We start from the raw sequence: 57,671 nt of genomic DNA, 5'->3' as shown, positions 1-57,671 counted from the left end.
GTCCCATCTCCCTTTTCACGAAAACTAATACCATTAGTTTTATTATACTAATGGTATTAGTTTTATGTCACTAAAAATTTCTTTTTTTCAAAAAAAAAGAACAGTAGCCATATAAACGACTACTGTTCTTTAAAGATATTAAACTGTGTAACGCTCATCTTCTAAAATTTTCGCAGCGATTTCACGTTTCTTCGGAATTACGTTAAGTGGTGTGTGGCGAGTTAATTTACGTAATGATGATAACATCATGCGCAGCATGTCGCCGTTTTCAACTGCGATAAGTGTTTCTTTCGCATCTGCTTCGATTTCGTTAAATGCTTCTTGGCAGAATACTTCAGTGTATAACACTTTTTGTTTATTCTTTTCAAGACCAGTTGTTTTGATTGCTTTTTCTGTACGAAGAACAGCTGATTCCATTGCGTATAGATTGCTTACGATGTCAGCGATATTTACCAGAATTTCTTGCTCTTTATCTAATGCTTTACCGTATTTTTGAGCCGCTAATCCAGCTACCATTAAGCCGATTTTCTTCGCATTAGTTACTAAATACTTTTGAAGTGCTAATGGCTCATCGCCTACTTCTTCTGGCATCATCATCATTAACTCTTCTTGTAATTTTTGTGCTTTTTGAAGAAGTGGTAATTCACCTTTCATCGCTTTACGTAAGAACGTACCTGGTACGATTAGGCGGTTAATTTCGTTCGTTCCTTCGAAAATACGGTTAATACGAGAATCACGGTACATTCTTTCAATCTCGTACTCTGCCATAAATCCGTAACCACCGTGAATTTGCACACCTTCATCTACTGTATAGTCTAATACTTCAGAACCGAATACTTTGTTTAAAGAGCACTCGATTGCATATTCAGCGATAGAAGCTGCTACTGCTTTACCATCTTTTACTTCTTCTTCAGATAATGTGCTCATGCGGCTTTCGAATAAACCTACTGTACGATATACAGAGCTTTCAGCTGCATATGTTTTTGCTGCCATATTCGCAAGTTTCTCTTGAATTAATGGGAAGCGAGCGATTGGTTGTTTGAACTGTTGACGTTGGTTTGCATATTGTGCTGAAATTTCTACTGCACGTTTCGCAGATCCAACTGTACCAACACCTAATTTATAACGACCGATATTTAAAATGTTGAATGCGATAATATGACCTTTACCGATTTCACCAAGTAAGTTTTCTTTCGGTACTAACGCATCTTCTAAAATTAACGTACGAGTTGAAGAACATTTAATACCCATTTTCTTTTCTTCTGGGCTTGTAGATACGCCAGCGTAGTCTTTCTCTACGATAAATGCTGAGAAGTGCTCTCCATCGATTTTTGCATATACAATAAATACGTCAGCGAATGCAGAGTTTGTAATCCACTGTTTTTCACCGTTTAATACGTAATGTGTACCTTCTGCATTTAAACGTGCAGTTGTTTTTGCACCTAATGCGTCAGATCCTGAACCTGGCTCTGTTAATGCGTATGCAGCTAATTTTTCACCAGTTGCAAGTAATGGTAAATACTTTTTCTTTTGCTCTTCGTTACCGAATAATACGATTGGTAAAGATCCGATACCTACGTGAGCACCGTGAGTAATTGCAAAGCCACCAGCGCGAGAGAATTTCTCTGCGATTAACGCTGAGCTTACTTTATCAAGACCAATTCCGCCGTACTCTTCTGGTACGTCAGCGCCTAATAAACCAAGTTCCCCAGCTTCTTTTAAAAGACGAACTGAACGATCAAACTCATGTTGCTCTAAATATTCAAGCTCTGGAAGAACTTCATTTACAATAAAGTCCTCTGTCGTTTTTGCAATCATTTTATGCTCAGATGAAAAATCTTCTGGCGTAAACACTTGATCAATCGTAATCTCATCTACTAAAAAGCTACCGCCTTTAACCGCATTTCCTACTGTTTTTTCCATGAAAATTTCCTCCTTCATATTTTCATGAGCCGCTTCTCTCTTTTTGAAAGAAGCTGGCTCTCCCTTTTTTTATAAACCTTTGTTGCTTCCATTCTTTGCTTTAGCGTCGTCTCGTTCTGAGCGAACCGCTTCCACTTTTTTACAATCCAGTTCCAGTGGCTAAAACAGTCGGTCGTTTCACCCCTTCCTGTGAGGCAAAAAGCGCCTCTTCGTCAGGGCTTCCAACGCCCTCCTGTTCTAAACGAGCCACCTGCACTTTTTATCTAATCCAGTTCCAGCGGCTAGAATGTTCGGTGGCTTCGCTTCTTCCTGCGAGGCAAAGAACGCCTCTACGTCTGAAGCTCCATCCCCCTCTCATTCTGAGCGAGCCGCTTCCACTTTTTTTAAAGTAATTCAAATACTCCCGCTGCTCCCATTCCGCCGCCGATACACATTGTTACGATACCGAATTGTTCGTTGCGGCGTTTCATTTCGTGAATAAGAGATAGTGTTAGTTTTGCTCCTGTACAGCCAAGTGGATGTCCAAGTGCGATTGCACCACCGTTTACGTTTACTTTTTCTTCATCTAAACCAAGTTCACGAATAACTTGAATTGATTGAGAAGCGAATGCTTCATTTAGTTCAAATAAGCCAATATCAGATAGCTCTAAGCCAGCTAGTTTTAACGCTTTTGGAATTGCAGCGATTGGGCCGATTCCCATTACTTCTGGTGGTACGCCAGCTACTGCAAATGAACGGAATTTCGCAAGTGGCTTCATGCCATCGCTCACTGCTTTTTCGCGATCCATTAATAGTACAGATGCTGCACCGTCACTCATTTGTGAAGAGTTACCAGCTGTTACAGAACCGCGAACGTTAAATGCTGGACGTAATTTACCTAAAATGTCTAGCGTCGTCTCTGCTCTTACACCTTCATCTTGTGCGAAAATGATTGTTTCTTCTTGCAGTTTATTGTTTGAGCCAACCGAGCGTAACGTCACATCTACAGATACTGTTTCATCAGCAAAGTTTCCTGCCGCTAATGCTTTGGCAGCACGTTGATGACTTCTTACTGCAAATGCATCTTGCTCTTCACGAGAAATTCCATATTTCACAGCAACTTGCTCTGCTGTATGTCCCATACCCATATAATATTCCGGAGCCGCTTCTACAAGGCGACTATTCGGACGAACAACGTGTCCCATCATTGGAACTAAACTCATTGATTCCGCTCCGCCTGATAATACAGCTTCAGAGTGACCAAGCATAATGCGCTCTGCTCCGTAAGCGATACTTTGTAAACCAGAAGAACAGTAACGGTTAATTGTAATAGCTGGAACATCGTAAGAAAGTCCTGCTAATCCGCCGATATTACGAGCCATATTTAAACCTTGCTCTGCTTCTGGCATCGCACAACCGAAAATTAAATCATCGATTGGTCCTTCATAATTCGCACGCTTTAACGTTTCCTTTACTACTAACGCCCCTAGATCGTCAGGACGAACTGTTTTTAATGAACCCCTCTTTGCTTTTCCAATTGGTGTTCTTGCTCCCGCAACAATGACAGCTTCTCTCATGAACGATATCTCCCCTCGTTATTAGTTACGTAATGGCTTTCCTTTTACAAGCATGTGCTGCATTCTTGCTTGTGATTTCATCTCACTTACTAAGCTAATAAATGCTTCACGTTCTACATCTAATAAATATTGCTCATCAACTTCTGTTCCGTACGGTACTTTTCCGCCCGCAATGACATATGCAAGTTTCTTAGCAATGTGAAGATCGTACTCTGAAATGTAACCAGATAAATGCATTGCTTCCGCACCAAGTGCAAGAGTTGCATATCCTGTTTCCCCAACAACTGGTATCTTTTTGCGGATCGGCGCTTTATAACCAGCTTCATATAAAGCAAGTGCTTTCTGTTTCGCATCGTATAGTAAGTGATCACCATTCACACTAATACCATCTTTATCACCTAAGAAGTTATGAGAAACTGCTTCTTGTCCTGAAGTTGAAACTTTCGCCATTGCGACTGTTTCGAACACTTTATTTGCAACTTTTTGCAGATCAAACTCTACACCGTTTGCCATTTTGTTTAAGTGTTTAATGTATAGCTCTTTATTACCGCCTCCGCCAGGGATTAAGCCAACACCAACTTCTACTAAGCCCATATACGTTTCACTAGAAGCTTGAATGCTCGCTGCTGGTAAGCAAACTTCTGTACCTCCGCCAAGCGTCATACCATATGGTGCTGCTACAACTGGCTTAGAAGAGTACTTAATTTTCGTCATTGCATCTTGGAAGTTTTTCACAACTAACTCAATTTCAAAGTAGTTGTCGTCTTGTGCTTCCATTAAGATCATTGCTAGGTTCGCACCAACGCAGAAGTTCTTCGATTGGTTACCGATAACAAGACCTTTATAATTCTTTTCTACTTCATCAACAGCGTAGTTAATCATTTGCGTAATATCCATACCGATTGCATTGCTCTTCGAATGGAACTCTAAGCAAAGGATGCCGTCGCCTAAATCAATTAAGCTCGCTCCGCTATTTTTCTTTAATACACCATTTTTCGCTTTTAATTGCTTAAGAGAAATTGCTTTTTTATTACGCTCGATTAGCTTATATTCGCCATTATCGTAATAGTAGCTATCGCCGTTATCATGTTTATAGAAAGTAGTGAAACCTTTCTCTAACATTTCTTTCACCCAAGTAGGAACAACTACGCCGTTTTCTTCCATCTTTTGAACAGATTTTTCAACGCCGATTGCATCCCACACTTCAAATGGCCCTTGCTCCCATCCAAAGCCCCACTTCATCGCTTGGTCAATTGCAACGATATCGTCAGCAATTTCTTTATGAAGTTTTGCAGAGTATAAAAGAGTTGGTGTAATGATGTTCCATAATAACTCTCCTGCACGGTCTTTTGCGTATACAAGCGCTTTCAATTTATTCGCTAATCCTTTTTCTTGTTTACTTAACTCTACGGATGCAGCTTTTAATTTTTTACGCGCTTCGTATTCCATCGTTTCAGGATTTAATTCTAAAATTTCTTTTCCTTGTTTTAAGAAGAAGCCTTGACCCGTTTTACTTCCAAGCCATTTTTTCTCCAGCATGTCATGCATGAAAGCTGGTACTTTAAATACATCACGCTCTTCTTCTTGCACATTTTCATATACGTTATTTGCAACGTGTACGAATGTATCTAAACCGACAACATCTAATGTGCGGAACGTTGCGCTCTTCGGACGACCAATAAGTGGGCCTGTTACAGAATCAACTTCCCCAATGCTATAGCCGCGTTTTACCATCTCTTGAAGAGTAACAAGTAAACCGTACGTACCGATGCGGTTTCCAATAAAGTTTGGTGTATCTTTTGCGATAACAACGCCTTTTCCAAGAACGTCTTCGCCAAATAGTTTCATGAAGCTTAATACTTGTGGATCTGTTTCTTTCGTCGGTATTACCTCTAGAAGTTTTAAATATCGTGGTGGGTTAAAAAAGTGTGTGCCTAAGAAGTGTTTCTGGAAGTCGTCTGAACGACCTTCTGCCATTTTTTCAACTGAAATACCTGACGTATTCGAGCTTACGATAGAACCCGGTTTACGAACCGCATCTACTTTTTCAAATAGTTTCTTTTTAATATCTAAGTTTTCAACTACTACTTCAATAATCCAATCTACATCAGCTAGACGCTCAAGGTCATCTTCTAAGTTACCTGCTTCAATCAGTGCTAAATTTCCTTTCACTGTCAGAGGAGCTGGTTTTTGCTTTAATAGTTTTTGCACAGCCGTATTACTAAAACGATTTCTCACACTTTTATGTTCTAATGTAAGTCCCTTCGCTTCTTCTTCTTTCGTAAGCGCAGGTGGTACAATATCAAGCAATAATGTCGGAATACCAATATTAGCTAAGTGTGCCGCAATTCCCGAACCCATTACGCCTGAACCTAGAACAGCAGCCTTTTTAATTTGGAACATCCAATTCTCCCCCTATTCTTGAATGAATGCTCATTCAATTTTTCGACATAAGTCGCAATCAATGAGTGAGCCTCTACTAATAAATATATGATACTGTTTAAATTTTCGCAATATATTTATTGATAAAATTTTCTGAAATAAATATTTTTCTTTTATTTGCCCATGCTATATATGTATTTTCTTCGCTAAAATACACTTTCCCTTTTTATAATCTGACGAAACTGGAGGAATATATATGGCAAAACTTAAGAAGAACCCTTCAAAGGCTGGAATTAGTGCAGCTAGTGTAACTGGAAACGCAGGTCCGCATAACCACGGCGTGGAAAAAGGACGTCAAGGTAATAACCAACAATATAAAAAGCATAATATGGGCGAAAAATAACGCTATATTTTTGGGCAGAGAACGTGGCATAATGATTAATGGCTGCTTTTTCTGCCCAATTTATTTGTAACAAATGAGGGAATTATAATGAAACGAACAATAGTTATGATTGTAATGATTGCCACACTATTTACAGGGATGATTTTCTTCTCTTATGCACAAAGGCAACAAGCTGTAAGAGCTGATCAACCTAATATTACTGGGCAATATGGAGTTACAATCGATGCAGACACAGGTGAAGTTTTGTATGGAAAACGCGAAGACGAACGCTCTTATCCGGCTAGTATAGCCAAAATGATGACAACCCTTCTTTTACTAGAGAATGTAAAAGAGGATGAAGAAATTACAGTTACAGAAAACGCAATTAAAACAGAAAGTCAAAGTAAGAAAATTAAACTTCGTGCTGGAGAAAAATTAAAGCGTGATGAGGCATTAAAACTGATGCTTATCATTAGTGCAGATCCAATAGCTGAATCCATCGCAGAACATATTGCAGGATCAAAAAATGAATTTGTAAAAATGATGAATGCTAGAGCGAAGGAACTCGGTACAAAGCATGCGACTTTCAAGAACGCAAGTGGTGCTGATGCACTTGGAAATAAAGTATCGCCATATGACATTGCTATTATTACGAAAGAAGCATTAAAGTATCCAGTTGTTTTAGAATATATGAATTCAACACGTACAACTCTACATACTTCAGAACGCTCTCCAAACATCGCAAACTACGGACGAGAAGAACTATATGACGATCCATATGCGATTGGAAGTAAAAGCGGTCTATCAGCACTTGGCAAATATACAGTCGTAACAGTGGATGAAAAAGACGGTAAACGCGTCATTAACGTCGTATTATCTTCTACTCGCGCGCAACTATATCCTGATACGAAGAAAATGGCACATTATGCATTTCAGCAATTAAAATAACCAAGGAGTATTTTCTCCTTGGTTATTTTTTAACCATACCTTTTAATACGAACGCAACGTTTGCTGGACGCTCTGCTAGACGACGCATGAAATATCCATACCAGTCGTTTCCATAAGGTACGTAAACACGCATTTTGTAACCTTCTTTTACTAGCTCAAGTTGACGCTCATTACGAATACCATATAACATTTGGAATTCAAATTGATCCCTTGGAATATTATGTTCTTCAGCAAGTTTTTTTGTATATTCAATAATCGCTTCGTCATGTGAAGCAATTGCAGTATAATTTCCATTTAATAAGTGCATTTTAATAATCTTTTTATAATTGTCATCTACATCTTTCTTGTCCGGGAACGCCACTTCTTCAGGTTCTTTATAAGCTCCTTTTACAAGACGTAAATTAGGTTTATAAGCATTTAAATCCTCAATATCTTTTTCTGTACGATATAGGTAAGCTTGAATAACAGTACCAATATTATCGTACTCAGATTTTAACTGTTTAAAGATATCAATTGTCTTTCCGCAGCGTGTATAATCTTCCATATCAATTGTAACGAACACACCATTTTCTTTTGCAGCTTCTAAAATACGGCGCATATTGTTCATTACGATTTCATCAGAGATATCTAATCCCATAGAAGTCATCTTTAAAGAAAGCTGTGAATCAAGACCTTCTCTTCCAATTGCACGGATCGCTTCAATCGATTGGTTAGCCATTTCATTTGCTTCCGCTTCATTATCAACGAATTCACCTAAATAATCGATTGTTACACAAAGACCTTGCTTATTTAATTGTTGAATGGCAGCTGTCGCTAATTCAATCGTCTCCCCTGCGACGAAGCGACCTGCACCAAAGCGTAAACCGTACTTTTTAGCCAGTTTTGTTAGCGCTTTATTTTTAGATAAGAAAAGAAACGAATTTCGCATTAATTGTTCCATGTAATTCACCCCTATGACTGTAATTTATCTGTTTTTTACCCCTCTTCAAAATTATATCATTGTTTAAAATTATTGGATACAAATAATTATTTAGATAATTTATAAAATACTATAAAAACATTTAAAAACCTATATTTCTGCTTATAAATATACCTGAAATATTTTTCGACATTTAGAAAAATGGAGTTTAATAGGCATAAAATAGGCATGTCGAAAATATTCGACATGCCTATAAAATCCTTTATATTCCATGTAAATTATATAAGGATATTAATACAGAAAACTTGCGATTATATTTACCTCAAGTTTTTTTATTGCTCATTTCGCTTCTCTTCATTCAGCCTTTTAATATCTGTAATTAACTGTACCATCTCTTCTTTCGCATCTGGATAAGTTTCATTCCAATGCTTTACTAAAGCTGGCATCGTCTTAGCTATGTAAGAATACAGTGCCCACTTCTGTACCTGTTCTTTTCTCTCTTCATTGCTCTCTCCAAGTAATAATTCCGTGTATTTCTCTAACAACCCGTCAAATTGTTCATTAAACTTTTCACTCATCTTATTTACCTCCTATATGAAAAAAGCAGCGAAGATCGCTGCTTTTTCTTATAATTTTGATCGAACAGAGTTTAATTTTTTCTCCATTGTGCTTACTTTATCACGACGATCATCAATACGAATAGTTGTTGCAACACGCTGTGCACCTTTCGTATATGGAACTTCATGCATTTGTTGAATTACTTCTAGAATGACAGGAAGATCTCCTTCAATAATTGTATTCATCGGTGTTAATTGATACTTCACGCGATCTGCATTTTTCTCTAGCACCTTTTGTACTTCTGCTACATATTCACTAACACTTGGATTACCTGTTCCTACTGGAATAATCGATACATCAACAATTGCCATAGTAGTCTTCCTCCTATAATCGTTTCTTATATATCCATTGTCTATTTTACCGAAATCCTCATCATTTTACTAATATGTTACTCTTCCACTTTAAACTGCTCGACTAATCTTTCTAAATCTCTCATATGTTCTGTCAAACTTTCCATCGTGTGAGCTACCTTTTCTAAATGATTCACCTGTGATTCCGTTGCAGCATGTACCTCTTCAGAAACAGCTGCACTTTCTTGACTCGTACCAGCAATTGTATGCATTACCGCTGTAATTTTCCCTTGCTCATAACCTATGTTATGTACCTCTTCTACAATTTTTTCAACTGAAGTACTAATCGTATTTACAACTGACATAATTGTACGGAACTCCATTTCCGCCTCTGTCGTCACTTTATTTTGCACATCTGCAATGTCTTTCAATTTACTTACAACTTCTACAACCCTTTTTACTTCTAATTGTACATCACCAATCATCATTGTGATTTCTCCGGTTGCCTCTTTTGATTGTTCCGCTAATTTCCGAACCTCTTCAGCAACAACCGCAAATCCCTTACCTTGCTCACCTGCACGGGCAGCTTCAATCGATGCATTTAAAGCAAGTAAATTTGTTTGATCCGAAATACCTTTTATAAGCTCAACAACATTTTGAATCGATCCAACTCTTTGTTCTAACTTATCCGATGCTTCTTCTGTATGAACAACAATCGAAGATGATTGTCCCCTCGTACGGATTAAATTCCTCATTGTATTTAATCCTTGCTTAGATGCCTCTTCCGCTTTGCCAGCCACTCCTTTTATTTCACCAACGGAGCTATTCATTTGTTTTACTGACTCCGCCATATTCTCGAGCTGAGCTGAAACTTCATCCACACTATTCGCAAGAGTAGAAGCTCCTCCGCTCACATCATCCATCGCTCCTGAAACTTCTCTACTAGCCGCTACTGTTTCGTTCGTTAAATAATGTAAACTATTCGTTGATTGTTGCACCGTTGATACGCTGTTTTTAATTTTACTTACCATTTCATTCATTTGTTCAACCATATCATTAAAGTGCTTAGTCAACTCTCCAACTTCATCTTTACTTGTCACTTTCATTCGCAGCGTTAAATCGCCTTCTGCTACTTTTTGCACGTGATTCTTTAATAGTTGCAGTGGTCTTGCTAATCTTCTTGAGAACAAGTAGGAAGCTACGATTCCAACTAATAAACTAATACATGCCATTATAATAACTGTATTTCTCGTACTATTTAATAGCCCATCGATCGTTTCTTTCGGATAAAAGATTCCTATCGTCCATTTCATCGTGTCAAATGATTGACTATAAACAACTACATCTTCACCTTTTATTGTAGTGACCGCATATTTTGTTACCTCTTTATTTAAGCTCTGTATAAGTGGCTCTTTAGAAACATCTTTCCCTATCTTTTCTGGATAAACAAGAGCCATATTTTTATCATTTATAATAAACATTTCTCCGTCATTATTGTATTGAATATTGTGAAGCAACTTCTGAATCGTACCAAGCGATACATCCATCGCAACAACGCCTAATACAGACCCATCTTGAGCTGTAATTGCTTTAGAAACACCTACACTTAACTTTCCTGTTGCAATTTCATAAGAAGGTTGTCCCCAATGGACCTTTTTTACATCAGCCTCTGAATCTTTATACCATGGTCTTGTCGTTGGGTCATATCCTTCTGGCACTTGCCCACCTTCAGCAAGATTGGCACTTAATGTTTTTTTATCTTTCGTACCAATATATAAATCTAAAATACCAGGATGATTCTTTTTATACTCCGCAAACTCTTTCGTTAAAAACGCTTCCTCTTCTGGAGTAACCCCACCTTGAAGTATATTACGAATCATCTCACTGTTCGCGTAATACCCCATATCTTCATCCGTTCTTTGAACAAATGTCGTAAGTTGCTCTGTCACAAGATCCATCGCATTTTGAGAATACTCGTCTAAGGAACGCACTTCCTTTTCTTTCTGTAATTGATACACAGCTGTACCCAATATTACGAACATCATAGAAATAAGTACTGAAAACACTACCGCAATTTTTAAACGTAAACTTCTTAACATCTTCCCCCCAGCATCCCCTTCGTATTAAATTAAAAAACTTATTAATCATTATATTAAGTATAATAGATAAAATTAAAAAATTGAAATTAATTCTCACCTTAATACAATTAGAAAAAGGACTACCACTTGTGCAAAAACAAATAGTTCATTATCCTTAAAATATAATCTCATTCGTTCGGAGGGAACTATGTTACAAAAATTCGGTTTCTCACAATATGAAAGCCAGGCTTATGAAGTTGTCGTATCAAGCAATGAACCATTAGATGCTACAACGATTGTGAAGCATTCAGGTGTTCCAAAAGCAAAAATATATGAAGTGCTAGCACGCCTAATCGATAAAGGAATGGTAATGGATTCTGTTTCAGAAAAGAAAAAATTGTATACAGCATTACCACTAAAACTAGCAATTGAAAAATTAACGACAGAATTCCAATCAAATATTAAAGAACTGGAAACAAATATATCAAAAAAATCATTTACAGATGACCGTGTGTGGAGCTTAAAGATGCAATCTTCTATTCGAGTTCAAAGTAAAGAACTCATTGAAAGTGCACAAGAATCAATCCGTATTTCAGCTTGGAATGATACTCTTTTAGAATATCTTCCTTTACTAGAACAAAAAGCAAAACAAGGTGTTAAAATTGAATCCCTTATTGTTGGAGAAGTAGAAACAGACTTAGAAAACATGCATTTTCTAATCCCAGCTGAAGAACCTAATGCACTAGAGCGCTACTTGCTACTCATCGTTGACGATCGTGAAATTTTATTTGCTGGCGTAGAACAAGAGTCATGGCAAGCGATGAAAACAATGTCACAACCTTTCGTAAAGTTCTTTACAGAATTTTTCTATCACGACGTTGCACTTGCAAAGATCACCCAGAAGCACCACGATCTCTTTATGGAAGATGAGGAAATTAAGAGTTTGTTGATGAAATTGAGGTACTAATTAAATAATAAAAAGGAGTCTAGTTTTTCACTTAGACTCCTTTTTATTTTGTTCCTTTATCTCCATCAACAGCTCAATGATTTTCTCATTTTGCTCTACCTGTTTCTCTGAATTTTGATAGATGAAACGAATCCATCTAAGTGCAAGAATAATAAGAAACAACGGAAGCATTGAAATTAGAAGACCAATAATTGAAAAATTAGTATACATATACCTCACCTCGCTATATACACCTTCTCCATCTTTCTACTAAAACCTGCAATTTTTTACAAATTAAAAAAGAACCTATCAAACGATAGATTCTTCTTTCACGAACTGAGTAGAGCGTCCTCTCGTAATCGAGAAAATCGCGCAAAGCAGTGCTAATATAATAAAACCACCGCCTACCCAAGCATTATATATAACAGATGATTTTTCAATAACAACTCCGCCTACTGTTGAACCGAGTGCAATTCCTAAATGAAGCGCAGAGTTATTTAAACCTTGCTGAATACCAGCTGATTCCGGTGCAATTTCAATTAAATAATTTTGCTGTGCTGGTGAAATCGCCCAGCTCAGCATACTCCAAAGTCCCATCATAATGATGAAGAGCGGGAATGAGAATGTCATTAATGGCAGTATGAAGATTGCACACGCAAATACGATAATGATAGAAATAATACTTTTCTTCGATCCCCATTTATCAGCAAGCCAGCCACCGAATCCGCCACCAATTACTGCTGCGATTCCGAAAATAAAGTAAAACACACTAATCCAGTTTGCTTCAACATGCATGACATCTTTTAAAAACGGTGTTAAATATGCATACAATGTTAAATGCCCCGTTAAAAACAAAAATGATGTTAACTGTGCACTTACAATTTTTTTATCTTTTAAAGTAGCAAGTTGTTCTTTTATTGATAATACCGATGTCGGTGGTACTTTCGTTAAGAACAATGAAATACAAGCTATTGCCATAACTGTTAATACAGAAATTAATACAAATGGTGCACGCCATCCGTATGCATTTCCGAGCACAAGACCGAGCGGTACTCCAAGTACGAGTGATCCGCTAATTCCCATGAAAATGATTCCAATTGCACGCGCACGAAAATGCGGTTCTACAACACTAGAAGCAAGTGTTACCGATAGTGCAATAATTAATGAACCACTCGCCGCACAAATAACCCTTGAGAACATTAGCATTCCGTAATTCACACTAAATGCCGAAATAATATTTCCGATTAAGAAAATCGATAATGCTCCAACATATAATGTTTTTCTTTCAAACTTCCCTGTCACAGCTAATAAAACTGGACCTGACAAAGCAAATACTACCGAAAATATTGTTATAAGCTGACCAGCTGCGCTAATAGATACTCCTAAATCATTGGCAACTAAATCGAGCGTTCCTCCTATAATTAACTCAACCGTTCCGACTACGAAAGCCGCGATAGCTAAAATATAAACACGAAAATTCAAGTCTTTCCCCACGCTTTCCATTTTGGTTACTACGACTATAGTAACCAAAATAGAAAGTGGACGCAAGTATAATTTTTTACAGTAAAAAAGGTAGGCGTATTATACGCCTACCCTTCCATCATTCTGTTTCTTTCTTCTTATTTAAATACCAATACACCGGAAGTCCCGTAAAGACAATTCCAATGGATAAGAAACAACTTACCGGATCATTGATAATTGCACTACCAATTACAAAGATTGAACCTAAAATCGCTACGATTGGTACGATTGGGAATAACGGTACACTATATGCACGCTCTTTATTCTTATTACGTTTTCTTAAAATAAAGACACCAATAAACGTCATTACGTAGAAAATATAAATAATGAATACGGAAATCTCAGATAGCTTATTCGGATCACTAATAATCATTAAAATAATCCCTAAAATGATTTCAACAGTAATCGCATTTGCTGGTGTTTTAAATCTCGGACTTTCCTTTGCAATAAACTTAGAAAATGGAAGTTGTCCACGCTCTGCCATAGACATTGGAATACGTGGGAACGTTAAAATCTTTCCATTTAAACAGCCGAAAATGGAAACGATAATACCGATACTAATAATTTTTCCGCCATATTCTCCAAGTAACATACCTGCAGCTGTCGCTGTTGCATTTTCTCCAAGGTCTACAATTTTCGCTGCTGGTAATACATTTAATAACGCCAAGTTAATTAATACGTAAGCAGCCGTTACGATTAAAATCCCTACTGTCATTGCTTTCGGTAATAACTTTGTTGGATTCTTCATTTCTCCACCAATCGAAGCAAGTAAAATCCAGCCGTCATAAGCAAATAACGTTGCTAAAATTGCCATACCGATACTTTGATTTTCCGATATCGGCACAACTACGTTAAAGATATCGCTATTCCCTTTCCAGAAACCTAGCACAACAATTAACACAATCGGAATCATCTTCCCAATTGTCGTGATTGTTTGAACGATACCTCCGTATTTTGTTCCCATACTATTTACAACGCCAAGGAACACAACCGTTCCAATTGCGATTGGTAAATTCCACACTTTATCTAAATAGAAAAAATTAATCATTAAAGAACTAAAGTATAAACCTAATGTTCCGATAATAGCAGGTCCATAAACAATTGTTTGCATCCAACCTGATAAATATCCCCAAAAACTTCCGTAAATCTCCTCTAAATACGTATACAACCCACCATTTTTCGGGATTTGCGCTCCAATTTCAGCTACTGTTAAACCACTTGCTAGCGTCAACAGACCACCAATTACCCAAGCAAGAATGGCCATATTAGAACTCCCCGAGTAATCTAATACGCTCCCTGGTTTCATAAACACACCAGATCCAATAATCGTTCCTACTACGATAGAAAGTGCTACTGTTAAACCAATTTTGTTCTTCTCATCATGATGCATGCTGCGTATCCTCCTTCCAATCCTAGTGTGATGCAAAAATGAAATAAAAAAACACTCCTCCCTAAAAAAGGGACGAGTGTTGTATTCGTGGTTCCACCCTTGTTTCAATTCGTAAAGTAACACACTTCACCAATTTCTCAAGTCTAAATAACGGTTTTTGCCGGCAAGCAATTACTAGATGCTCGTTCACTGCTGCAGTTCAGAGGTGGTAATCCATTTTTTCGTATTAGGAAGCTCACAGCCAAAGGCTTCCCTCTCTGAGAATCGTAAAAAATTGATCGTGTCCTCATCATCACTTCTTGATGTCGAATTTTGTAGTTATTGTTCATTATATTGAATTGTTAGAAAAAATCAATATATTTTTTATATAACATAGGAAATATTTCTCTTCTTATATTATAACAGAAGGTACGACACTTCTCCATTTCCCTAAAAATGGTATAATCTATTTAGGAGGTGCACCAATAATGATTGCTGTCTTTTGTATCATTGCTACGTTTCTCTCTATTCTATTCGCTATCATGCATCGGCACAAGTATCCTGGTTATAGCATTTTAGCGGTAGCTATTATACCAGCTGTTTCCTTCTACGTATTGGGTAAATATCAATATACGGAAGTGTTTATCGGTTTTGCAATCTTCTACTGCATCTTCGGATACATACTAACAATGAAAAGAATTTTATTGAATCATTAAAAGGGACCGATTTCTGCTGACAGAAATCGGTCCCCGCACGTACCTTCCGGTTGCCCACACGAAAGATACATAAATCAATTATTTATCTTCTTTTTTCATAAAAAACTTATGGTGCGGTAAATCAACATTCAATGCCTCTAATTGTTTCTTTTCGTTGTCTAAAATCGCTTTTGCTTTTGTTTTTGTTGCTTCATCTAATCCAGCAAAGATGTCTTCATGCTTCTCTTTCTCTGGAAGTTTCACACCTAATTTTGTTAATTCTTCTTTTGCTTGCTCATGCGTTAATTTTCCGGATTTCTTTTGCTCTAAAATTGACTTCGCTTTCTCTTTTGTCTGTTCATCTAAGTTAGCAAACATATCTCCATGCTTACCTTTCTCCGGCATTTTCACGCCTAGCTTTGTTAATTCCTCTTTTGCTTGTTCTCGTGTTAATTTTCCGGACTTTTCTTGCTCTAAAATGGACTTCGCTTTTTCTTTCGCCTGTTCATCTAATCCCGCAAACATTTCTTTGTGCTTACCCTTTTCCGGGAACTTCACGCCTAATTTTGTTAATTCTTCTTTTGCTTGTTCTCGTGTTAATTTACCAGACTTCTCTTGCTCTAAAATTGACTTCGCTTTTTCTTTCGCCTGTTCATCTAATCCTGCAAACATGTCTTTACGCTTCTCTTTCTCTGGAAGCTTTACACCTAGTTCCTCTAACTGTTTCTTTGTATCATCCATAATTGTTTTTACTTTTTGTTTTGTAGCGTCATCCAAATCCTTTTTCGCCGTTTTTGCAGGCTGATCCACTGCTGGAGTATTCGTTGCCGCGAATGCCGGAATGCCGACTCCTCCAATAATTCCGAATGATAACGCACCTGCAATCGCTAAATACCCAACTGTTTTCTTCTTCATAGGAAATTTCCTCCTTCATATTTCTAATGCATGTACACTTTCGTATACAATGCCTATAGTAATGTCGATTTCTTAACATTTCCTTAACGACTTAACAAAAAAAACACCGCTCGTAATGAGCGGTGTTTCTCTAAGCCTTTTGTAATTGTAATTCTTCACGTTCCATTATTTTTCTTAATACAATTGTTTGTGTCATTGTAAATAAGTTACCTGTTATCCAGTACAACACAAGTCCTGATGGCGCCGCAAACCCCATAAATAGAATCATTGCCGGCATCATAATTTGCTGCATCTTTAGCATCTGTACTTGTTCTCCAGGTGTAATATTCGATTGGAAAACTTTCATCTGAATAAATGTCGTTAACGCTGCAATAATCGGTAATATATGATATGGATCTGCATGTCCTAGGTTCACCCATAAAAACGAAGATGTGCGAATCTCTTCAGTTCTGCTAATCGCATAATACAAAGCAGAGAAAATCGGCATTTGTATTAATAATGGCCAGCAACCAGCAAGTGGATTCCAACCGCCTGATTTCATTAGTTCTGACATTTCTTTTTGATACTGCTTTTGTTTTTCAAGGTCTTTGCTTACATCACCGTACTTTTTCTTTAGCTTCTGCAATTCAGGTTGCATTTTCTTCATTTTCGCTTGGCTGCGATATTGCGAAACAGCTAATGGAATCATTGCTGAACGAATAACGAGCGTGATAATAATGATAGCAATCCCAAAGCTAGCTCCAGGTATATGATGAGCAACAAATTGAATCATAAACGAGATTGGATATACAAAATAATGATCCCAAATCCCAGTACTATGTGCATCAATTGGGGCCGCATTACTGCAACCAGATAAAACAAAAACAAATAATAATGATAAACTAACGAGCACAGCTCGGTATGATTTTAACATGTTCATTCCTCCAATGTTTCGTAATTATTTAGCGAAACATTGGCGTATACGGACCGACCTCGTCATTCTCTTCACTTGATTCTTGTCTGCGTACAGAACGAATCATTCCATATTTATAAAAAATAGAAAATAGCGGTACATTTCCCGCACTATCTTCACATGTATCAACTAACGCAAAAGCTCTTTGTCTACCGCTTGATGCTTGTTGACGCACAAAGCGAGAAACATTAGCAAGGAAGAAAACTTCTAATAAACAAAGTGCCGTCGTTACAAACGATATATATAGAATTGCATCCTGCAATAAAAATTCCATCGCTTCACATCCTTAATAAGGTCATTTTAGCACATCGGGCAAATATTCTCTATTTCCTTTTATTTTCAAAAAAAGTATTTTGCATATTTTCTCAAGAAAACAATAATTAAGAAACGTTGTATTCGCTTTCTTTAGCATATTCACACACATCAATGAATAGGCTTGATTTATTAGAAATTTATAAAATTTTTGCATTATAATAAAACTATTGCCAGTTTTTGAAAAAACCTTTATTCTCTTCTTGTAATCAAAAATGAATATGGAGATGAAACATACTATGGGTCAACTAGGAGACGCCGATTACGTTCCCGACACCGCCTTTTTATCCTTCCCAGCAGCTAAAACATTTCACTTAGAATTTATGATACAGTTGGTTGTTATTTTTATAGCTTCTATTTTGTATGCAATTTCTATGAATATGTTTTTTATCCCGCATAATATGATTAGCGGTGGATTCGCTGGTGTAGGGATGATTATCGGTTATTTAATGCACTACAATATCGGTGCACTTATCTTTTTACTAAACATTCCTCTTCTTATTTTAAGTCACTTTTACTTAGGCAAGAAGACAACCTTTTTAACAGCTTACTTTGTAGCTGTGTCATCGTTAGCGATGAACATTATCCCGGTACACCAAGTTTCAGACGATATTTTACTTTCTTCTGTATTCGGTGGTGTTATCTGCGGAGCAGCTTCAGGAATTATATTCCGATTTGCTTCTTCAACAGGTGGTTTTGATGTTGTTGGATTGATTGTAGCGAAATATCGAGATGTTTCAATTGGAGCAATCATATTTGTATTCAACTTAATCTTACTTGTAGCAGCAGGTTTTATTTTCGGATGGGATATTACACTTTATACGTTAATTAGTCGATTTGTAGTCAGCAAAGTTATCGACGCTGTGCATACGAAACATATTAAATTAACGATAATGACTATTACAGAAAAAGGCGAGGAAATAAAAAGCGCACTACTACATCACGGCATACGCGGGGTGACAATGGTAGACGCTGTCGGCGGCTATACAAACCATAAGAAAAAAATGATTTACACTGTCGTGACTCGCTATGAGTTAGGCGAAATGAAACGTATTATCCGTCAAGTGGATAACAAAGCATTTATGAACATTACTGAAACAGTTGAAATTGTCGGCCGTTTCAAACGCATATAAAAAGGTTAATAAATTAAAGGGCATAACATATTAGTCATATATAATATGTTATGCCCTTTGTTATTCAACTAACGTACCTTTTAACATAATAAAATCACTAAGTTTATTACTACAAATCGGAGGATAGCATTCCATATACAATACTGTCTGTCCATTCATCTTTATTCCAAAAATCTTGTATGAAATGGGCTTCCTTTCTCATGCCTATTCGTTCACACAATTTTTGTGAAGCTGTATTACGTGCATCAAGATTAGCCTGTATACGATGTACATTGAATTCATTAAATAATTTCAATACCAAACTACTTACTGCTTCTGTCGCCAAACCCCTCCCAGCTACTTCATTTGAAAAACTATAACCAATCTCAACAGTGTCTTTCATATTTGTGTACCATACGGATAAATCACCAACTACTTTATTTTTGTATATAACTGCCAAACTTAATATTGTTTCTTTAGTAAGTACATGATTTGCTAGCTTCTTATTAAATCTTTTCTGCATGTCTTCATGAGTCCACTTGTTATGTAATAGGAACTTACATGTATCATCACTATTATAAATAGCAAATACATCCTGTAAATCAGTACTCTTAAAAGGTCTAATTATTAATCTTTCTGTTGTGAACTCCAAGTTAGCTCTCCTCCCTTACATTCATGCTATAAAACATTTTTTATAGTATTTAAGCCTCATTCTTAGATCTCACCTTGATTACATATTTCATCATAATAAATTAAAATCCTTCTTCCACTAAACTGCACCGTTAATGGTATTTCCTTGCGCTTTTTATTTTTTACACTTATTACAAAATCAGATAATTCTATTATTATGTCCCTAAATGTGTTATAATGAAAGCAGACTCACAAAAAAAGAGTATATAGACTTGGAAGTTTCTCTTATTTTACAAGCAAAAAGAAACGAGCAGTCGGGTATATTTCAGACACCATACACGTAACGGTTTAAACAACCGATCATCTTAGTTATTCTTCAATGATCTTTTTATAAAAAGATACGTACAATTAAAACTCACTTCAATATACTATACCTACCTTTTTGACTTCCAAATCATCTTATTACATAAGGAGATGAACATATGAATCAATATATACGATATACAATAGCTGTCCTGTTTGCTATTATCGGCGGAACAATCTGCTTCTGGACAAACACTCAGCTTGGAGAGAATATCATCTTTAATGGAATCGAAACACTTGTAAGCGCTTCAATTTTAGGCGGATACATTTACTTCCTCTTCAATCCAGAAGAAAACGCTCAAAAAACAATGTTATTAACAATGATCGGAATCGTTGGTGGATGTATTTCCTACTCAATGACAAACTATACATTACCACTTCAATTAAGCTCAGCTTTCTTCCACGGTCTATGGACTTGGTTCATTGCATTCTGCTTAGCAGACGTATTCAACCTATTACAAGACAATGAAGAAGATAGCGGTCGCCAAATTGAAAGTAACTCTTAAGCTGGAAGATACTCTTCCAGCTTTTTTTATGTTGGTTTGCATACCCCGCATCACGATAAAAAGAAGTTGCCCTCACGGCAACTTCTTTTCCATATACCCCACTTCGTATTCACTAAAATATATCAACGATTTTTCAAATATATCGATCGTTTCTCCACTTATATCAACGATTTTTTCATTATATCGACGGTTCGACACAAGATATCGATTTACCGACAACCTTCGACACTCAAAACGCACAACATACCCTATCCACCAAGCAACTTACTGCCGAACTCTACGATTAAAAAGATAATTAATAGGATCGCGAGTATCTTTAATGCTACATATGCCACTTTAAAAACAACATAAATGAGCAAGACGATTAAAATAATCGTTAAAATTTCCATCTAGAATTCCTCCAAGCTTTGCTCTTCTTATCTCATTTTACTCGCCCCGGGCTGTTTATGGAACGGCATAAGATGACATAGAAAAAAGAGGATACCTCACCCATCGTAAGATACCCTCTCTTTCAGCTGCTCAAACCATTCTCTTTCTAATTGTAAATATCCCATTTCACTCTTCTCGGCGCTCTTCAATTCTTTATCAGCTTTCTTCATATAAGTATGAAAAGCTTCTAGATCATTCTCTAAATATTTGATAATTCCTTGTGTACGATAATATCCGTTTAAGTCCATTTTTGTAATAGCCTTTGCATGTTCCTTTGCTTCTTGCAAAGAAAGACTATCCATCTGATAAAGGGCTTTATATAAAAGATACCAACTATGAAAACTACTAACGAAAAACTTATTTTCTTTCGTTACAGGTAATTGAACAATTCGTTCTATATACGGTATCGCTCTTTTCATTCCCTCTTGATCTGCACGAGCAAGGAAGACAAGCATAAGTCTACTCATTATCTCTCTTATCCCTTTATTCTCTTTTATTTTCTCCTCACTCAATTCTACTAATCTTTCATCCCAATCTTTCGGTCTTTTATAACTAAATAACTCACTCGATATTTGAATCTCATATAAATGATTTCTAGCTCTTTCATCATCTTTAATTAAAATAAGAAATTGCATCCCATCACTCATAAGCGTTCCTTTTATCGGCACAATTGTAACCGTAAAGATTGCAAAATGGAAAAAGGAAAAATATAAAAGATATTGATAATAGCTCACCATGTATATGTAACCGGAAGTAATACCAAACAGTAAACTCGTAATCGGTCCACCTAAAGTGAGCCATGCCCACTTTTTCGAAAGATTCGGTGTCTCTATAGAAGGTGGTACTAGTGTTGCAACGCCTCCAAAGTACGCCCATAATTTATTTTCTCGAATGCGTAATTTTCCCTTTTCTTTTTGAATAGTAATGGGTCCTACTGTCATAAATTTAAATGTTAAACCACCTATTACACCAAATACTACATGTCCTAGCTCATGAATGGCTAACACTAACAATGAAATTCCAACTATTGCCCATAGGTTCAAAATTACTTCTAATTTCCCAGTTCGGATTACTCCGTATAAAATGGACAGAATTAACGCCACTGTCATTGAGCCAGCTGGCCTTCTTAAAATATCCACCTTTTTCTCCCCTTAATAAATCATTTTCCTCTGCATTTCGTACATGAACTTCCCAAGATGCAATATCCAAATAAATGAGATTAAGCCAATTAATACAAAATCGATATTACTAGCAGCTGTATATATAACGGCAGCCCACCATACATATGCCAATATTGTATTCGTAAATTCATACGCTTTATATCCAGCCTCATGCACAATGTGCTTTAATCCTTCATCTGCGTTTTTCGTCCACATTTTCATAGATTCCATATACGTTACACCTTGTTCAGGATATAGCTTATTATAACGATTTTTTGTTATAAGTCCGATAATTACTACAATAGTTAAACAAACAATAGAAGCTACTAAATTCCACACCGCAAATGAAACATTTGTATCCTGCAACAGTGCACGTCTACATGTAATAACTGCATATACAAACCATGCCTGCGTAACTATATCGCCTACACGTAAATATATACTTATAATGCCTAATTTTCTGCCTTGTACGCTCTCTTCTTCATCGCGTGCCTCTGCTAACATACGTGTATTCTTCCAAGTATAGTACATCATTAAGATTCCAAAAATAGTACATATACCTATAAATGTATTGGATGATAATTTTCTCGGTTCATCCGAGAGTAAATTTAAAGCTATATAAGACGTTAAAAATCCTCCTATCATACTTAATGCTATTTTCCCCACAGAATCAAATTGTTTTTTTCGTTTACTCTTCATCGTCCTCTTCCCCCTCTACTAACGTAAATATTTCCTCCACCGGTACATTGAAAATTTGTGCGATTTTTAACGACAATACGATAGATGGTGCATAATCCCCGCGCTCAATTAAACTAATCGTTTGCCGTGATGATCCAATCGCTTTCCCTAAATCCCCTTGTGATAAACGATGCTTTGCTCGCAATTCCCTCACTCGATTTTGAAGCTTCATATCTTCCCTCTTTTTCATTTATTTAATTAAAATTGTAAATAATATCCTTATCTTTGTCAATTATAATTGTCATTACGACTATAATAATTGACAAGATACTTATTTCTTATCCTGTATCAAATTCCTATAAAGAATGTAAAATGTGCATTAAACATAGTCTTAAAAATAAAAAAGGCAGTGCGTCCGCACTGCCTTACTAAATTTTGACATAGAATGGATTTCATATTAACTTGCGTTTTGTAATAATACTCGTTTTAACTGTTTGCGGAAACGAACTCCTAACGTAATAGCTACAATTACAATTACTCCAAAAATGATTTTACCGATGTGACCTTCTAGCACTCCAAAGATATCATGTAAGTTTCCACCTAACCAGTAACCACCGATTAAGAAGAATGATACCCAAAATAGAGCGCCTGAATAAATTGTAATGGCAAAACGACGGAATGGTAAATTAATAATTCCTGCAAAGTATCCTGTGAAATGACGTACACCAGGAATAAAGAAACCAATAAAAATCAGGAAGTACCCATACTTATCAAACCACATTCTCGTTAAGTCGATTTTTCTTTGCGTTAAAAATACGTATTTCCCATACTTTTGAATGAAAGGCATACCTAATTTATTTCCTAAAAAGTATTGAATCGTCATTCCTACACTTGTCCCAATAAAAGATAGAATAATTAAAATCGGTAAACTTAAATCACCCTTATGTGCTAAAAATCCCGCATATGCTAATGTTGGCTCTCCCGGAAACGGAAGTGCAATATATTCTAACAGCAAGCCGACAAGTACAACATAGTACCCGTATTGCTGAAATAATTCATGAATCCATTCCATGTCATCTCTCCTTTCAATCACGTACAACTTCTTACTATTATTGTATAAAAAAATTGTCGAAATAACTATCACAATAGCTTACATTTTTATTACATTTTTGTAAGGGTCACACTAATGATTTTCGTTCTTTATTAAATAGTAAAAATCATTTTTCAAGTCGAAATAGCGAAAAGGCGCATTAATAACATGCAAATTTTATCCAATTTTTAGCACTAAAAAACCTCTCTTATTTTGTTCTCAATAAAAAACCATCACAAACTCATGCTAACTTCATATTAGCTTCATATACGTATTGTAAGATTATATCGGAATTTGTTGAAAAATTTAACCAATATATGACTAAGCATTAATTTGAATAAATATAAGTCGTTTTTCGAAATTGAAAAAAGGGTGAATACGAAATGGAAGCATATAAAATGCACGATTTTATTAATACAAATGTTGAATCTCATCAAAATGAAACCGTTTTTAATTTACAAATATGTGAAACAAGTGAATTTGACGTAAGTTTAACAAAATCTACAACACTATCTTTTATCGTTTCAAAAAAGAATATTAAAATTGTCACGAAAAAATGGATTAATTCAAATCAAGAAAGCATGATTGGCAAAAGCTACATCATTCCAACAAAAGCTTTTCATTATTTCTTACCAATCATCTCTGAAAATGAAGATGAGCTAAATATTCAAGTTCAAAGTTTTGGACTACGTGGTGAGCTTTTATTAAATGAAAGATTACTTATTGATAACAACAACAAACACAACAGCAAAATCACTACATTCTTTGAAACATTAGATGAAAATGTAAATAAAGCATTACGAGGATTACAACTTCATTGTATGTAAGACTCTTACGATAGTAAAAGGAGAATAACAATGAAAAAATTATTATTAAGCGCACTATTATCATTAGGATTTTTAACTCTTCCATTCGCTAGCGCAGAGGCAGCTACAACGAAAGATCAATTAATCGTAGACACTCAGTTAAATAAAATGGATTATTATCAGGATGGAAAATTTATAAAAAGTTTTACTGTCGCTACTGGAAAAGCTGCAACACCTACACCTAAAGGCACTTTTCAAATCGTAAATAAAATTAAAAATCGCCCTTATTATACAGGCAAAATTAAAGGCGGCGATCCACGTAATCCACTTGGTGACCGTTGGCTCGGATTAAATATGGCAGGAACTTACGGAACAACTTATGCGATTCACGGAACTAACAATAATCAAGCAATCGGCAAATGGACAACACTTGGTTGTATTCGTATGTATAACAATGATATACACTGGTTATTTGAGCGCGTTCAGCAGCAAGCTACTGTCACTGTAAAATAGCCTAAAAACAAGATTTATGTGTAGCCAAGAATTTTATGTCTTGGCTTATTTTATTTATTCATTTACAGTAGCAAAACAACTGTATTTACATATATAATAGGAATAGATTTGATTAGCTAACATTTAAACATTGATAAACGTAGATATTAAAATTATACAGTTATAATGTTTTATAAATTTTATAATACATACTATAATAGAACTACTGTAATTCTGAACCATTCAGTAACACTAAACTATTCCCCTTGCTACCTTCATGATTATTTTATAGCGGGGGCTTATTATATGTATAAACAATCTGAGTCACTCGAAAAATGATGAATTCGAATATTGCAGTAAAAAGCGTTATTTAGGAGGTGTTACTATGACGCATATACTGGTGATTGAAGACAACCCAGATATACAAGAACTTATTCGTGAATTTCTAATGGCACAAAACTTTACAGTTGATGTAGTTGGTGCTGGAACAGAAGGTATTCTTCTTTTCCAAAAAAATTCATACGATCTTGTCCTCCTCGATGTAATGTTACCAGATATAGATGGCTATAGTATTTGTAAAATTATGCGAGGACAATCTGATGTACCAATCATTATGTTAACAGGCTTACATAATGAAGAAAGTGAAATTAAAGGATTTGAATTAGGTATTGATGACTATATTACGAAACCATTCCATTACACTGTATTTATTAAGCGTGTAGAGGCTGTATTAAGAAGGGCAGCAACGAAGGAAGCAGAAGCTGCAACTATACTACAATTCCATGAGTTGATGTTAAACTCTACAGCATATGCAGCTTATGTTCATGGTAATCAAATTGAATTGACAACAAAAGAATTTGAAATTATTTATACTTTACTGCAAAATCGAGGAAAAGTATTATCAAGAAGTGATTTGTTGAATAAGGTATGGGGCTATGAACATTATGGTGATGTAAGAGTTATAGATACACATATTAAAAACTTAAGAAAAAAATTAGGAATTCCTTATATTAAAACGGTGAAAGGCATTGGCTACAAAATCGAATCGTAGCAAAGACAACATCACCAAAAATATTTTCATCAAAACCTTATTATTTTGTATTCTTTTATCACTTTGTCTTTATCAAATTATTTACTTTCTAGCTTCAAACTACGATAAAGAACGTTTTGCGAAAGAAAATGGAACGCCGACTACAGAACAGGCCGATTCAGATAAGCAAAACGACGGAAGTAAAACGAAGCAAAATAAAGCTGTGTCAGAGGGGAGTATTTCTAATTTCCAATCTTCTATTATAGATTATAAATCTCTTTCTACAGCTATCAATCACCTTTTGCAGCCTAGCCAAACTGTAAAGGCAAAAGAACATACACAAAATCTTTCGGGGAAAAATAGCACTTCTAATCCGCCTACAGAAGCAGAAAAGAAAGCCGCTAATAATGATGCCTTACATACACAAAATGCAGCAAGTAAAACAAATGATACAAATGATAATCCAAAGTTAGCAGATGCGTTGCAGCAATTAGCTCCACATATTGGCGCGACAATGCTTGCATTATCACTACTCGGATCTTTAATTTATACAAAACTAATTGCCAAACCTTTTCAATATATGAGCGATGCTTTAAAAGATATTATGAATCTTGATTTCTCAGATAAAAAGCTACTTAACAAAAATACAGATCAAACAGATTTTAATTTGCAAGTAGCTGCTTCACAAGTACCAAATATTGTGAAGAATTTACATGCAAGCAATCAAGATTTAAGAAATGAGCTCAAGAAGGAACAACAATTAGAACAATCTCGTAAAGAATTTATGTCTATGGTATCCCATGAATTAAAAACACCAATCGCAGCCGTTATGGGACAACTAGATGGCATGATTCACGGAATTGGAGCTTATAAAGATAGAGATAAGTATTTGAAACGTTCCTACGAGATGATGCAAGACATTAACATATTAACGGAAAAAATGTCGGAATTATCCAAAATACAAAACCCTCAATTTAAACCTAATTTAGAAGTCATTTCTTTATCTAATATTATTGAGGATGTTATGAAGAAAGTAGATTACTTTGTATCTGTAAAACAATTAAATGTACAATCTAATATTAAACACGACGTACAAATTTTAGCTGATCCTAAATTTATTCAAACTGCTATTTTTAACATTATTTCAAATGCAATTCATTATACAATTGACCATCAGCACGTATATATAAAGCTTTATGAAAAACCAAATGGTTACGCATTAGAAGTATTAAATACAGGTTCACAAATTGATGAAGATAAACTTGCTCATTTATTTGAGCCTTTCTATCGCGCAAACCCTGATAAACACGGTTTAGTACAAGGTAGTGGTCTTGGATTATATATCGTGAAACAAATATTAGATAAACATCAGTTTCCTTATGGGATACAAAACACGCCTCAAGGTGTAAAATGTTCTATTGTATTCCCAAAAGCAATGTAAAAACCTACTACAATTTCATACCCCAAATTCATACTTCGTATGAGTGGCGGAATTTTGTAGAGTATATGACTCTGTTTCGTTCGCCCGTTATCCTTATTTGGATAGCGGGCGTTTTTTATTACTTAAAAGGAGGATTTTTTATGGAAAAGTTTAAATATTCATTGCTCGTTTTATTCGGTGCTTGCAGCTATGGCATACTTTCAACTATTTTCAAACTCGGATTCATAAATGGATTTTCAGCACATCAACTCTTAGGGGGACAATATGTCTTCGGATGGATTGGACTATTTCTACTCGTTCTTTTCTTTTCACGTCATAAAGTAACAAAAAAACAATTCTTTTCCTTACTAACCGTCGGAACAACAATGAGTATGACCGGGATTTTTTACGCTATTTCTGTAGAAGAACTACCCGCATCTATCGCTGTCGTCCTACTCTTTCAGTTCACTTGGATTGGTGTCATTATCGAAGCAATTGCAAATCGAACATTTCCAAGCCGCGATAAGATTATATCTATCCTTATTTTATTTGCTGGTACATTGTTTGCAGGTGGTGTATTTGAAGGCCTCGGACAAAGTTTTTCTACGAAAGGGATTATCTTTGGACTATTAGCTGCTGTCTCTTTTTCATTCTATGTTTTTGCAAGCGGGCGCGTCGCTACGGATGTTCCGCCTTATACGAAAAGCTTCCTTATGACAACAAGCGCTACTCTTATCGTATGCCTATTCTTTCCGCCAACCTTTTTAACAGACAGTGCTTTGCAAGCCGGTCTATGGAAATATGCTTTCTTCCTCGGATTATTCGGCGTTGTTGTACCTGTCATTTGTTTTTCAATCGGTGTACCAAAGGTTGGAACAGGGCTTGGTACGATATTAGGTGCAGCTGAATTACCAACTGCTATTATTGCTTCTATTACACTTGTACATGAAGTCGTAACGTTCATGCAGTGGATTGGAATTATTTTCATATTGGTTGGGATCTTCACTCCTCAGCTGCTTACGGCTAGGAAAGAAAGGAAACAAAATCGCGTGCATAGCGCTTGAAAAAATACAGAATTTATATAAAAGATATAACTGCAATTAAAATAAGTAAATTTATCTGGAGGTATAAATGACTATTTTAAGCATCGTATTTTTTGCTATTATGTGTATCTTCTTCCTAATAAGATATATGAAAGAAAAGAAATTTTACGATTTACTTCTCATTCCCGTTTGTATATATGCAGGAGCAGTGAAAACTCCTTTCGTAGAGTACTTAAACTTTAATACTACATTTAAAATAACGTATGATATTGCAGCTATTATTCTTGTAATCCTTGCTGTACTTTTCTTTTTGAAAGATAAGAAAGAGAATCATACTGCATAACAAAAGACCTTTCATTTACTTGAAAGGTCTTTTTCTCTATCTCATTTTACCGCTCCATACAGCTTCTCTATCTCATGCTCAATTTGTTTTACATCGATTCGCTCAAATAATGGCTGTACGTTATCAATTCTACTTGGCAACGTATTTTGCGGTTCCCAATTTCGTTTCACAATCGACAATGTGTTTCGAACTCTTTCACTTGAAAATGGTAAAAACGGTTCAAGGAGATTTGCAAAATTAGCGATAAGATACACACAGTTATAAATCGTTTCTTCACATGAAACTGGATCATCTTCTCTTTGTTTCCAAGGCTGCTTTTCATCAAAATATTTATTTGCAAAACGTACTGCATCAAATATTGTTTCTAACGCCACCTTAAATTTAGTTTGCTCAATCGCCTCTCCTACATGTTTATATAATCCTTCTACTTTATCTTTCAGCTCTACCTCAATACTTCCCTTCGGCACGATACCACCATAATATTTTTCAATAAACTTTAATGTCCGGTTCACAAAGTTCCCGTATGCACCTAATAATTCACTATTATGACTGTAAATAAATTCCCGCCATGAAAAATCAGTATCGCGATTTTCTGGTGCGTTGACGGTTAAAAAGTAACGAATAGAATCTGGATCATAGCGTTCTAATATGTCAGGCACCCATACTGCCCAATTTTTACTTGTAGATAATTTTCTTTTTTCAACTGTTAAATATTCATTCGAAACGATATGACGCGGGATTGCTTCCTCCCCTATTCCAAGTAATACCGCTGGCCAAATGACCGAATGAAACGGAATATTATCCTTTCCGTGCACATAATATGTTTTCGCTTCGCTATCCCAAAACTCTTGATCATCTTTCCCTGTTTCTTCAGCCCAATGTTTACTCGCTGAATAATAGCCTGTCACTGCTTCAATCCATACGTAAATTTTCTTATCTTCATACCCTTCTACTGGAATTGGTACCCCAATTGGTAAATCACGTGATACGGCCCTATCTAGTAATCCTTCCTTTACATATCTCTCTGTTAGTTGAATCGCATTGTCGCGCCATGTCCCTGTTTGCTTGGCAATTTCTACAGCCCTTTTAATTTGCTCCTGAAATGTATGCAATGCGAAATAGAAATGCTCTGTTTCCTGTACAGATGGTGTACTACCACATAACTTACATTTCTTTTCTAACAAATCGAGTGGATCTAAAATAGCAGAACACGCATCGCATTGATCTCCTCTTGCTGCTTCATGGCAATGTGGACATATTCCTTCTACATAACGATCCGGTAAAAACTGCGTACACGTTTCACAATACGCTTGTTCCACTATTTTTTTATAAATATGTCCTTCTTCTAATAAACGTAAAAAAACATTTTGAACCGTTTCATGATGGTGCTCACTATCTGTACGTGTATAGCAATCATAAGTAAAACCAAGGCTACGAAAACATCGCTGGAACTCTTCATGATACTGATCAGCAATTTCCTTCGCTGTCACACCTTCTTGTTTTGCTCTAATTGCAATCGGTGTTCCATTACAATCACTTCCCGAAACATACAACACATTCTCACCTTTGGACCGGTAATAACGTGCTAAAATATCTCCAGGTAATAAACTCGCAATATGGCCAAGATGTAATGAACCATTCGCATACGGCCAAGCGCCCCCAATAAAAATACTCATCTTACATTCCTCCTTTAAAATATAAAAAGCCCCACCCCTATCTTAAAAAAGATAAGGGCGGGGCTGTATAAACAGTCGCGGTACCACCTTATTTCGCCAATTACTCACATAATTAGCCTTAACAAGTACGGAGCTATATACTCTTATACTGTGGTTTTGATAACGAGTACCAACTCTCGTCGCCGCCTACTATTATCATTCGATAAATTCAGGACGAAGCTCAAAGGCCATTGTTCAAATGAATATTCTTGCTTCTTCTCAGCTACCGAAGCTCTCTGGAAAGAATGTGTTCATCCTACTTTTCCTTTTCAACGCTTTTACGTATAACAAGTATTGTACGACTTAATCACAGAAAAATCAAACTTTTATCCAGAAAGAAAAGGAAATTCCATCCCCCCGCCGAATACCTATACGTTCACAAAAGGAGTGATAACATTGAACCAAAAACAACTAAGCACTATAAATGAAAAAAGCTGGAATACAGCTGCTTATGAAGCTTGGACGAATCGCCATGGGGCGCCAGAGGATTATGCAAAAAAAATTATGGAAGATCCCACACGCGAAGTAGCACATTATTTACCTTACATACAATCTCCAAAAGGAAAACGTATTATTAACTTACTCGGCTCAAAAGGAAATAAAGCTGTCGCACTTGCCCTTTTAGGCTCTGACGTAACAGTTGTTGATATTTCAGCAAGTAATGCAAAATATGCAAATGAACTTGCGGACGCAGCAGGTGTCTCTATCCAGTATGTCGTTTCTGATGTATTAAATGTGCAGCTCTCCGAATCATTTGATATCGTATTGCTGGAACTTGGTGTACTCCATTACTTTCTAGATTTAAAACCACTCTTTCAAAAAATTGCTCCTTTACTTAAGCGAGATGGAATGCTTATCCTTCGTGACTATCATCCTGTTTACACGAAATTATTAGGAGTCGACCACCCATCATTTCAGGCCAATGGAAATTATTTTGATGAAGAATTGATTGAAGATGATGTTGCTTATAGCATCCTTCTTACAGAAGCACAGAAAGAATCGCTACCTAAAACAACCATCCGTCGCTGGACGCTAGGAGAAATCATTACAACAATTGCAGAAGAACGTTTTAAAATCGAAAAACTAGTTGAAGAACATGGATCTCATCAAAGATGGGTCTTTCCTTCTACTGCACCAGAAGGAATCGAAGAACGTATCCCTGGTCTATATACAATAATTGCGACAGCATGCAAAAAAGGATCCCTTCACGGATAGGATCCTTTTTGCATGCTCACGCATATAAGTTGAGGTTGGAGATTACCATAATTCTGTAGAATAGGACACAAGATATTTCAACATTTCGTCTCTGACTTACGTCGTCAAAAAGGGGTATGACCAACATAACGAAGAGTAATGTTTTTAGTTGATACTGATAATCGTTATCAACTAATTAGAAGTATACATGATGTCATTTCAAATTTCAATAGCATTTCTAATATTTATTTATGAATTTTATGATATGCAAATGTATACATTTTAAGAACTTTTTCTAATATCAATCTGACTACTTCCATTATCTGCTATAATTTTCATTGAACAGATTAATAACTTCATAATAATGTTTTTATTAATTTTGTTTTAAATATCTATAAATCATAATAAATAGTTTAAATGAGGGTAGGGGTAACGATGAAATATGTTAGTATTCGAAAAAAACTACTGTTCACACTCTTAAGCATTTCTTCTTTATTTAGCATTGCTCTTATTGTGATTCTTTCATTCGCCATGAATCAAGCAAGTGAAATCGAAACGTTAAAAAATGATGTATCAAAAAGAGCGACGATTTTAAAAGAACGTGGCGATTGGTTCCAAGCACAAGTTGCTGGTTTACAAGAATATTTGCTATCACATGATCAAAAAGGATTAGATAAGTTCAATCGAGAAGGGAAAAAATTAGCTGATACTAGAGAGAAAGTAACAAGTGACAAGAAGCTCCCAGAAGGAATGAAAGAAGCTATTTTAATGGGGGGAAAATGGCGTAGCGTCATAGATAATGAGGTACTACCTCTTGCGCGTGAAGGAAAATGGGAAGAAGCATCCAAAATTGCTTTATCACAAACAGATTATGTAAATGATCTTTTAGGTCGTTTTAATAAATATACAAATGAAGAGAATGAGAAACGTGACGCATTAATTGCTGATGTCGAGTCTTCTTCATCACTTATTCAATATATTATTTTCTTCTCACTCATTACATGTACATTAACGTCTATCTTATTAGCATGGTGGTTCTCTGGTAAACTTGTTAAACCAATTCGACAAATTGATGAGAAGTTAAAAGAATTAGCTTCTCAAGATGGAGATTTAACGGCTAGATTACACGTAACAAGTAAAGATGAAATTGGTGACATTGCAAATTCCTTTAATCAAATGCTCACTAACTTACAGCATATAATAAAACAAGTTCAACAAACATCAACAAGTGTAAAAGAAGCTTCCGAAAATGTATTTATCGAAACAACCGCTTCTATGGAAAATACCGCAAGAACCCAAGAAACTATGAATACTCTTGAACACAATATTCGTTCACAAGTTTCTAGCATTGAAGAAAGTTCAACCGCAATGGATGACATGGCAACGAGTGTTCAGCGTATCGCTGAGTCCGCCTCTTCTGTTACTAGTTTAGCTGTCACAACTTCAGAAAAAGCAGATGATGGGAATAAAGTCATTGAGAAATCTATTACACAAATGCATACAATTAACGAAGCTGTTAACGCTACATCACAAGTAGTTGAGCGACTCATTACACATACAAATCATATAGATACTGCACTTCAATCTATTTCGAATATCGCCGACCAAACAAATTTACTCGCTTTAAATGCTTCTATTGAAGCAGCTCGTGCTGGTGAACATGGAAAGGGATTCGCTGTTGTTGCCGATGAAGTTCGAAAACTTGCTGAACAATCTCAACTAGCCGCAACTGACATTAACCATTTACTTCATCAAATTCAAGCTGATACAAAAATAGCAAATGACATGATGACACAAGGTCAAGCAGAAGCTTCTGAAGGAATTACGGTTATTCGTACCGCCGGATCTTCATTCTCAGAAATTGTTAACCACATTAACAAAGTCTCTACACAAATGCAAGAAATGTCTGCAACTGCTGAAGAGATGGCTGCAAGCTCTGAAGAAATGAACGCAGCTTTAAATACTATCGCTTCTATTTCAAACGAAGTTGCTGCAGAAACATCACAAACAGCACATTCGGCTGGTGATCAAGTAAACAAAATGAGTATCGTGGCTAAAAAATCATCTGAAATGAAAACAATCGTACAAGAACTTGAAGTTCTCGTCTCTCATTTCAAAACAAACGCTTAAAGTGAAAATGACACGAGCTCAAAGGTATAGGAATGAAAGTTTTACAGTCTCTCTTTTTTCACTTTAAAATATCTCTTTCTATCTCTCATTCCGTCTGCTATAATTCCTAAAGGAAATAAGAAAGCTTTATTCCAACTGGAGTAAAGCTTTCTTTCAATTTTTTACATTTATTAATTCTAATACTAAGATTTCACAAAGGAGGCTTTTAATTATATGAATTTTGTAAGTATCAGAAAAAAACTTATGTTCATGATGGGAACGATTTGCGCTTTATTTGGTGTCGCCTTAGCATTTATTTTATTTTTTGCTATCGACCAATCTCGTAAAGCTGAAACATTACAAAAAGAAATTTCTCCACTGGCAACAGAATTGAAAGAGCGTGGAGACGCTTATCAAGTACAGCTCTCTGCTTTAAGAGGTTATTTACTACAACATGATCAAGTCGAATTAGACAAGTTTAATGAAATGAGTAAACGTCTTGAGGATTCAAAAGATAAACTTCTTTCTAATCCAAATGCTTCTTCGTCCGTAAAAAGCACAATGGAATTAGGGTCTACTTGGAGAAAGTTCGTTGAGGAAAAAGTATTCACTCTTGCAAAAGAACAAAAATGGGAAGAAGCTTTACAAGTAGCTTCTTCAGAGAACGGAACTGTCTATAAAGTAATTGGTGACTTCACAAATTACAGTAATGAACAAGCTAAATTACGTGAACAATCTATTGAAAAAATTGACCAATCTGCACTCTTAATCGAATATGTTATTTTCTTATCACTTGTTATTTGTATTGTCGCTGCAATTATTCTTGCATGGTGGTTCTCTGGTAAACTTGTGAAACCAATTCAACAAATTGACACGAAGCTAAAAGAATTAGCCTCTCAAGAAGGTGACTTAACGGCACGTCTACAAGTAAATAGCAATGATGAAATCGGTGCTATCGCAACATCATTTAATAAAATGTTAGAAAACCTACAACATATCATTAATCGTGTTCAAAAAACATCAGTGGAAGTACAAACTGCTTCTGAAAATATGCTAGAAAAAACAACTACATCACGCGAAGCAACAATAAAAGTTCAACGATCGATGTCTAATTTAAATGAAAGTATTCAATCTCAAACTGCTAGTATGGAAGAAAGTTCAACTGCAATGGACGATATGGCAGTAAGTGTTCAACGTATTGCTAATTCTGCGTCCTCTGTAGCAGAATTGGCTGTAGCCACTTATGAACATGCGAATGATGGAAATAACGTTATCCAAAAATCTATTACACAAATGACAACGATTCACGAAGCTGTAAATGCTACGTCAGAAGTAGTCGAACGTCTAATCACTCATACGAAATATATTGATACAGCTTTACAATCTATATCTAATATTGCTGAGCAAACAAACTTACTTGCTTTAAATGCTTCTATTGAGGCAGCTCGTGCTGGTGAACAAGGAAAAGGATTTGCTGTCGTAGCTGACGAAGTTCGAAAGCTTGCTGAACAATCTAAAACAGCTGCAACAGACATTAATCAATTACTTCATCAAATTCAAAATGATACAGAAATTGCCAATTCTATGATGTCTCAAGGGCGATCTGAAGCATCAGAAGGTATTAACGTTATTCGTGAAGCAGGTTCTTCTTTCACAACAATCTTGGAGCAAGTAAATCAAGCTTCTACTCAAATGCAAGACATATCAGCAACTGCTGAAGAGATGGCTGCAAGTGCTGAAGAAATGAATGCTTCACTTAATAACATCGCTTCTATCTCGACCGAAGTATCCAGCGAAACCGCCGCAACGGCACAATCTGCTGAACAGAAAGTTATCGTTATGAATGAAATGACAGTAACTGCTAGAAAAATGAAACAAACAGTTGAAGAGTTAGATCAACTCGTATCTCATTTTAAAACAGAATAGATTTTCAAAAATATCCCTCTTTCAAAGAGGGATATTTTTTTGAGCTCATTTCCTGCACATTATACTCATTTCCGTTATAATGAGAATCGATATCATTAAAATATAGGAGGGGCTGCTTATGTCACAAGAAGCATTTGAAAATAAATTATTTGCCAATTTAGAGGCTGTTATTGACCCTGAACTAGGTGTTGATATCGTTAATCTTGGATTAGTGTATGATGTTACAGCAGATGAAAATAATAATGCTGTCATTACGATGACTATGACTTCTATCGGTTGTCCAATGGCTGGGCAAATCGTATCAGACGTTAAAAAAGTATTATCAACGAACGTACCTGAAGTTAATGAAATAGAAGTAAATGTCGTTTGGAATCCACCGTGGTCGAAAGAACGTATGTCACGTATGGCGAAAATCGCATTAGGTATTCGCGACTAAATAAAGTGGAAATTTCATCATTTGCGGATAGCGGGATAAAGAAAAGACCTGACTAGGATGTCAGGTCTTTTCTCTTATTATTTTACACCTACTGCATCATAAGCTTTCGTTACAGCTTGTACAGCTTTAGAGTTTTTACCATATAAATCTTCAGCTGACTGAAGAGCAGCTTGACGCATCATTTTGAAGTCAGAGTTTGCAGTTAAATATTTCGTAAGAGCACGGTAGTAAATTTTTTCTGTCGCTTCACGGCCCACTCCAGTTACTTTCACGCCGTAATGATCTCCGCCTTCAGATACTAAATATGCAGCTTTATTGTTAATACTGCTGTTAATATGAACACCACCATTATCAGCTGTTCCAGTATAACGTTTACTATAGTGATCTGGGTAACCTTCACTTGGTTTTAATGGATTTGGAATAGACGCTGGATCTTTAAGAGAGCGAAGTGCATCACCAGGTTTATCAGGTGTATAAATATCAGCACCTAAATCCCAGCTCTTCTTCTCAACCATAACACCCATAATATCAGATAACGATTCATTTAACGCCCCTGACTCATTTTTGTAAACAAGGTTTGCTGTATGTTCAGTTATAGCATGCGTTAATTCGTGACCGATAACATCAAGTCCAGCAGATAATGGAATGAACGTTTTTCCATCGCCATCACCGTACATCATTTGCACACCATTCCAAGCTGCGTTATTCCAAGCTGTACCTACGTGAACAGTTGAAATAAGCTTCGCACCTTTATCATCGAAAGAGTTACGATTAAATGTCTTTTTGTAGTAATCATATACTTTTCCTGCATTTACATGCGCATCAACTGCAGCTTTATCTTCGAAGAACTTAGATTTACTTTCAACTTCTTCTCCTGTATATCCAAGCCATTGTGAGAATAAATTAAACCAGTTCTCGTCCATATTTTCTGCATCAAATGTATGAACACCTTGTCCTCGTTTACCATCAAACAAGTTGAATTGTCCTGTTTTCGTATCTTGAGCAATTTCAAATGATTGTCTAGCACCTAATACTCCGTAACCAAATCCAGTAATGTTATCTACAGCGTTATATTTCTCAATAACATTTCCATTCGTTGCATCAACAAAATAATGCCAATATCCTGGAGCTGGTTTTGAAATCGATGCCTTAACTAAGTATGCAAGGTAGTAATTACCGTCCTTTTCATATACAAATAAATCTTTTTTCACACCGTCATAACTCTTTACTTTACCAATTTCTTTCTCAATATCTGCCTTTGCAATTGTTTCTGCTTGTTCCGCAGTAATGCTTGCAGCTGCAGGAATATTTTTATCATCTAAATTCGGAATAACTTGTCCGAAGAATGCTTTTACATTATTCTCTTTATCAAGTGTAACAGTTTGATCAGAACCGTACACAGGAATGTTATTATGTTTCTCAACTAGCTTCACATGTGTCGTATCAGATTCAGCGTCTTTTTCTTCCCCAACGATATTAAAATGCTTTTCAATATTTCCTGCTAATTTAAACATATCTTTCTTACTCTCTAAGTATTGAAAGACTGTCTCTTTTTTATCTAGTCCTTCCGGTGCTTTCCATTCTTCACCTATGTATGCAGGTGTTTTAAATTCTTGATGATATTGAATTTTTTGTTCTTCCGCTTTCGTTGTCGTTGCCCCAAACGCTCCAAATCCCCCGGCGATAACAGTTAACGCTAATGCTGATGAAATGACTTGCTTTTTCACTATAACATTCCCCATTCCCATAAAGATTTTTGACACTTTTATACAATTCTTATTTTCCCAGCCGATACCTCTACCAAAAATTTGAGAAACATTTTTCAGACAATTCCAATCAAAAAAAGAAGACATCTATCGGATGTCCTCTTTTCTATAAACCTTTTATTGTTTTTTCAATTCAATTGCTAAATAGTGTGATTGCTCTTTCGCTTGAATGTGAATATCTTCTTCTACCGCTTCTGCTGCATCCCGCATAACAAACGTTTCACCATTTATTACACTGCTTCCTTCAATTTGTACAAGGTACAATTGACGGCCTTCTTTCACTGGAAAATGAATTTCTTTTCCAGCCTCTAATGATAAAGAATATAAATTCGCATCTTGGTGAATTTGAATTGGTGCATTTCCTTCTACTGAAGATACCATATGGAACCATTCATTTTTACGCTTGCTCCAATCAAATTTAAACTCACCATAGTTTGGTTTATGATCTGCGCGGTCTGGTAAAATCCAAATTTGTAATAAACGCAGCGTTTCATCGCCTAAATTATGCTCGCTATGAAATACACCCGTGCCAGCACTCATATATTGAACATGTCCACGCTCAATCGTTCCGCGATTTCCCATGCTGTCTTCATGTGTTAAAGCACCATCCACAACGTAAGAAATAATCTCCATATCACGGTGCGGATGCATATCAAAACCAGTTTGCGCCGCTACTAGATCATCATTAATAACACGTAACGCTCCGAAGTTCATGTTATTTGGATTGTAGTAATTGGCAAAAGAAAAATGAAAATGTGTATTTAACCAACCATGATTTGCTCTGCCCATATTTTTATGATCAACTTTTCTAAACATATCCTTCACCTCATACTATCTCGAATTCGAGATTTATTTTAAAATTTTTTCTTACTGTAACTTTTTTAATAGTGTTAATAACTGCTTTTGTTCCTCTATATTTAAATTATGAAACTTCTCTGCTTGGAACGTTTCTTGAGGTGGGACGATTTCCTCATATAAAGCTCTTCCCTTTTCTGTTAAAGAAATATATTTCGTAGTACCCTCTTGTTCACGCAAAATCCACTCAAGCTGCTCCATTTTATTTAAAAGCTGCGTTACATTTCCTTTCGTAACAAATAGCTTATTCCCAAGTTCTTGCTGCGTTAAACGATTATGTCCTCCAACTTGAGCTAACACATCAAACTGGGCGGCAGATATATTCCATTTTTTCAAATGCTGATTCGTCTCACGGATGCTCTTATTATAAAAGCGTGACAAACGAAACCATAATAGTAGCCCTAGTCTATCTTCTGTTTTCATTTCATCACCTCGCTCGTTTCATATCATTAGTTTAGAACTAAACTTAATAAAAGTCAAATACTTATTTTTAATAAGCATAAAAAGCACAGCGCTATTTCTCCACTATGCTTTACATTAACTTTCTACTCTTATATTCATCTAATTTCCTCTCCGCGAACTTCCTCGCATCTTTTTCAATCCACCGCTCTTCGTACCGTTCACTTCCCACATACAATATATCTCTCTTATGCTGCATCGCATGGCGGAATTCATGCAGTAGCGTTTTGAGAACTTGATCATACTCTTCCCACATACAAACGAAAATTAATTGCTTTTCTTTATGATAAAAACCACCTACTGGGAATAGGAACTCTTCTTCCTCTTCCCCTAATGATAGAAGCACATCATTTGCATCACACGTATCACAAAAAATAACGGGCGTTTTACATACTTCAATAAGAGAAAACAAATCCTCTCTCAACTTTTTGACATCCCAAGGAAGCTCCGAATCCAACACATACCAATTCTCTACCTGTTGATATACATTTTGAAACTGGAGTTCCATTTCTCTTTATTCCCCTTTCCAAGCACCCTTTTTCTATATGTATGCCACAATATGGTAAATATTAAACGTATTCTTTCATCCTTGAAAAAATGCCAATAAAAAAGGAATCTACGTCGACATAGATTCCTTTTCTGTAATCACTTTTTTTTCATCATTTTTTTTAATACAAAATAACCAATTGCACAAAAAATAGCAGCAAGTGCAAAGTATTTCACATATGGCCCCGCAACTTTATTAATACTTTCCCACTCTGTTCCTAATTTAAAACCTAAATATACAAACACAATTGACCACGGAATAACAGCTAATGTAGTTAGCGTAATAAACTTAGCATGTGACATTTTCGCAATACCCGCTGGTATCGAAATAGCATGACGCACAACCGGAATAAAACGTGCGGTAAAGATAACGCCAGTTCCATAACGATTAAACCAATCTTCAGCATAATCAATATGTTTCTTCTGAATTAAAATATATTTTCCATATCGCTCAAGAACAGGTCTTCCTCCATATCGACCAATCCAATAAATGAATAGTTGTGCAATTACACCACCAATTGTACCGAACGCAACAGCGCCCCAAAATGTAATGCTTCCTGTTGATACTAAATAACCTGCATAAGACAATACGATTTCACTTGGAATAACCTCTAGCATTAATCCAAGCATAATCCCCCAATAACCAAGTCCTTCTAAAAAAACTAAAACCGAATGGATCAACTCTCCTAACATCATGTACCTCTCTTTACTGTTTTCATTACAAAAATGAAAGTACAAGCAGGAAATATCTTGTACTTTTATTTTTTAAAATTTAGTTTAGTTAGTCTTCGTATCCCACTTAAAGATTTTATTTAAGAATTTATATACATTCTTCGACTCTTTTGTCAGAAGTGGGCCTAAAATGGATAGTATAAGCACGTATAGTGCTGAGAATGGTTTCAGTACTGACATTAAGCCACCGGCGATACCGATATTAGCCATAATGATGGAGAACTCTCCTCTTGAAACGATTGTTAATCCGATATTTGTTGATGCTTTATGAGATAATCCAGCTTGTCTTCCTGCGATCATTCCTGCTACAAAGTTACCGATTATCGTAAGAAGGACAGCACCTAACGTTAACCATATCGCTCCGCCTAATGAGAACGGATCAATACTTAACCCGAAGCTGAAGAAGAAAATAGCTCCGAAAAAGTCTCTAAATGGAACAACAAGATGTTCAATTCGGTCACTATGCTCTGTCTCAGAGAAAACTAATCCTAGAAGAAGTGCTCCAATTGCTTCTGCAACGTGAATTGTTTCTGAAAAACCAGCAATGAAGAATAAAGAAGCAAATACTACAATAATAAAGATTTCATCTGAGCTAATATTGAGCAATTTATTTAATAAAGGCGTAGCCTTTCTAGCTACTATAAAGAATAGAAGCATATATCCTAAAGCAATTCCAATTGAAGTAAGGGCACCTAAGAAGGAAGCGTGATCTCCAAGTACTAAACCAGAAACAACTGATAAATATACAGCAAGGAATATATCTTCAAACATAATAATTCCTAAAATTAATTCGGTTTCATTATTACCAGTTCTTCTTAAGTCCACTAACACTTTAGCAACGATAGCGCTAGAAGAAATCGTAATAATACCCGCAATAATTAAGATTTCTAGTAATGGGAATCCCATTATAAATCCGTATAACAAACCAAGTGAAAAGTTAATTAAAATATAAATCGTTCCGCCAATCGCAATAGAGCGTCCAGATTTAATTAGTTTTTTCATTGAAAATTCTAATCCTAGATAGAATAGAAGGAATAGAACCCCAATCCGTCCAAGGAAGGAAATTACACTTGCACTTTCAATAAATTTGAGATCGATAACACCTATTGTCGGTGCATGCGGTCCTACTAACATTCCAAGAACGATTAGAAAAGGAATTACTGAGAATTTAAATTTTCCAGCAATTACTGCTGCAATTGCCACTAAAACTAAAGCTGTACCAACTTCAAAAATTAACGTATCCATCTAATCAGTCCCCCCTATTTGAAAGTAATTCATTAATGATTTTTTTTATTTCTTCTCTCTCACCTGAAACTACAAGCATATCTCCTTCTTCAATTACTGTTTCTGGTCCTGGATTAAATAGCTTCTTCATGTTCTTCTTCATAACTGCGATTATGGTTACGCTATATGTTTTTCTTATTTCAAGATCGCCAATTGTTTTTCCGATTGCTGGAGCTGTATTCTCCACTTTGAACCACTCAATCGCTAAACCTTCAAAAACCATCTCAACATTTTCTAACGCCCTAGGCTTATATACCATTCCACCTAATATTGCCGCGATTTGTCTCGCCTCTGAGTCACGTAGTGAAATACTTGAGATGCTTTCTTCATGGTCTGAATCAAAATGATACATTTCTCTACGACCATCATCATGAATGACAATTACCATCTTTTCATTACCTTTTGTAACGATTTGAAACTTATAACCAATACCTGGAAGTTCACTTTCTCTAATATTCATTTTTAGCTCCTCCATAACTTATTTATTTTAATTTTCTGTTTTTCTGTCTTTTATTCATCCAATCAGCTTTAGAAATTCTAACCACTCAGGATATTTGTGATTTGGAAATCTTTTATTGTAATAATAAGTGGACCCTAAAAAGATACTTAAAGATGTAATGATAAAAAATATATTACTTCTCATTTTCAAACTCTCAAGGCTTACTTTCCATAAAGAATCTTCTTTCAAATTATCCCCACCTTCTCGCTTTACATTTAGTTTTTTAAAATGTAAATAATTCTAAAAATATTACGATGTAACATAATCATAACACAAAAATGACTTAAGTAACATAATTTTTTAGAAAAATTGATTCTCGTATATTTTTTGCATATAATTTTCTTATTACGAAAAAAAGGAAGTGTATTATATGGTTGATATCTTTAGCAGATTCCTTGAGGTAACGAATAATATTTTATGGTCATATATTCTTATTGCAATGCTAATCGGCTTCGGTCTTTACTTCTCTTTTAAATTAAAATTTGTCCAAATTACTCATTTCAGTGAGATGGTCAGCTTAATTAGTAAAGGGTTTAATCGAAAAGAAAAAAAGAAAGATAGCATCTCCCCATTCCAAGCATTTTGCTTAAGTGCAGCAGCACGTATCGGTATCGGAAACTTAGCTGGTGTAGCATTAGCAATTTCAATGGGTGGACCTGGCGCAATATTTTGGATGTGGTTTATCGCAATTATCGGAGCAGCTACTAGTTTTGTAGAATGTACACTTGCGCAAATTTATAAAGTAAAAGATGGAAGTAGGTTCCGTGGTGGACCAGCATATTACATGGAAAAAGGGTTAAACAAACGCTGGATGGGCGTCTGGTTTTCACTTCTTATTACAGTTGCGTACGGATTAATTTTCAATTCAGTGCAAGCAAATACAGTAACAATAGCGTTTGAAAATGCTTTTGGACTAGGGCGAACAATCGTAGGAGCTCTATTAGCCTTATTAGTTGCAGTTATTATTTTTGGTGGCATTAAGAGCATTTCACGTATTACAGAAATGATTGTTCCGCCAATGGCAATCGTTTATATCGGCGTGGCTATTTTTGTCGTTATTAACAACTTCAGTATGTTACCAAGCATTTTCATGGAAATCTTTAACGGTGCATTCGGTTTAGACCAAGCCATCGCTGGTGGTATTGGAGCAGCAATCAAGTTCGGAATTCAGCGCGGTTTATTCGCTACGGAAGCAGGAATGGGTAGCTCTCCTAATGCAGCCGCAACATCTGATGTATCTCACCCTGTAAAACAAGGGCTTGTTCAAGCATTAGGCGTTTTCGTAGATACATTCTTAGTATGTACATCAACAGCATTTATCGTATTATGTTCTGGACTTTACAAAGGATCAAATTTAGAAGGTATCGAATTAACACAAAACGCATTAAGTTCACAAATTGGACCGTGGGCAAGCACTTTCTTAGCGATTATTATTTTCCTATTCGCTTTCAGTTCACTTCTAGGAAACTACTATTATGGTGAAACAAATATCGCATTCATTAAAGAAAGTAAAACATGGTTAATGATTTATCGTGTTGCAGTTGTCGGAATGGTATTCTTCGGATCAATCGCTGCTCTTAAAACAGTTTGGAGTTTAGCTGATTTATTCATGGGACTAATGGTATTCACAAACTTAATTGCCATCTCATTCCTTAGCAAATTTGCTTACGCTGCATTAGTAGACTATTTGAAGCAAAAGAAACAAGGAAAAGATCCTGTCTTCGTTGCAAACTCTATCCCTGGCTTAAAGAATACAGAGTGCTGGGATGGGCAGGATGTAGAAGAAAAACAAAAGGCTGTTTAACAAATAAAAGCGGAAGCGGCTCGTTCAGAATCGCAGGACACTTCAAGCTCTCGACCTTGAAGCGCTTTTTGCTTCGAGCGAGAGAGCGAAATGACCGGAGATTCTAGCCGCTGGAGCTGGATATCACTAAAAGCACAAGCGGCTCGTTTAGAACAAGAGCCATATCTCAAACAAAGGCCCTATTACTTCATCGTAATAGGGCCTTTTATTTACAACAGTTCATAATTTGTTCAAATTAATTCCAGCAAAAGGGTTGATTTATAGAGATTACTAGATTATAATAATTATAAATTAGTAATTGATATCACATAACAACTCAAAAGGAGATTGATCATAATGAACAAACAAGTAATCGAAGTATTAAACAAACAAGTAGCAGACTGGAGCGTTTTATTCACAAAACTTCACAACTTCCATTGGTACGTAAAAGGACCTCAATTCTTCACATTACACGAGAAATTCGAAGAACTTTACACAGAATCAGCTACTCACATCGACGAAATTGCAGAACGTATTTTAGCAATTGGTGGTAAACCAGTAGCAACAATGAAAGAATACCTAGAAATATCTTCTATTCAAGAAGCAGCTTACGGAGAAACTGCAGAAGGGATGGTCGAAGCAATCATGAAAGACTACCAAATGATGCTAGTCGAACTGAAAAAAGGCATGGAAATTGCTCAAGACTCTGACGATGAAATGACATCTGACCTACTACTAGGCATCTACACAGAACTAGAAAAACACGCTTGGATGCTACGTGCGTTCTTGAATCAATAATACTTAAAAGCGGAAGCGGCTCGCTCAGAGTCGCTTTTTTATGTAATGGTCGCACTTAACGGTACACGAAATTATATCAACGATTTTTCAAATATATCGATCATTACCCGCAATATATCAACGATTTTTTCATTATATCGATCATTACCCGCAATATATCAACGATTTGACAAAGGATATCGATTTGCCGACAAATCACGACAATATCAGCGCCCCTCTCCCCTACTTTTATCAATATATTACAATCTCATCTATGTTAAAATATAGGAAACACCCTTTAGCTTTTCCAAATTCATCATTTACTACTTAAATGACGGGAGTGGTTCAGTTGAAAGACTACTTAATTAGAGCATTTTTTGCGTTAATAACAGTTGGGATTCTCTTACTTATAGCTAATATTTTCAATATACGTGTCGGGGTTAAGGACTATGCTTTCCTCGTTGTCGTAGCAATTGGTGGCGGCTGGGGTGGCTGGTACCTGTATAAAAAACAAGGCAATCAAAATGATAAAGGCATTCCAAAGTAATATGGAATGCCTCTTTTATTGCCTTCTGTAATAAATAATGAAATTTAGACCACTAATACAACCAATCGCAATAAACATACAAAACGATTGTGGATCTCCACCTAGATTATACTCATCAACGATAAATCCGGACATAAACAACGTTATCGCTGAAACACCGATACACAATACCGAGATAAACCAAAGCAAAAATTCATTAATCAACTCTTTCTTCTGTCTCAAAACAATTAGCATAACAAGAATAGACGCTGCTAAAATACTTTTAAAAACCGGACGTAAATATACGAACTCCTCCATCTATCTCTCCTTTCCCCAAAACATTACATCTAAACATTAATATATTTAACCAAATTAAAAACACATGCCATCTTAAATTAAAACGACATGTGTTTCCGTATTTGCTATGATAGTTGCTTCCACTTCGTTCCCAAAACAGGACGCTCATAATTTTGGATTGCATGAATTAGTTTATCTGCTGTCTCAGCTGAAACGATCAATTCTTTATTTGATGGATTCATAAATCCTTCTTCTGCTGCACGTTCAACCATTTGCAAAATTGGTCCGTAAAAATCTTTTATGTTTAATAAACCAACCGGCTTATTATGTATACCAATTTGTGACCAACATACAACTTCAAATAGTTCTTCAAACGTTCCGTATCCGCCTGGAAGCGCGATAAAAGCATCCGCAAGCTCTGCCATTTTCGCTTTACGTTCATGCATCGTCTCTACTTCAATTAATTCTGTTAATCCTGTATGCACAATTTCTCCTCGAAATAGACCGCGCGGCATAACACCTGTTACACGTCCACCTAAACGAAGAACTTCGTTTGCTACTTCTCCCATTAATCCAACGCATGAACCACCGTATACAAGCTCATAGTCGTTCTCAACAAACATTTTACCTAACTGAATTGCCTGCTCTTTGAATTCTGGTCTCTCCCCTAAATTAGAACCTGCAAACACACAAATCTTTCTCATTCCTACACCCCGAAACTATATATTGTTATGATACAATTGACATTGTACAACATATTGAGGAGATGAGGAAGAAATGGATATCGTTGCATTTCAAAGATGGGTTGAGGAATTTTACGAAAAACGAAGCTGGTCACAGTATAATGCCTTTATTCGCTTAAATTTCTTAACCGAGGAAGTTGGGGAAGTTTCACGAGTCGTTCGTGCTATTGAAATTGGCCGCGATCGCCCTGATGAAGATGCGAAAACAGAAGAAGAGCTAAAACAAGAACTAAAAGAAGAACTTGGCGATGTACTATCTAACCTTATTATTCTTTCGCAAAAATATGATTTAGACTTACAAGACATTATGGACGCACACGTCGCAAAGCTTTCAAAAAGGTTCGAAGTATCTAAATGAGAATATTATCAATTATGGTATAATATTCTTGTCACAATACTAAGGGGGATTTTATGTTATCAAAAAAATTGCACGACGCATTAAATGAACAAATGAACTTTGAATTTTACTCTGCCCATGCTTATATGGCAATGGCTGCTTACTGTACAGCTGAGAGCTATGATGGATTCGCTAATTTTTTCCTTGTACAAGCTGAAGAAGAACGTTTCCACGCAATGAAGCTTTACAACTATATTAATGACCGCGGAGAGCGCGCTATTATTACTGGATTTGATAATCCGAATAACGAATACGAATCTGTATTAAACGCTTTTGAAGTCGCACTTGAGCACGAGCGTGAAGTAACGAAACGTATTTACAACTTATCTGATATCGCTTGGGACGAGCGTGAACATGCAACAATTACATTCTTAAAATGGTTCGTTGACGAACAAGTTGAAGAAGAAGCTTCATTCGATAGCATCATTCAAAAATTAAAACGTATTACAAGCGATTCAAACGCACTGTTTATGCTAGATGCTGAATTAGAGAAACGTACATTTACGCCTCCAGCTGAGTAATATTTCAATCACCTTAATACATGTATTAAGGTGATTTTTTTGTTTGCTCTCTATCTTAAAATCACCTTAAATTTCCTCATATTTGACATAGTGCCAGATATAAAATGGTATTATTTTCAATATAAAAACGAATATACGAGGAGAGGAAAAATGAATCAACGTGTAGAAGCTGTTGATGCAATTCGTGGTTTCGCTTTGTTTGGCATTTTACTAGTCAATATGACATTAATTCAATTTGGGTTCTTCACCAGTGAAAAACCAACTTATCTATTTGGCGATCTTGATAAAGGTGCTAATTGGTTTATTCAATTTTTCGGCACACATAACTTTATATCCCTATTTTCTTTTCTATTTGGGCTTAGCATTATTTTGTTACAAAAAAGTATTATCGCAAAAGGAAAAAAATTCTTCCCCACATACATAAGACGTATTATCATTCTTTTACTACTCGGCTACATTCACGGCACTTTTGTTTGGGAGGGAGATATTTTATTTGCATACGGAATAATCGGGATTTTTTTAATGATATTCATCAATCGAAAACCGAAAACTTTGCTTATTTGGGCGATTATTCTACTCGCACTTATTACACTTATGTCTTATCAAACTGATCCATCTACAAATATAAATGATTTCGCACCTTATACTGAAAAAGAACATAAAGTCCATCAAACTGGAAGCTATATGGATCACGTCAACTTTAGATTGACTGAAAATCCTTTTGATTACATGGGAATTGACGGTGCATTCGGATTATTTTTCATATCAGTTTTCGCAATAATTTTTATGTCTCCACTGTTCCTACTCGGAATGTATGTAGGGAAAAAAGGCTGGCTATTTGAGGTCAGTAAACATATACCTGCTGTCAAAAAAATATGGTTTGCCACCGGTCTCTTCTCTTTTACAATTAAAATCTTAGCTATGTTCATAAAACACCCGGTTTTAATTATGTTACAAGATGGCCTTACACCAGTAACTATGACCTTCTTTTACGGAAGCACAATCATTTTATTATTCCATTACAAAAAAGCAACCCGTCTACTAACATACATGGCGAACATGGGGAAAATGTCCGTTAGTAATTACTTAGCGCAATCTATTATCGCAACAACCATCTTTTACGCATATGGATTTGGCTTATACGGTAAAATCGGCTATTTCTTCGGTATTCTTTTAACCATCGGAATTTATACGATTCAATTATTCGTTAGCACCTATTGGCTCCAGAAATACCGAATGGGGCCAGTGGAATATGTGTGGAGACTGGGAACTTATTTAGAGAAACCACGTTTTAAAAGAGACTTGGATAAAGCAAGTTAAACAAAAAAAGCAATGAGCCTACGCTCATTGCTTTTCTTAATTTATTAAAGCATAACCCCAACGATAATCGCTGATAATATACTTACTAATGTTGCACCGTATACAAGTTTTAAACCGAATGATGATACAACGTTTGCTTGTTTGCCATCGATACTCTTCGTTGCACCTGCGATAATTCCGATAGATGAGAAGTTCGCAAATGATACAAGGAAGATAGATAAAATACCTACTGTACGAGCTGATAAATCACCAGCTACTTTACCAAGATCAAGCATTGCAACGAATTCGTTCGTTACTAATTTTGTTGCCATAATTTGTCCTGCTTGTAACATCTCTGATGTTGGAATACCCATTACAAATGCTAATGGTGAGAAGATGTATCCTAAAATGCTTTGGAATGTGATTCCGAAAATTGAATCAAATACACCGTTAATTGCTGTAATTAATGCCACGAAACCGATTAACATCGCCGCTACTGTTACAGCGATTGAGAAACCAAGCATAATATATTCGCCTAACATTTCAAAGAATGTTTGTTTCTTGTCTTCTTGTAATTCTAAAATATCGTCTTCTTCTTTTACTTCATATGGATTAATGATATGAACGATAATGAATCCACTGAATAAGTTTAATACAAGTGCTGTTACTACATATTTTGGATCAATCATTTTCATATAAGAACCGACAATTGACATCGATACTGTAGACATTGAAGATGCACAAAGTGTGTATAAACGATTTTTCGGTAATTTGCTTAGTTGATCTTTTACTGTAATGAATACTTCCCCTTGACCAACGATTGCAGCTGCTACCGCATTATATGATTCTAGTTTTCCTAAACCGTTAACTTTACTTAATAGGAAACCGACTGCACGAATGATAATCGGTAAAACTTTAATATGTTGCAGAATCCCGATTAATACTGCTAAGAAAATAATCGGTAATAATACTGTTAAGAAGAATGGTGCTTGTCCATCGTTTGCTAGACCACCAAATACGAAATTAACCCCAGCTTCCGCAAATTTTAAAATAGCGCCAAATCCATCTGCGATCCCTTTTACTAATACAAATCCGACCTTTGTATTTAGTAAGAAATACGCAAGTACCAATTGAATGACAAGCATAAGTGCAATTGGTTTATATTTAATTTTCTTACGATCTGAACTAATAAGGAAACCTAGTACAAACACTACAAGTAAACCGACTAGAAACATTACGAACTTCATATGTGAATCCTCCACTTCTCCCACAAGTTATTGGTCGTATAACGTATAACGAATGACGTCTGACCATTGTTGTTAAAAAAATTTAAAACCCCTAAAACTATTCAACTGTCATCTAAAATCAGTAAGCGTTTACATAAATTGCAATTTATAAAAGGTAGCTTCTTCTCTCCTACCATACTTGAAAGTCTGAAATTGATACCACCTACAAATCAAATTGTAAGCGTTATCTAGACGAAATGCAATATAAATTTTAAAAGATTTTTATATGTTAATATATTCCTAATTAATTGGTTTTTTCATGTAAATTTACCATAAAAAAATAGCCCTAGCTATGAGCTAGAGCCATCCTTTTTTTATAACATAACACCAACGATAATCGCTGATAGAATACTTACTAATGTCGCACCGTACACAAGGCGTAGACCGAATGATGATACAACATTTGATTGATTTTCATCGATACCTTTCGTTGCACCTGCGATAATTCCGATAGATGAGAAGTTCGCAAATGATACAAGGAATACAGAAAGAATACCAACTGTACGAGCCGATAAATCACCAGCTACTTTTCCAAGATCAAGCATCGCAACAAACTCGTTTGATACTAATTTTGTTGCCATAATTTGTCCCGCTGTTACCATCTCAGCTTGCGGGATACCCATTACGAATGCTAATGGTGAGAAAATATATCCTAAAATAGCTTGGAATGTAATACCGAACATGGAATCAAACAAGCTATTAATTGCTGTAATTAATGCTACGAAACCAAGTAACATCGCTGCTACTGTTATCGCGATTGTGAAACCAAGCATAATATATTCACTTAACATTTCAAAGAATGATTGTTTTTTCTTATTTTCTAATTTCAGTGTATCTTCTTCTTCTGTAATATCGTACGGGTTAATAATATGAATAATAATGAAACCACTAAATAAATTTAATACAAGTGCTGTTACTACATATTTTGGTTCGATCATTTTCATGTAAGAACCGACAATTGACATCGATACTGTCGACATGGAAGATGCACATAATGTATATAAACGATGTTTTGGGATTTTACTTAATTGATCTTTTACTGTAATAAATACTTCTGCTTGTCCAACAATAGCAGCTGCTACTGCGTTATATGATTCTAATTTCCCTAAACCATTTACTTTACTTAACAAAGTACCAATAGCACGAATAAATATTGGTAAAATTTTAAAGTGTTGCAGAATTCCGATTAAAACGGCAAAGAATACGATTGGTAATAACGCTGTTAAGAAGAATGAAACCTCTCCTTTATTAACAAGACCACCAAATACGAAAACGATTCCAGCTTCCGCATATCCAAGAAGTGCACCAAATCCATCTGAAATTCCTTTTACTAAAATATAACCAACTTGTGTATTTAATAAGAAATAAGATAATGCTAGCTGAATAATAAGCATAATTGCGATTGGTTTATACTTAATCTTCTTTCGATCGGCACTTATAAGAAAACCGAGTACAAATACAACGAGTAATCCTACAAGAAACATAACAAACTTCATTAATAAAATCCTCCATTTAACTCTTCATTAACGTTGAACGTCTGACTACTCAAAACAAGAAATAATCCGAACTTTCCATTCCCCCTCCAAAATCTTCAATCGGATAGGAAAAATCATAAAACCTCTTGTTTCAAAGGCATTTTCCATTCTAACACAAATCACAAATCATATCCGCACTTTTCTCAAAAAAATTACATTTTATTATAAAACGTCTATGAATGTTCGTCTTTTACTATCTGCAAATGGTTGAATAAAACAAAAAAAGAGCATCAAGTTTCACTTGATGCCCTTTTCATTATACCGCTTTTTCTTTATCAGCTACTGCTGGCTCATCCCAACACTCTGTATTGTTCAAACCTGGAATAGACTCCGCATAAAAGACTGGATCTTTCCCTTGTTTCTTTTGCTTAATATAATCTGATAACGCTGCGAAAGCATACTTAGAAAGGAATACAATTGCTACTAAGTTAATAACAGCCATAATTCCCATAAATAAATCTGCTAAATCCCAAACGATTTGAATTGTCGCTACAGATCCTAGCATAACCATACCAAGTACAGCAATGCGGTATGCATTTAATAACACTTTACTTCCATTTAAGAACTCAATATTTGTTTCACCATAGTAGTAGTTACCTACTAATGAACTAAATGCAAACAAGAAGATCGCAACTGCTACAAATATAGAAGCCCATGGACCGATATGTTGACTTAACGCCTGCTGCGTTAATTGAATTCCATTTAAATCAGCTGCATTATGCACATCTGATAAAAGAATAATAAATGCTGTACAACTACAAATTAATAATGTATCAGTAAATACCCCTAAAGTTTGAATGAAACCTTGTTTAACTGGGTGCGTTACGTTTGCAGTCGCTGCTGCGTTCGGCGCACTACCCATACCTGCTTCATTTGAGAATAACCCACGTTTTACCCCTAATAAAATCGCAGCTCCTAATCCTCCGCCTACTACTTCTTTAATTCCGAAAGCATGTAAGAAAATTTCTTTAAATACATATGGAATTGCCGTAATGTTTGTTACAACAACGAATAACGCCACTGCTACATAAATAATTGCCATTACTGGAACAATCATTTCAACCGCGCGAGCAATTCGTTTTACTCCGCCGAAAATAATAACTGCAAGTAAACCAGCCATAACAAGACCTACTAATCTACTATCTGTTTTAAACGCTCCATCAAAGGCAGCCGCTACAGTATTAGACTGTACAGCGTTAAAAATCAATCCGAAACTTACTGTTATTAGAACAGAGAACACAACACCTAACCAGCGTTTCTTTAAACCCTTTTCCATATAATACGCTGGGCCCCCACGGAATGCATTCCCATCTTTTACTTTATAAATTTGCGCTAATGTGCTCTCTACAAATGCAGAAGCACCCCCAATTACCGCGATTAACCACATCCAAAATACTGCTCCTGGACCACCTGCTGAAATCGCAATAGCTACACCAGCTAAGTTACCAGTACCTACACGAGAAGCTGTACTCATACAAAATGCTTGAAATGATGATACACCGCTCTTCTCTTTTTGCGCTTTCCTCGTTTTCGAGCTTGCTCCATCCCCAAGCAAACGAATCATTTCACCGAAGTAACGAACTTGGACAAATTTCACACGAAATGAAAAATAGAGCCCTAACCCAATTAACATCGCAATAATGACATATGACCAAAGGATATTATTTACATCCCCAATTACCCTAGCTAAAAAATCCATATTTGCATTGCCCCCTCTTCCTAACAATAAGAAAATTATATTCTAAAAACTTTAAGTAATCAAGAACTTTATGTGAGGTTTCATGACATGAGTACGTTAATTCTTTTAACATACGTGTTTTTTCACATAAAAATATAGCTATTACATGCATTTATCCAATACTCAATCACTTATCCTCTTCGACCAGCCATACTTTTAAAACAGTACGTTCCCCACAAATAACGAGAGAAACAAACAAAAAAAGTTATATTAATAATTACCTCTCACCCTTTTCATCATTTACTACAACAAAAAAGGCGAGCATCGAATTTACCTCGATGCTCGCCTTTTCAATTACACTGCTTTTTCTTTATCTGTTACCACTGGCTTATCCCAGCACTCTGTATTCGTTAAACCAGGAATAGAATCTGCACTGAAGACTGGATCTTTCCCTTGTTTCTTTTGCCTTACATAGTCTGTTAATGCCGCGTACGCAAATCGGCCAAGAAGTGTAATCGCAATTAAGTTCGTGATTACCATTAGACCCATAAATAAGTCTGCCATATTCCATACAACTTGAAGCGTCGCAACAGAACCGAATAATACCATTCCAACTACCGCAATACGGTAAATTGTTAACCACGTTTTGCTTTGTTTAATGAATTCAATATTTGTTTCACCATAATAGTAGTTTCCTAAAAGAGAACTAAATGCAAATAAGAAAATAATAATCGCTAAGAAGCTACTTGCCCATGGGCCGATTTGTGAGCTTAATGCATTTTGCGTTAATTCAATACCTTCTAAATTCGTTGCTTTATATGCACCAGAACATAGTACGATAAATGCTGTTGATGTACATACTAAGAATGTATCTACTAAAACGCCGATCGTTTGAATAAAACCTTGTTTTGCTGGATGCGTTACATCAGCTGTTGCTGCCGCGTTCGGCGCACTACCCATACCTGCTTCGTTCGCAAATAATCCGCGCTGAATACCATATTTCATCGCAGCACCGATACCGCCACCTACAGCTGAATCTAAACCGAATGCACCTTTAAAGATTTCCGTAAACACATCTGGTATTAAATAGAAGTTTTTAATGACAACAAAAATAGCTACCGCAATATAAACAAGCGCCATTGGCGGAACAATCATTTCCGACATACGTGCAATACTTTTTACACCACCAAAAATAATAACCGCAACTAATGCAGCTAATACAATACCAACAATATAACGCTCTAAACCAAATGCATTTTCAAACGCTAATGTTACTGTATTCGCTTGTACTGAGTTAAAAATTAAACCGTAACTAACTGTAATAAGGATAGAAAACCAAATTCCCATCCAACGTTTATTTAAACCTTTTTCCATATAATAAGCAGGACCACCACGGAAGCCACTGCCATCTTTTACTTTATAAATTTGGGCAAGCGTACTTTCTACGAAACTTGAAGAAGCCCCGATAATCGCAATAACCCACATCCAAAATACAGCTCCAGGTCCTCCCATAGATATAGCTAATGCTACACCAGCTAAGTTACCGATACCAATACGAGCTGCTGAACTCATACAAAACGCTTGGAAAGAAGATACACTACCTTTTTTACGCGTCTTTCCAGTTAATCCATCACTCATTAGTCGAACCATTTCCCCTAAATGAGTAATTTGTACGAATTTCAATTTAATAGAAAAATAAAGACCTAAACCAATTAACATTGCAATAAGAATATATGACCAAAGAATTGTATTTGTTGATGAAATAAATTGCTCTAAAATATTCATACAATTAACCCCTCCTTTTCTCCATAAAACGAATTATATTTAAAAAACATTCAAAAATCAACATTTTTCGACAATTTGCAATTTCCAAATATTAGCCAGGTTCACAGTAACAATATCTTTATGACTGACTACCCTCCCTCTAACTGTGCATACTAAAACAAAAAATAAATTCACAAACAACCCTATTGACAAAAACACCAACCTGTAACTATAATGATTACAACAGGTTGTAACAAACCTAATTACAACAAATTCATTTACTTTCAGATATACACTTTAACAAAACACTTTGGAGGGATTTATTATGAAAATCGGAATTATCGGAGCAACTGGTAAAGCAGGAAGTCGTATTTTAAAAGAAGCATTGGATCGCGGACATGAAGTAACTGCAATCGTAAGAAACGCTGCAAAAATTACAGAAGAAAACGTAAAAGTTTTAGAGAAAGATGTATTCTCTCTTACATCTAACGACCTGCAGGCATTTGACGTAGTTGTAAATGCATTCGGTGCTCCAGCAGGCGAAGAACACCTTCACGTAGATGCAGGAAACGTACTTATTGAAGCTATGAAAGGTGCACCAAATACAAAATTACTTGTAGTTGGAGGCGCTGGAAGCTTATTTGTAGACGAAGAGAAAACAACACGTGTATTTGAGACACCAGGTTTCCCGAAAGAATATCTTGCAACTGCTCAAAACCAAGGTAAAAACTTAGAAATTCTGCAACAAACAAATGACATCACTTGGACATTCATCAGCCCTTCTGCACTATTTGCATTAGGAAAACGTACTGGTTCTTATAAAGCTGGTAAAGACAACCTTCTTGTGAACGCAAAAGGTGATAGCTACGTAAGTTACGAAGACTTCGCAGTTGCAGCACTTGATGAAATTGAAAACCCAAAACATGTAAACGAACGCTTCACAGTAGTTTCTGAAGCTGAATAATAAAAAAATCTCGTAAAACATTATGTTTTACGAGATTTTTTTATTATTACACTTGTTCTAAACCATTTGGAGTAACCTTAAAGGAAATTTCTTCACCCTTCATTGCACCCTCTTTTTTATCTAGCACATTCTTTTTGTACCAATTCAAACGACTCGGTTCCGCATGGTATACTTTCAATATGTCTCCATACTCAAATGCCATTCCATTTACTTGCTCAGCAAAATTCTTTGAAGTCTCTTGTCCTTCTGCCGTTACATGCTTTTTCTCTTTTCCATTTTTATCATAAATCGTAAGTCCTATATACTGTTCATTTACAAAACGATAATGTATTTCATCATCGGTAAATGTCGCATGTAATTTCTTTTCTTCATGATTTAACGTAACGATTGAACTCGTTACATTAGCCACACCTTGGTATACTAGACTATCTCCATACGTCACTTCTAATGAAACTTCTGTCACTTTCTTATTCCCAAAGCGATCTTTCGTTTCTACTTTTACCTTTTGTTCGCCAATTTTTGTTGTATTTGGTTTTTCTACAAATCCAATTACTTCTCCGTCTTTTACTTGAACAAAGTTTTTTGCATCTAATTTTTCAGCGTTTGTTCCGATTACTACTTTTTGCGGTACAGTTGTCACTTCTTGCTTAGCTTCCATTCTTTCAAAGCCGTTTTCAGTAATTTTGAAGACTAGTTCCTTTATCTCTTTATTCTTTCCTTCTCCCGCATATACACCTTTTTTGTACCAGTGTAAGCGTGAAGATTCAGCATGATACACTTTCACCACATCTCCATATTCAAACGCTAGTCCGTTTATTTCCTTAGCAAAAGCTTCTGTACTCTCCAGACCTTTTACCTCTATATTTTTCTTCTCTTTTCCCTCTCTGTTGTACAGGGTGAATTCAAAATACTTTTCATCTTCAAAGTAATCATGAATCAAATTACTTGTATCTGTCGCACTCATTTTTTTCGCATCATGATGTAACGTTACAATTGATTTCATATCGTCACCACCATAGCTTAACCCATATACAAGTAAGCTATCTCCATATGTAACTTCTAGGGGAACTTCCGTGACTTGCTTATTTCCAAAACGATCTCTTGTTTCTACTTTTACTTTTTGTTCACCAATTTTTGTTGTAATCGGTTTTTCTACAAACCCGATTACTTCTCCCTCTTTTAATTGAACAAAATCTTTTGCCTGTAATTGTTCAACATTCGTTCCAATTATCACCTTTTGTGGTACTGCCGTTACTTCTTGCATAGCTTCCATTCTCTCGAAACCTTGCTCCGTAACTTTAAAGACTACATCATGAACACCATACTCCGTATCCACCAGTTCGTTCTTTTTGTACACTTTAAATCTATCAAATTCTCTTTGGTATACTTTTACTACATCGCCGTATTCAAAGGCCATTCCATTAAATTGTTCTGCAAATACTTTCGTATTCTCCGATGCTCTTACCGATAAAGCTTTCTTCTCTTTTCCATCTTTATCATATACAGTCATCCCCATATACTTCTCATCCGCAAATGAAGTATGCATTGGACCTTCTGAATCTGTTATACTAAATTTCTTTTCTTCATGATTTAATGTAACAATCGATTTAATATTCGTTCCGCCGTGCCATGTACCGAAGAACATAATGCTATCTCCGTAAATTACTTCTAC

At 35.8% G+C, this 57,671-nt stretch carries 57 protein-coding genes and 2 other annotated features (1 of these 59 only partly in view); of the genes, 23 read left to right on the top strand and 34 right to left on the bottom strand.

Features of this window, described 5'->3' with window-relative positions; translation table 11 throughout:
- Window positions 1–138 precede the first annotated feature (138 nt).
- From ACTFP3_RS26355 to ACTFP3_RS26345, 3 genes are all read right to left on the bottom strand, one after another.
- On the bottom strand, window positions 139–1,923 hold the full coding sequence (locus ACTFP3_RS26355; protein WP_000416282.1) for an acyl-CoA dehydrogenase family protein: 1,785 nt from the start codon (window positions 1,921–1,923) through the stop codon (window positions 139–141).
- Window positions 1,924–2,306: 383 nt separating this feature from the next.
- The gene (locus tag ACTFP3_RS26350) at window positions 2,307–3,479 is read right to left on the bottom strand and encodes an acetyl-CoA C-acetyltransferase (RefSeq protein ID WP_001206331.1); all 1,173 of its coding nucleotides are present in this window, start codon (window positions 3,477–3,479) and stop codon (window positions 2,307–2,309) included.
- 21 nt (window positions 3,480–3,500) lie between these two features.
- On the bottom strand, window positions 3,501–5,882 hold the full coding sequence (locus ACTFP3_RS26345) for a 3-hydroxyacyl-CoA dehydrogenase/enoyl-CoA hydratase family protein (RefSeq protein ID WP_000486377.1): 2,382 nt from the start codon (window positions 5,880–5,882) through the stop codon (window positions 3,501–3,503).
- Between the two features lie 235 nt (window positions 5,883–6,117).
- Between ACTFP3_RS26345 and ACTFP3_RS26340 the strand changes: the two genes are divergently transcribed.
- The gene (locus ACTFP3_RS26340; protein ID WP_001096344.1) at window positions 6,118–6,264 is read left to right on the top strand and encodes a YuzL family protein; all 147 of its coding nucleotides are present in this window, start codon (window positions 6,118–6,120) and stop codon (window positions 6,262–6,264) included.
- Between the two features lie 87 nt (window positions 6,265–6,351).
- On the top strand, window positions 6,352–7,191 hold the full coding sequence (locus ACTFP3_RS26335; protein ID WP_000831462.1) for a D-alanyl-D-alanine carboxypeptidase family protein: 840 nt from the start codon (window positions 6,352–6,354) through the stop codon (window positions 7,189–7,191).
- A 22-nt stretch (window positions 7,192–7,213) separates the two neighbouring features.
- Here ACTFP3_RS26335 and ACTFP3_RS26330 read toward each other — a convergent pair whose 3' ends face one another.
- From ACTFP3_RS26330 to ACTFP3_RS26315, 4 genes are all read right to left on the bottom strand, one after another.
- Window positions 7,214–8,131 carry a proline dehydrogenase family protein gene (locus ACTFP3_RS26330; protein ID WP_000436783.1) on the bottom strand — a complete coding sequence of 306 codons (918 nt, stop codon included), beginning with the start codon at window positions 8,129–8,131 and terminating at the stop codon, window positions 7,214–7,216.
- Between the two features lie 311 nt (window positions 8,132–8,442).
- On the bottom strand, window positions 8,443–8,688 hold the full coding sequence (locus ACTFP3_RS26325; protein WP_001290594.1) for a YusU family protein: 246 nt from the start codon (window positions 8,686–8,688) through the stop codon (window positions 8,443–8,445).
- 48 nt (window positions 8,689–8,736) lie between these two features.
- A complete protein-coding gene (locus ACTFP3_RS26320) occupies window positions 8,737–9,039 on the bottom strand; it encodes an MTH1187 family thiamine-binding protein (protein ID WP_001018860.1) in 303 nt (100 codons plus the stop codon).
- A gap of 77 nt (window positions 9,040–9,116) precedes the next feature.
- Window positions 9,117–11,117 carry a methyl-accepting chemotaxis protein gene (locus tag ACTFP3_RS26315; protein ID WP_440011669.1) on the bottom strand — a complete coding sequence of 667 codons (2,001 nt, stop codon included), beginning with the start codon at window positions 11,115–11,117 and terminating at the stop codon, window positions 9,117–9,119.
- A 187-nt stretch (window positions 11,118–11,304) separates the two neighbouring features.
- Between ACTFP3_RS26315 and ACTFP3_RS26310 the strand changes: the two genes are divergently transcribed.
- Complete coding sequence (locus tag ACTFP3_RS26310; RefSeq protein ID WP_375363890.1) at window positions 11,305–12,063, top strand: TrmB family transcriptional regulator; 759 nt, start codon at window positions 11,305–11,307, stop codon at window positions 12,061–12,063.
- A gap of 27 nt (window positions 12,064–12,090) precedes the next feature.
- On the opposite strand, the gene ACTFP3_RS26305 is transcribed toward ACTFP3_RS26310, so the two are convergent.
- The 3 genes from ACTFP3_RS26305 to ACTFP3_RS26295 form a co-directional block, all read right to left on the bottom strand.
- Complete coding sequence (locus tag ACTFP3_RS26305; protein ID WP_326035832.1) at window positions 12,091–12,273, bottom strand: hypothetical protein; 183 nt, start codon at window positions 12,271–12,273, stop codon at window positions 12,091–12,093.
- Between the two features lie 78 nt (window positions 12,274–12,351).
- Window positions 12,352–13,536 carry an MFS transporter gene (locus ACTFP3_RS26300; protein WP_002026529.1) on the bottom strand — a complete coding sequence of 395 codons (1,185 nt, stop codon included), beginning with the start codon at window positions 13,534–13,536 and terminating at the stop codon, window positions 12,352–12,354.
- 106 nt (window positions 13,537–13,642) lie between these two features.
- Window positions 13,643–14,953 (bottom strand): amino acid permease, encoded by a 1,311-nt coding sequence (locus ACTFP3_RS26295; protein WP_326035831.1) that lies wholly within the window; start codon window positions 14,951–14,953, stop codon window positions 13,643–13,645.
- Window positions 14,954–15,018: 65 nt separating this feature from the next.
- Window positions 15,019–15,255: a binding site (T-box leader), on the bottom strand.
- Between the two features lie 165 nt (window positions 15,256–15,420).
- Here ACTFP3_RS26295 and ACTFP3_RS26290 point away from each other — a divergent pair.
- A complete protein-coding gene (locus tag ACTFP3_RS26290) occupies window positions 15,421–15,648 on the top strand; it encodes a hypothetical protein (protein ID WP_000562231.1) in 228 nt (75 codons plus the stop codon).
- Window positions 15,649–15,726: 78 nt separating this feature from the next.
- On the opposite strand, the gene ACTFP3_RS26285 is transcribed toward ACTFP3_RS26290, so the two are convergent.
- The 3 genes from ACTFP3_RS26285 to ACTFP3_RS26275 form a co-directional block, all read right to left on the bottom strand.
- Entirely contained in the window at window positions 15,727–16,542 is an 816-nt protein-coding gene (locus ACTFP3_RS26285) for a hypothetical protein (protein ID WP_086388930.1), read from the bottom strand.
- Between the two features lie 130 nt (window positions 16,543–16,672).
- Window positions 16,673–17,455 carry a membrane protein insertase YidC gene (gene yidC, locus ACTFP3_RS26280; RefSeq protein ID WP_440011666.1) on the bottom strand — a complete coding sequence of 261 codons (783 nt, stop codon included), beginning with the start codon at window positions 17,453–17,455 and terminating at the stop codon, window positions 16,673–16,675.
- 28 nt (window positions 17,456–17,483) lie between these two features.
- Window positions 17,484–17,768, bottom strand: a complete 285-nt coding sequence (locus ACTFP3_RS26275) for a hypothetical protein (RefSeq protein WP_000394930.1) — start codon at window positions 17,766–17,768, stop codon at window positions 17,484–17,486.
- Between the two features lie 277 nt (window positions 17,769–18,045).
- Here ACTFP3_RS26275 and ACTFP3_RS26270 point away from each other — a divergent pair, with 277 nt between their 5' ends.
- Complete coding sequence (locus tag ACTFP3_RS26270; RefSeq protein ID WP_000530044.1) at window positions 18,046–18,939, top strand: YitT family protein; 894 nt, start codon at window positions 18,046–18,048, stop codon at window positions 18,937–18,939.
- A gap of 109 nt (window positions 18,940–19,048) precedes the next feature.
- On the opposite strand, the gene ACTFP3_RS26265 is transcribed toward ACTFP3_RS26270, so the two are convergent.
- Window positions 19,049–19,570: a GNAT family N-acetyltransferase gene (locus ACTFP3_RS26265; RefSeq protein ID WP_000397302.1), complete on the bottom strand. Its 522-nt coding sequence runs from the start codon at window positions 19,568–19,570 to the stop codon at window positions 19,049–19,051.
- Between the two features lie 460 nt (window positions 19,571–20,030).
- Between ACTFP3_RS26265 and ACTFP3_RS26260 the strand changes: the two genes are divergently transcribed.
- Entirely contained in the window at window positions 20,031–20,417 is a 387-nt protein-coding gene (locus ACTFP3_RS26260) for a DUF3938 domain-containing protein (protein ID WP_001077773.1), read from the top strand.
- Window positions 20,418–20,665: 248 nt separating this feature from the next.
- On the opposite strand, the gene ACTFP3_RS26255 is transcribed toward ACTFP3_RS26260, so the two are convergent.
- The 5 genes from ACTFP3_RS26255 to ACTFP3_RS26235 all read right to left on the bottom strand — a co-directional run bounded on the left by ACTFP3_RS26255 (window position 20,666) and on the right by ACTFP3_RS26235 (window position 23,756).
- Complete coding sequence (locus ACTFP3_RS26255; protein WP_000404784.1) at window positions 20,666–20,806, bottom strand: DUF3985 family protein; 141 nt, start codon at window positions 20,804–20,806, stop codon at window positions 20,666–20,668.
- A gap of 96 nt (window positions 20,807–20,902) precedes the next feature.
- Window positions 20,903–21,955: a hypothetical protein gene (locus tag ACTFP3_RS26250; RefSeq protein WP_440011698.1), complete on the bottom strand. Its 1,053-nt coding sequence runs from the start codon at window positions 21,953–21,955 to the stop codon at window positions 20,903–20,905.
- A 42-nt stretch (window positions 21,956–21,997) separates the two neighbouring features.
- Window positions 21,998–22,705: a DUF3169 family protein gene (locus ACTFP3_RS26245; RefSeq protein ID WP_098286421.1), complete on the bottom strand. Its 708-nt coding sequence runs from the start codon at window positions 22,703–22,705 to the stop codon at window positions 21,998–22,000.
- The gene (locus ACTFP3_RS26240; RefSeq protein WP_000776168.1) at window positions 22,695–22,916 is read right to left on the bottom strand and encodes a helix-turn-helix transcriptional regulator; all 222 of its coding nucleotides are present in this window, start codon (window positions 22,914–22,916) and stop codon (window positions 22,695–22,697) included. The genes ACTFP3_RS26245 and ACTFP3_RS26240 overlap by 11 nt, the downstream gene beginning before the upstream one ends.
- Window positions 22,917–23,141: 225 nt before the next feature.
- Window positions 23,142–23,756: a DedA family protein gene (locus ACTFP3_RS26235; protein WP_440011664.1), complete on the bottom strand. Its 615-nt coding sequence runs from the start codon at window positions 23,754–23,756 to the stop codon at window positions 23,142–23,144.
- A 401-nt stretch (window positions 23,757–24,157) separates the two neighbouring features.
- Here ACTFP3_RS26235 and ACTFP3_RS26230 point away from each other — a divergent pair, with 401 nt between their 5' ends.
- From ACTFP3_RS26230 to ACTFP3_RS26205, 6 genes are all read left to right on the top strand, one after another.
- Window positions 24,158–24,601 carry a DUF3978 family protein gene (locus ACTFP3_RS26230; protein WP_000388769.1) on the top strand — a complete coding sequence of 148 codons (444 nt, stop codon included), beginning with the start codon at window positions 24,158–24,160 and terminating at the stop codon, window positions 24,599–24,601.
- Between the two features lie 30 nt (window positions 24,602–24,631).
- Window positions 24,632–25,093 (top strand): L,D-transpeptidase, encoded by a 462-nt coding sequence (locus ACTFP3_RS26225; RefSeq protein ID WP_000735058.1) that lies wholly within the window; start codon window positions 24,632–24,634, stop codon window positions 25,091–25,093.
- A gap of 364 nt (window positions 25,094–25,457) precedes the next feature.
- On the top strand, window positions 25,458–26,123 hold the full coding sequence (locus tag ACTFP3_RS26220) for a response regulator transcription factor (RefSeq protein WP_000148833.1): 666 nt from the start codon (window positions 25,458–25,460) through the stop codon (window positions 26,121–26,123).
- A complete protein-coding gene (locus tag ACTFP3_RS26215; RefSeq protein WP_000201958.1) occupies window positions 26,101–27,543 on the top strand; it encodes a sensor histidine kinase in 1,443 nt (480 codons plus the stop codon). The genes ACTFP3_RS26220 and ACTFP3_RS26215 overlap by 23 nt, the downstream gene beginning before the upstream one ends.
- 140 nt (window positions 27,544–27,683) lie before the next feature.
- Window positions 27,684–28,586 (top strand): EamA family transporter, encoded by a 903-nt coding sequence (locus tag ACTFP3_RS26210; RefSeq protein WP_440011663.1) that lies wholly within the window; start codon window positions 27,684–27,686, stop codon window positions 28,584–28,586.
- A 67-nt stretch (window positions 28,587–28,653) separates the two neighbouring features.
- Window positions 28,654–28,908 (top strand): hypothetical protein, encoded by a 255-nt coding sequence (locus ACTFP3_RS26205; protein WP_000154129.1) that lies wholly within the window; start codon window positions 28,654–28,656, stop codon window positions 28,906–28,908.
- A gap of 41 nt (window positions 28,909–28,949) precedes the next feature.
- Here the strand turns inward: ACTFP3_RS26205 and metG are convergent, their stop codons facing one another.
- Window positions 28,950–30,584: a methionine--tRNA ligase gene (gene metG, locus ACTFP3_RS26200; protein WP_440011661.1), complete on the bottom strand. Its 1,635-nt coding sequence runs from the start codon at window positions 30,582–30,584 to the stop codon at window positions 28,950–28,952.
- 50 nt (window positions 30,585–30,634) lie between these two features.
- Window positions 30,635–30,905: a binding site (T-box leader), on the bottom strand.
- Window positions 30,906–31,019: 114 nt separating this feature from the next.
- Here metG and ACTFP3_RS26195 point away from each other — a divergent pair.
- The 4 genes from ACTFP3_RS26195 (at window position 31,020) to ACTFP3_RS26180 (ending at window position 36,288) form a co-directional block, all read left to right on the top strand.
- Window positions 31,020–31,838, top strand: a complete 819-nt coding sequence (locus tag ACTFP3_RS26195) for a class I SAM-dependent methyltransferase (RefSeq protein WP_047792141.1) — start codon at window positions 31,020–31,022, stop codon at window positions 31,836–31,838.
- 414 nt (window positions 31,839–32,252) lie between these two features.
- Window positions 32,253–33,947, top strand: coding sequence for a methyl-accepting chemotaxis protein (locus ACTFP3_RS26190; protein WP_440011660.1), 1,695 nt, complete (start codon window positions 32,253–32,255; stop codon window positions 33,945–33,947).
- A gap of 213 nt (window positions 33,948–34,160) precedes the next feature.
- Complete coding sequence (locus tag ACTFP3_RS26185) at window positions 34,161–35,852, top strand: methyl-accepting chemotaxis protein (RefSeq protein WP_440011659.1); 1,692 nt, start codon at window positions 34,161–34,163, stop codon at window positions 35,850–35,852.
- Between the two features lie 118 nt (window positions 35,853–35,970).
- On the top strand, window positions 35,971–36,288 hold the full coding sequence (locus tag ACTFP3_RS26180; RefSeq protein WP_000076418.1) for a metal-sulfur cluster assembly factor: 318 nt from the start codon (window positions 35,971–35,973) through the stop codon (window positions 36,286–36,288).
- A 77-nt stretch (window positions 36,289–36,365) separates the two neighbouring features.
- On the opposite strand, the gene ACTFP3_RS26175 is transcribed toward ACTFP3_RS26180, so the two are convergent.
- The 7 genes from ACTFP3_RS26175 to ACTFP3_RS26145 form a co-directional block, all read right to left on the bottom strand.
- The gene (locus tag ACTFP3_RS26175; protein WP_440011696.1) at window positions 36,366–38,015 is read right to left on the bottom strand and encodes a M4 family metallopeptidase; all 1,650 of its coding nucleotides are present in this window, start codon (window positions 38,013–38,015) and stop codon (window positions 36,366–36,368) included.
- Window positions 38,016–38,171: 156 nt separating this feature from the next.
- Window positions 38,172–38,870, bottom strand: coding sequence for a pirin family protein (locus ACTFP3_RS26170; RefSeq protein ID WP_006918782.1), 699 nt, complete (start codon window positions 38,868–38,870; stop codon window positions 38,172–38,174).
- A 51-nt stretch (window positions 38,871–38,921) separates the two neighbouring features.
- Window positions 38,922–39,332 (bottom strand): MarR family winged helix-turn-helix transcriptional regulator, encoded by a 411-nt coding sequence (locus ACTFP3_RS26165; RefSeq protein WP_000845467.1) that lies wholly within the window; start codon window positions 39,330–39,332, stop codon window positions 38,922–38,924.
- A 109-nt stretch (window positions 39,333–39,441) separates the two neighbouring features.
- Complete coding sequence (locus tag ACTFP3_RS26160) at window positions 39,442–39,876, bottom strand: DUF3920 family protein (protein ID WP_000422800.1); 435 nt, start codon at window positions 39,874–39,876, stop codon at window positions 39,442–39,444.
- 137 nt (window positions 39,877–40,013) lie between these two features.
- Complete coding sequence (locus ACTFP3_RS26155; protein WP_063537996.1) at window positions 40,014–40,607, bottom strand: DedA family protein; 594 nt, start codon at window positions 40,605–40,607, stop codon at window positions 40,014–40,016.
- A gap of 84 nt (window positions 40,608–40,691) precedes the next feature.
- On the bottom strand, window positions 40,692–41,891 hold the full coding sequence (locus ACTFP3_RS26150; RefSeq protein ID WP_000380223.1) for a cation:proton antiporter: 1,200 nt from the start codon (window positions 41,889–41,891) through the stop codon (window positions 40,692–40,694).
- A gap of 4 nt (window positions 41,892–41,895) precedes the next feature.
- Entirely contained in the window at window positions 41,896–42,390 is a 495-nt protein-coding gene (locus tag ACTFP3_RS26145; protein WP_001026075.1) for a cation:proton antiporter regulatory subunit, read from the bottom strand.
- A gap of 409 nt (window positions 42,391–42,799) precedes the next feature.
- Here ACTFP3_RS26145 and ACTFP3_RS26140 point away from each other — a divergent pair, with 409 nt between their 5' ends.
- From ACTFP3_RS26140 to ACTFP3_RS26130, 3 genes are all read left to right on the top strand, one after another.
- A complete protein-coding gene (locus ACTFP3_RS26140; protein WP_440011655.1) occupies window positions 42,800–44,233 on the top strand; it encodes an alanine/glycine:cation symporter family protein in 1,434 nt (477 codons plus the stop codon).
- 336 nt (window positions 44,234–44,569) lie between these two features.
- Window positions 44,570–45,010, top strand: a complete 441-nt coding sequence (locus tag ACTFP3_RS26135) for a Dps family protein (RefSeq protein ID WP_001041891.1) — start codon at window positions 44,570–44,572, stop codon at window positions 45,008–45,010.
- 328 nt (window positions 45,011–45,338) lie between these two features.
- Complete coding sequence (locus ACTFP3_RS26130) at window positions 45,339–45,536, top strand: hypothetical protein (protein WP_440011694.1); 198 nt, start codon at window positions 45,339–45,341, stop codon at window positions 45,534–45,536.
- Window positions 45,537–45,551: 15 nt separating this feature from the next.
- Here the strand turns inward: ACTFP3_RS26130 and ACTFP3_RS26125 are convergent, their stop codons facing one another.
- A complete protein-coding gene (locus ACTFP3_RS26125) occupies window positions 45,552–45,833 on the bottom strand; it encodes a hypothetical protein (protein WP_163093238.1) in 282 nt (93 codons plus the stop codon).
- 104 nt (window positions 45,834–45,937) lie between these two features.
- The gene (locus ACTFP3_RS26120; RefSeq protein ID WP_180229713.1) at window positions 45,938–46,501 is read right to left on the bottom strand and encodes a TIGR00730 family Rossman fold protein; all 564 of its coding nucleotides are present in this window, start codon (window positions 46,499–46,501) and stop codon (window positions 45,938–45,940) included.
- Window positions 46,502–46,589: 88 nt separating this feature from the next.
- On the opposite strand from ACTFP3_RS26120, the gene ACTFP3_RS26115 reads away from it, so the two are divergent.
- The 3 genes from ACTFP3_RS26115 to ACTFP3_RS26105 all read left to right on the top strand — a co-directional run bounded on the left by ACTFP3_RS26115 (window position 46,590) and on the right by ACTFP3_RS26105 (window position 48,793).
- Window positions 46,590–46,913, top strand: coding sequence for a MazG nucleotide pyrophosphohydrolase domain-containing protein (locus ACTFP3_RS26115; protein ID WP_000355744.1), 324 nt, complete (start codon window positions 46,590–46,592; stop codon window positions 46,911–46,913).
- 53 nt (window positions 46,914–46,966) lie between these two features.
- Entirely contained in the window at window positions 46,967–47,473 is a 507-nt protein-coding gene (locus ACTFP3_RS26110) for a ferritin (protein WP_000949403.1), read from the top strand.
- 150 nt (window positions 47,474–47,623) lie between these two features.
- Window positions 47,624–48,793, top strand: a complete 1,170-nt coding sequence (locus ACTFP3_RS26105) for a DUF418 domain-containing protein (RefSeq protein WP_001076347.1) — start codon at window positions 47,624–47,626, stop codon at window positions 48,791–48,793.
- Window positions 48,794–48,837: 44 nt separating this feature from the next.
- On the opposite strand, the gene ACTFP3_RS26100 is transcribed toward ACTFP3_RS26105, so the two are convergent.
- The 4 genes from ACTFP3_RS26100 to ACTFP3_RS26085 all read right to left on the bottom strand — a co-directional run bounded on the left by ACTFP3_RS26100 (window position 48,838) and on the right by ACTFP3_RS26085 (window position 55,056).
- Window positions 48,838–50,019 (bottom strand): NupC/NupG family nucleoside CNT transporter, encoded by a 1,182-nt coding sequence (locus ACTFP3_RS26100; protein ID WP_000673874.1) that lies wholly within the window; start codon window positions 50,017–50,019, stop codon window positions 48,838–48,840.
- 353 nt (window positions 50,020–50,372) lie between these two features.
- Window positions 50,373–51,554 carry a NupC/NupG family nucleoside CNT transporter gene (locus ACTFP3_RS26095; protein WP_000673839.1) on the bottom strand — a complete coding sequence of 394 codons (1,182 nt, stop codon included), beginning with the start codon at window positions 51,552–51,554 and terminating at the stop codon, window positions 50,373–50,375.
- Window positions 51,555–51,849: 295 nt separating this feature from the next.
- Window positions 51,850–53,292, bottom strand: coding sequence for an alanine/glycine:cation symporter family protein (locus tag ACTFP3_RS26090; protein ID WP_000346408.1), 1,443 nt, complete (start codon window positions 53,290–53,292; stop codon window positions 51,850–51,852).
- A gap of 333 nt (window positions 53,293–53,625) precedes the next feature.
- Window positions 53,626–55,056 carry an alanine/glycine:cation symporter family protein gene (locus ACTFP3_RS26085; protein ID WP_001022930.1) on the bottom strand — a complete coding sequence of 477 codons (1,431 nt, stop codon included), beginning with the start codon at window positions 55,054–55,056 and terminating at the stop codon, window positions 53,626–53,628.
- Between the two features lie 304 nt (window positions 55,057–55,360).
- On the opposite strand from ACTFP3_RS26085, the gene ACTFP3_RS26080 reads away from it, so the two are divergent.
- Window positions 55,361–55,999 (top strand): NAD(P)-dependent oxidoreductase, encoded by a 639-nt coding sequence (locus ACTFP3_RS26080; RefSeq protein ID WP_000689895.1) that lies wholly within the window; start codon window positions 55,361–55,363, stop codon window positions 55,997–55,999.
- Between the two features lie 46 nt (window positions 56,000–56,045).
- On the opposite strand, the gene ACTFP3_RS26075 is transcribed toward ACTFP3_RS26080, so the two are convergent.
- Window positions 56,046–57,671: the 3' portion of a putative mucin/carbohydrate-binding domain-containing protein gene (locus ACTFP3_RS26075; RefSeq protein WP_440011651.1), read on the bottom strand. It continues 2,784 nt past the right edge of the window; the window shows 1,626 of its 4,410 coding nt (coding positions 2,785–4,410); its start codon lies beyond the right edge, outside the window; it ends in the stop codon at window positions 56,046–56,048.

It is taken from the genome of Bacillus cereus group sp. MYBK5-2 (genome assembly GCF_051915685.1).
GTDB lineage: Bacteria > Bacillota > Bacilli > Bacillales > Bacillaceae_G > Bacillus_A > Bacillus_A cereus.
The sequence above is the reverse complement of the archived record's forward strand: the minus strand, read 5'-3'. Positions and strand labels throughout refer to the sequence as shown.

What these genes read in the sequence shown, in the direction of transcription:
- ACTFP3_RS26355 (WP_000416282.1), bottom strand. Translation starts at nt 1,923, where the DNA reads ATGGAAAAAACAGTAGGAAATGCGGTTAAAGGCGGTAGCTTTTTAGTA.
- ACTFP3_RS26350 (WP_001206331.1), bottom strand. Translation starts at nt 3,479, where the DNA reads ATGAGAGAAGCTGTCATTGTTGCGGGAGCAAGAACACCAATTGGAAAA.
- ACTFP3_RS26345 (WP_000486377.1), bottom strand. Translation starts at nt 5,882, where the DNA reads ATGTTCCAAATTAAAAAGGCTGCTGTTCTAGGTTCAGGCGTAATGGGT.
- ACTFP3_RS26340 (WP_001096344.1), top strand. Translation starts at nt 6,118, where the DNA reads ATGGCAAAACTTAAGAAGAACCCTTCAAAGGCTGGAATTAGTGCAGCT.
- ACTFP3_RS26335 (WP_000831462.1), top strand. Translation starts at nt 6,352, where the DNA reads ATGAAACGAACAATAGTTATGATTGTAATGATTGCCACACTATTTACA.
- ACTFP3_RS26330 (WP_000436783.1), bottom strand. Translation starts at nt 8,131, where the DNA reads ATGGAACAATTAATGCGAAATTCGTTTCTTTTCTTATCTAAAAATAAA.
- ACTFP3_RS26325 (WP_001290594.1), bottom strand. Translation starts at nt 8,688, where the DNA reads ATGAGTGAAAAGTTTAATGAACAATTTGACGGGTTGTTAGAGAAATAC.
- ACTFP3_RS26320 (WP_001018860.1), bottom strand. Translation starts at nt 9,039, where the DNA reads ATGGCAATTGTTGATGTATCGATTATTCCAGTAGGAACAGGTAATCCA.
- ACTFP3_RS26315 (WP_440011669.1), bottom strand. Translation starts at nt 11,117, where the DNA reads ATGTTAAGAAGTTTACGTTTAAAAATTGCGGTAGTGTTTTCAGTACTT.
- ACTFP3_RS26310 (WP_375363890.1), top strand. Translation starts at nt 11,305, where the DNA reads ATGTTACAAAAATTCGGTTTCTCACAATATGAAAGCCAGGCTTATGAA.
- ACTFP3_RS26305 (WP_326035832.1), bottom strand. Translation starts at nt 12,273, where the DNA reads ATGTATACTAATTTTTCAATTATTGGTCTTCTAATTTCAATGCTTCCG.
- ACTFP3_RS26295 (WP_326035831.1), bottom strand. Translation starts at nt 14,953, where the DNA reads ATGCATCATGATGAGAAGAACAAAATTGGTTTAACAGTAGCACTTTCT.
- ACTFP3_RS26290 (WP_000562231.1), top strand. Translation starts at nt 15,421, where the DNA reads ATGATTGCTGTCTTTTGTATCATTGCTACGTTTCTCTCTATTCTATTC.
- ACTFP3_RS26285 (WP_086388930.1), bottom strand. Translation starts at nt 16,542, where the DNA reads ATGAAGAAGAAAACAGTTGGGTATTTAGCGATTGCAGGTGCGTTATCA.
- yidC (WP_440011666.1), bottom strand. Translation starts at nt 17,455, where the DNA reads ATGTTAAAATCATACCGAGCTGTGCTCGTTAGTTTATCATTATTATTT.
- ACTFP3_RS26275 (WP_000394930.1), bottom strand. Translation starts at nt 17,768, where the DNA reads ATGGAATTTTTATTGCAGGATGCAATTCTATATATATCGTTTGTAACG.
- ACTFP3_RS26270 (WP_000530044.1), top strand. Translation starts at nt 18,046, where the DNA reads ATGGGTCAACTAGGAGACGCCGATTACGTTCCCGACACCGCCTTTTTA.
- ACTFP3_RS26260 (WP_001077773.1), top strand. Translation starts at nt 20,031, where the DNA reads ATGAATCAATATATACGATATACAATAGCTGTCCTGTTTGCTATTATC.
- ACTFP3_RS26255 (WP_000404784.1), bottom strand. Translation starts at nt 20,806, where the DNA reads ATGGAAATTTTAACGATTATTTTAATCGTCTTGCTCATTTATGTTGTT.
- ACTFP3_RS26250 (WP_440011698.1), bottom strand. Translation starts at nt 21,955, where the DNA reads ATGACAGTGGCGTTAATTCTGTCCATTTTATACGGAGTAATCCGAACT.
- ACTFP3_RS26245 (WP_098286421.1), bottom strand. Translation starts at nt 22,705, where the DNA reads ATGAAGAGTAAACGAAAAAAACAATTTGATTCTGTGGGGAAAATAGCA.
- ACTFP3_RS26240 (WP_000776168.1), bottom strand. Translation starts at nt 22,916, where the DNA reads ATGAAGCTTCAAAATCGAGTGAGGGAATTGCGAGCAAAGCATCGTTTA.
- ACTFP3_RS26235 (WP_440011664.1), bottom strand. Translation starts at nt 23,756, where the DNA reads ATGGAATGGATTCATGAATTATTTCAGCAATACGGGTACTATGTTGTA.
- ACTFP3_RS26230 (WP_000388769.1), top strand. Translation starts at nt 24,158, where the DNA reads ATGGAAGCATATAAAATGCACGATTTTATTAATACAAATGTTGAATCT.
- ACTFP3_RS26225 (WP_000735058.1), top strand. Translation starts at nt 24,632, where the DNA reads ATGAAAAAATTATTATTAAGCGCACTATTATCATTAGGATTTTTAACT.
- ACTFP3_RS26220 (WP_000148833.1), top strand. Translation starts at nt 25,458, where the DNA reads ATGACGCATATACTGGTGATTGAAGACAACCCAGATATACAAGAACTT.
- ACTFP3_RS26210 (WP_440011663.1), top strand. Translation starts at nt 27,684, where the DNA reads ATGGAAAAGTTTAAATATTCATTGCTCGTTTTATTCGGTGCTTGCAGC.
- ACTFP3_RS26205 (WP_000154129.1), top strand. Translation starts at nt 28,654, where the DNA reads ATGACTATTTTAAGCATCGTATTTTTTGCTATTATGTGTATCTTCTTC.
- metG (WP_440011661.1), bottom strand. Translation starts at nt 30,584, where the DNA reads ATGAGTATTTTTATTGGGGGCGCTTGGCCGTATGCGAATGGTTCATTA.
- ACTFP3_RS26190 (WP_440011660.1), top strand. Translation starts at nt 32,253, where the DNA reads ATGAAATATGTTAGTATTCGAAAAAAACTACTGTTCACACTCTTAAGC.
- ACTFP3_RS26185 (WP_440011659.1), top strand. Translation starts at nt 34,161, where the DNA reads ATGAATTTTGTAAGTATCAGAAAAAAACTTATGTTCATGATGGGAACG.
- ACTFP3_RS26180 (WP_000076418.1), top strand. Translation starts at nt 35,971, where the DNA reads ATGTCACAAGAAGCATTTGAAAATAAATTATTTGCCAATTTAGAGGCT.
- ACTFP3_RS26170 (WP_006918782.1), bottom strand. Translation starts at nt 38,870, where the DNA reads ATGTTTAGAAAAGTTGATCATAAAAATATGGGCAGAGCAAATCATGGT.
- ACTFP3_RS26165 (WP_000845467.1), bottom strand. Translation starts at nt 39,332, where the DNA reads ATGAAAACAGAAGATAGACTAGGGCTACTATTATGGTTTCGTTTGTCA.
- ACTFP3_RS26160 (WP_000422800.1), bottom strand. Translation starts at nt 39,876, where the DNA reads ATGGAACTCCAGTTTCAAAATGTATATCAACAGGTAGAGAATTGGTAT.
- ACTFP3_RS26155 (WP_063537996.1), bottom strand. Translation starts at nt 40,607, where the DNA reads ATGTTAGGAGAGTTGATCCATTCGGTTTTAGTTTTTTTAGAAGGACTT.
- ACTFP3_RS26150 (WP_000380223.1), bottom strand. Translation starts at nt 41,891, where the DNA reads ATGGATACGTTAATTTTTGAAGTTGGTACAGCTTTAGTTTTAGTGGCA.
- ACTFP3_RS26145 (WP_001026075.1), bottom strand. Translation starts at nt 42,390, where the DNA reads ATGAATATTAGAGAAAGTGAACTTCCAGGTATTGGTTATAAGTTTCAA.
- ACTFP3_RS26140 (WP_440011655.1), top strand. Translation starts at nt 42,800, where the DNA reads ATGGTTGATATCTTTAGCAGATTCCTTGAGGTAACGAATAATATTTTA.
- ACTFP3_RS26135 (WP_001041891.1), top strand. Translation starts at nt 44,570, where the DNA reads ATGAACAAACAAGTAATCGAAGTATTAAACAAACAAGTAGCAGACTGG.
- ACTFP3_RS26125 (WP_163093238.1), bottom strand. Translation starts at nt 45,833, where the DNA reads ATGGAGGAGTTCGTATATTTACGTCCGGTTTTTAAAAGTATTTTAGCA.
- ACTFP3_RS26115 (WP_000355744.1), top strand. Translation starts at nt 46,590, where the DNA reads ATGGATATCGTTGCATTTCAAAGATGGGTTGAGGAATTTTACGAAAAA.
- ACTFP3_RS26110 (WP_000949403.1), top strand. Translation starts at nt 46,967, where the DNA reads ATGTTATCAAAAAAATTGCACGACGCATTAAATGAACAAATGAACTTT.
- ACTFP3_RS26105 (WP_001076347.1), top strand. Translation starts at nt 47,624, where the DNA reads ATGAATCAACGTGTAGAAGCTGTTGATGCAATTCGTGGTTTCGCTTTG.
- ACTFP3_RS26100 (WP_000673874.1), bottom strand. Translation starts at nt 50,019, where the DNA reads ATGAAGTTCGTAATGTTTCTAGTCGGTTTACTTGTAGTGTTTGTACTA.
- ACTFP3_RS26095 (WP_000673839.1), bottom strand. Translation starts at nt 51,554, where the DNA reads ATGAAGTTTGTTATGTTTCTTGTAGGATTACTCGTTGTATTTGTACTC.
- ACTFP3_RS26090 (WP_000346408.1), bottom strand. Translation starts at nt 53,292, where the DNA reads ATGGATTTTTTAGCTAGGGTAATTGGGGATGTAAATAATATCCTTTGG.
- ACTFP3_RS26085 (WP_001022930.1), bottom strand. Translation starts at nt 55,056, where the DNA reads ATGAATATTTTAGAGCAATTTATTTCATCAACAAATACAATTCTTTGG.
- ACTFP3_RS26080 (WP_000689895.1), top strand. Translation starts at nt 55,361, where the DNA reads ATGAAAATCGGAATTATCGGAGCAACTGGTAAAGCAGGAAGTCGTATT.